The following is a 57671-nucleotide window of genomic DNA, read 5'->3' as shown; positions in this document are numbered from 1 at the left end:
TACCGCAAGGTGCTGCTGGTCGAGCCGGCGGTGGCCGATTCGATCACCGGCGACAAGTGGAACCGCTACATCTTCCGCACCGGCCGCAATTCCTCGCAGGACGCGATCGCCAACGCGGTCGCGCTCGACAAGCCCGGCGTGCAGATCGCCACGCTGGCGCAGGACTACGCGTTCGGCCGCGACGGCGTCAAGGCGTTCAAGGACGCGCTGAAGCAAGCCAGGGTCGTGCACGAGGAATACCTGCCGACCAACACCACCGACTTCACCGCGGGCGCGCAGCGGCTGTTCGATGCGCTGAAGGACAAGCCCGGCCGCAAGGTGATCTTCATCATCTGGGCCGGCGCCGGCAATCCGTTCAAGATCGCCGACCTCGATCCGAAGCGCTACGGCATCGAGATCGCCACCGGCGGCAACATCCTGCCGGCGATGGCCAGCTACAAGAACTTCCCGGGCATGGAAGGGGCGACCTACTACTACTTCGGCATCCCGAAGAATCCGGCCAACCAGTGGCTGGTCGCCAACCACTACAACAAGTACAAGACCCCGCCCGACTTCTTTACCGCCGGCGGCATGGCCTCTGGCATCGCGCTGGTCGAGGCGCTGAAGAAGACCGGCGGTGCCACCGGCACCGAGAAGCTGATCGCCGCGATGGAAGGCATGTCGTTCGATACGCCGAAGGGACGGATGACGTTCCGCAAGGAGGACCATCAGGCGATGCAGTCGATGTACCACTTCAAGATCAAGGTCGACCCCGCCTTCGCCTGGGGCGTCCCCGAGCTGGTCCGCGAGATCAAGCCCGAGGAGATGCAGGTGCCGATCCGCAATCAACGGCAATGAGCAGGAATCAGCGCCGATAAACGGCAACAGCGCCAATGACGGCAATAACCGTGGAGAGCCCGGTGCAAGCCAACGCTGCAACCCTTGGCGCGGCGCGCGGTGCGAGCGCGGCCGCGCGCACCGCCGCCGATGGCGCCGATGGCGCCGCGCCGCTGCCCGGCGGCGATGCGCAGCGCGGACCCGCCGGCGCGTCGGCGCCCGCCGGACAGCCGGCGCTGGAAACCCGCGACCTGACGATCCGCTTCGGCGGCCATGTGGCCGTCAACGCGGTGTCGTGCGCGTTCCGCGCCGGCGAGCTGACCTGCATCGTCGGCCCGAACGGCGCGGGCAAGACCACCTACTTCAACCTGATCTCGGGCCAGCTGGCGCCGACCGGCGGCCGCATCGCGCTGTACGGCCGCGACATCACCGGCCTGAGCGCATCGGCCAAGGCGCGCCGCGGCATCGGCCGGGCCTTCCAGCTGACCAGCCTGTTTCCGAACCTGTCGGTGCTCGAGAACGTGCGGCTGGCCGTGCAGGCGCGCGCCCGCATCGGCCTCGATCTGCTGACGGTCTGGAGCAGCCATCGCGGCGTCAATGCCGAGGCCGAGCGCTGCCTGGAACGGGTCGCGCTGGCGGCCAAGCGCGACCTGGCCGTGGCCGCGCTGCCGCACGGCGACCAGCGCAAGCTCGAGGTGGCGATCCTGCTGGCGCTGCGCCCGCGCGTCTTCATGTTCGACGAGCCGACCGCCGGCATGAGCGTCGACGAGGTGCCGGTGATCCTCGACCTGATCCGCGAGATCAAGCAGGACCGCGCGCACACCGTGCTGCTGGTCGAACACAAGATGGACGTGGTGCGCTCGCTGGCCGATCGCATCGTGGTGCTGCACAACGGCAGCCTGATGGCCGATGGCGATCCGGCCGAGGTGATCGCCTCGCCGATCGTGCAGCAGGCCTATCTGGGCCTGCCGGCGGAGGGGGAGGGTACCGATGGCTGAGCACGCCACCTCGATCTCCGCGCCGCACGCCGCCGCGCAGCCGCTGCTGCGCCTCGCCGGCGTGCAGACGCATATCGGGCCGTATCACATCCTGCACGGCGTCACGCTTGAAGTGCCGCGCGGCGGCGTCACGATGCTGCTCGGGCGCAACGGCGCGGGCAAGACCACCACGCTGCGCACGGTGATGGGCCTGTGGCGGGCTGGCGCCGGCCGGATCGAATTCGACGGCAGGGACATCACCGCGCTGGACACGCCGGCGATCGCGCAGGCCGGCATCGGCTACGTGCCCGAGAACATGGGCGTGTTCTCCGACCTGACGGTGGCCGAGAACCTGCGGCTCGCCGCGCGCCAGGGCCCGGCCGATCCACGGCGGCTCGACTGGGTGCTGCGCATGTTCCCGGCGCTGAAGGTGTTCTGGCATCAGCGCGCCGGCGTGCTGTCCGGCGGCCAGAAGCAGATGCTGTCGGTCGCGCGCGCCATCGTCGAGCCGCGCCGGCTGCTGATCGTCGACGAACCGACCAAGGGGCTGGCCCCGGCCATCATCCAGAACATGATCGCGGTGTTTCGGGAGTTGAAGCAGACCGACGTGTCGATGCTGCTGGTCGAGCAGAATTTCCAGATGGCGCGGGCGGTCGGCGACACGGTGGCGGTGATGGACGACGGCCGCGTCGTGCACGCCGGCGCCATGGCCGAACTCGCCGCCGACGAGGGCCTGCAGCAGCGCCTGCTGGGGCTGTCGCTGGCCGCGCACCAATGATGACGGCCCTGACGATGTCGCCCGTGACTTCGGCCGCGACTTCGGCCACGACGTCGGCCGTGATGTCCGCCGTGATGTCCGCCGTTCCCGAGGAAACCTGACCATGAACGCTGGCAGCACCGCGTCCGAACCCCCATCTCCGGTGACCTCCGTCCCAGCCGATGCCACGCCGGCGGCGAATACCACCGATCTGCCTGCCGCGCGGCTCGACTGGCTGCCGCTGGCGCTCGCGCCGCTGCTGATGCTGCTGGCGTATCCATTGATCGGCAGCGGCTCGACCTGGCTGACGCTGACGATCGCCGGCCTGGCGATGGGCATGATCATCTTCGTGGTGTCGTCGGGCCTGACGCTGGTGTTCGGCCTGATGGACGTGCTGAACTTCGGCCACGGCGCCTTCATCGCGCTGGGCGCCTATATCGCGGCGTCGGTGCTGCTGCCGCTGGCGCCCTGGGTCGAGGCCGACAGCCTGGCGCTGAACCTGGCGGTGTTCGCGTTGGCGATCTTCGCCGCGATGACGGTGGCCGGCGCGCTGGGCCTGGCCTTCGAGCGCGTGGTGGTGCGTCCGGTCTATGGCCAGCATCTGAAGCAGATCCTGATCACGATGGGCGGCATGATCGTCGCCGAACAGCTGATCAAGGCGATCTGGGGACCCGAGACCATCGCGCTGACGCTGCCGGCGAGCTTTCGCGGCGCGGTGCTGCTGGGCGATGCCGCAATCGAGAAATACCGGCTGATCGCGGTGGTGCTGGGGCTGGCCGTCTTCCTCGCGATGCTGCTGGTGCTGAACCGTACGCGCATCGGCCTGCTGATCCGCGCCGGCGTCGAGAACCGCGAGATGGTCGAGGCGCTCGGCTATCGCGTGCGCCGGCTGTTCGTCGGCGTGTTCGCGGTCGGCGCGGGGCTGGCGGGCATGGGCGGCGTGCTGTGGGGGCTCTATCAGCAGAACATCACCGCGGCGATCGGCGCGCAGGTCAATGTGCTGATCTTCATCGTGATCATCATCGGCGGGCTCGGCTCGACCGCCGGCTGCTTCGTCGGCGCGCTGCTGGTCGGGCTGATGGCCAACTACACCGGCTTCCTGTTTCCCAAGGTGGCGCTGTTCTCCAACATCCTGCTGATGGTGCTGATCCTGCTGTGGCGGCCGCAGGGTCTGTATCCGGTGGCGCGGCGCTGAGGCCTGTCGCCGCGTCACATCGCATGGCAAAGGAACCGACCGCATCATGATCCGACTGCTTTCCGGCGATACCCCGCGCAGCCGCGTGCTGACGGTGCTGCTGCTCTTGCTGCTGCTGGCGCTGCTCTGCACGCCGTTCCTGATCCCTGGCGCGCGCGCGTTGAACATGGCCGCCAAGATCTGCATCTTCGTGGTGCTGGTGGCGAGCTACGACCTGCTGCTCGGCTACACCGGCATCGTCTCGTTCGCGCACACGATGTTCTTCGGCATCGGCGGCTATGGCGTGGCGATCGCGATGACGCGCTTCGAGCCGGGCTGGGGCGCGCTGCTGGCGGGCATCGCCGGCGCGCTGGCGGTGTCGATGCTGCTGGCGCTGGTGATCGGGCTGTTCTCGCTGCGCGTGCGCGCGATCTTCTTCGCGATGATCACGCTGGCGGTGGCGACCGCCTTCGCCACGCTGGTGTCGCAACTGTCGGCCTGGACCGGCGGCGAGGACGGGCTGTCGTTCAAGGTACCGGCGCTGCTGACGCCGGGCTTCGCGCTGGAGGATGCCGACGGCGAGGCGATCGAATGGCTGGGCGTGCCGCTCAATGGCAAGCTGTTTTCGTATTACCTGGTGCTGGCCGGCGCCGCCGTGCTGTTCCTGATGCTGCTGCGCGTGGTCAACTCGCCGTTCGGCCGCGTACTGCAGGCCATCCGCGAGAACGACTTCCGCGCCGAGGCAATCGGCTACCGCACCGTGGTCTACCGCACGGTGTCGACGGTGCTGTCGGCTGCCTTTGCCACGCTGGCCGGCGTGCTGATGGCGATCTGGCTGCGCTACAACGGCCCGGATACCTCGCTGTCGTTCGAGATCATGGTCGACATCCTGCTGATCGTCGTGATCGGCGGCATGGGCACGATGTATGGCGCGGTGATCGGCACCGTGCTGTTTTTGCTGGCGCAGACCTATCTGCAGGACGTGATGGCGCTCGCCAGCGAGGCCACCGCGGCGCTGCCGCTGCTGTCTTCGCTGCTGCATCCCGATCGCTGGCTGCTGTGGCTGGGTTTGCTGTTCGTGCTCAGCGTCTATTATTTCCCGCAAGGCATCGTGGGACGTCTGCGCGCGGCGCGATGACGACCATGACGACGTTCATCATCGAAGTCCAACGCGACGCGGGGCGCCCATGTACGTAGTCGACTGGCTGCACAAGCACGCACGGCACCGCCCCGACAAGATCGCGCTGGTCGATGTCGACAGCGGCCGGCGGATCAGCTACCGCCAGTTCGACGAGCGCGCCAGCCGCTTCGCCGAATACCTGACGCAGACGCTCGTGCTGGTCCCCGGCAGCCGCGTCGCCGTGCTGGCGCACAACAGCGCCGACTATCTCGAGATGCTGTACGGCTGCGCCAAGGCCGGCATGGTGATGGTCTGCCTGAACTGGCGGCTGGCGCCGGCCGAGCTCGCGCCGATTCTCGACGACTGCATGCCCGAGGTGCTGGTGGTCGGCGACGGCTTTCTTCATGTCGCCGCCGAACTGGCACGCGGGCGCGCGCTGCGCGCGGTGCTGCATCTGGCCGACGACGAGGCGGCCGATGTGCCGGCGGGCTGGACCGAATACGAGGCGGTGCTGGCCGCCGCGTCGGGGCGCACCATCGAGATGCCTTGCCGCGACGAACACGAGGTCTGGCATCTGCTGTACACCTCCGGCACCACCGGCCGGCCCAAGGGCGTGATCCAGACCTACGGCATGGTGTTCTTCAACGCCGTCAACGCGACGATCGCCAACCGCATCACGCGCGACGACGTGATGCTGGCGGTGCTGCCGTTCTTCCATACCGGCGGCCTGAACCTGTACGCGAATCCGGTGCTGCATGCCGGCGGCACCGTGCACGTCGCGCGCCAGTTCGATGCGGGCGCGACGCTGGCGCGGCTCGATGCGCGCTCGGGCGCGGGCATCACGATGTTCTTCGCGGTGCCGTCGATCTACCAGTTCCTCGCCCAGCATCCGGACTTCGAACGGGCCGACCTGTCGCGGCTGCGCAGCTGCGCGGCCGGCGGCTCGCCGGTGCCGTTGCCGCTGCTGCAGGCGTACCAGGCCAAGGGCGTGACGATCTGCTTCGGTTTCGGCATGACCGAGACGGGCCCGACCGTGTTCGTCGCCGACGAGGACACCGCACGCCGCAAGCCGGGCACCATCGGCAAGCCGGTCGGCTCGATGCTGACGCGCGTGGTCGATCCGCTGGGCAACGATGTCGCGCCCGGCGAGCGCGGCGAGCTGCTGATCAAGGGGCCGGGCGTGACGCCGGGCTACTGGAACCTGCCCGAGGCCACCGCGGCCGCGCTGCGCGGCGGCTGGCTGCATTCGGGCGACATCGCCTATGTCGATGCCGACGGCGACTACTACATCGTCGATCGCGCCAAGGACATGTTCATTTCCGGCGGCGAGAACGTCTATCCGGCCGAGGTCGAGCAGGCGCTGTTCGCGTTGCCGCAGGTCGCCGAGGCCGCGGTGATCGGCGTGCCCGACGAGCGCTGGGGCGAGGTCGGCATGGCGCTGCTGGTACTTCGGCCCGGCGCCGCGCTCGATCCGCAGGACGTGATCGCGCATTGCCGGCAGCTTCTGGCCGGGTACAAGGTGCCGCGCCACGTGCGCGTGGTCGACGCGTTGCCGCGCACGCCGTCGGGAAAGATCGAAAAACACAAGCTGCGCATGCAATACCGGCAGCATTGATGCGGCGCTCGCATGCGGCGTTGCCATCCAAGGAGACCACGATGCAGCAGACACACCGAAGCGAAGCGGCAGGGCAGCGGCGCGGCCGCGCCACGGCAAGGGCAGGATCGGCAGGGCGGACGCCGCTGGTTCCGCTGCTGATTCCGCTGGCCTGCATGGCGCTCGTTGGCTGCGGCTCCGACGATGACGACGACCATGGCGCGCCGGTCAACCAGCGCCCCGCCTATATCGGCTCGCTGACGGTGCACGACTACGACGGCAACGCCGACGATCTGCTGACCGCCGGGCTCGGCAAGGACGGACTGGCCGGCACCGCGCCGCTGCCGGCCGATCCGAACGCGCCGACCCGCACCGAGCTGCGCCGCTACGCGATCTGGAGCAACTACCAGGCGCTGGTCGATGTCAGCGCCGCGGGCGGCTACGGCACGCTGTACGGGCCCAACGTCGACGCGCAGGGCAACGTCACCGGCGGCCAGGGCAAGATCCCCGGCGTCGAGTATCTGGCCTATGCCGACGACGGCAGCGGCCGGCAGAACGTTACGATGATGGTGCAGATCCCGGCCAGCTTCGATCCCGCGCGGCCGTGCCTGATCACCGCCACGTCGTCCGGCTCGCGCGGCGTCTACGGCGGTATCTCTACCGGCGAATGGGGCCTGAAGCGCGGCTGCGCGGTGGCCTATACCGACAAGGGTACCGGCGCCGCGCCGCACGATCTCGCCAACGACACCGTCGCGCTGATCGACGGCACCCGCACCAGCCGCGCCGCCGCCGGCCGCGAGGCGCATTTCGCCGCGCCGATCGACGACAACGCGCGCGCCGCCTTCATCGCCGCGGCGCCGCATCGGCTCGCCTTCAAGCACGCGCATTCGCAGCGCAATCCCGAGAAGGACTGGGGCCTGTTCACGTTGCAGGCGATCGAATTCGGCCTCTGGGCGATCAACGACCGGCATGGCGAGATGCGTGACGGCCAGCGCCGCCGCACCATCGACAAGGACAAGCTGCTGGTGATCGCCTCGAGCCTGTCCAATGGCGGCGGCGCCGCGGTCGCCGCGGCGGAGGCCGACGTGCAGGGCCTGATCGACGGCGTCGCGGTCAGCGAGCCGAACCTGAACATGCCGCAGGACGCCGGCATCACCGTGCGGCGCGGCGGCACGCCGGTGGCCGTCAATGGCCGCACGCTGTACGACTACACGACGATGGCCAACCTGCTGCAGCTGTGCGCGGCGCAGGACCCGGCCAACGCGCAGGCGCCCGCGGTCGGTTTCTACGCGACGCTGGGCACCATTCCGGCCAACCGCTGCGCCGCGCTGGCCAGCGCCGGCATCGTCAAGGGCGCTACGCTGGCCGAGCAGGCCGCCAGCGCCCAGCAGGCGCTGCGCGACTACGGCTGGGAGCCGGAGTCCGCGGTGCTGCACGCCTCGCTGGGCTTCTTTGAGGTCTCCAGCGCGGTGGCGGTGACCTATGCCAATGCGCTGTCGCGCGCCAGCGTGACGGACCGGCTGTGCGGCTACAGCTTCAGCGGCATCAACGCGGCGTTCGAACCGGCGCCGGTGACGCAGGCGCAGATGGCCAACATGTTCGCGACCGGCAACGGCGTGCCGCCGTCGTCGGGCGTGCAGCTGATCAACGACCTGGATCCGCGCGGACCGCGCCGGGATCTGCTGTCGCGCTCGCCGGGCTCGCCGGTCGACGACGCCAACACCGCGGGCGCGCGCTGCCTGCGCGATCTGGTGACCGGCATTTCGCCGCAGGCCCTCGCGCTGCAGGTCGGCCAGCGGCTGACGCTGCGCAACGGCAATCTGCGCGGCAAGCCGGCGCTGATCGTGCACGGCCGCGACGATGCGCTGCTGCCGGTCAACCACACCTCGCGCCCGTACCTGGGGCTGAACCGGCAGCGCGAGGGCGCGGCGAGCCGGCTGTCGTATGTCGAGGTGACCAACGCCCAGCACTTCGACGCGTTCAATGCGCTGGTGCCCGGTTATGGCAACCGCTACGTGCCGCTGCATCTGTACCTGAACCGCGCGCTCGACGCGATGTACGACCATCTGCGCAACGGCACGCCGCTGCCGCCGTCGCAGGTGGTGCGCACGGTGCCGCGCGGTGGTACGCCGAACTCGCCGGCGCCGGCGATCCAGCCGTCCAACGTTCCCGGCTTTGCCGCCAACCCCGCCGCCGGCGACCGCATCGAGGTCACCGGCGGCATCGTCGAGGTCCCGCAGTGACGATGGCCATCCCGCAGCCTTCCCAGCCTTCCGGGCCCGCCGTACCGTCCGCGCCGCGCGTGCTGACGCAGCAGGACTTCGATCGTTTCGCGCGGCTGTCGCGCGACGACAATCCGATCCACTGCGATCCGGCGTTCGCGCGCGGCACCCATTTCGGTGCCACCGTCGCGCACGGCATGCTGCTGTTCTCGCTGCTGTGCGCGCAGATGCAGAGAGGGAGAGCCGGTCCGGTGCTGCCGCTGGCGCAGACGCTGATGTTTCCGCAGCCGACCTATGTCGGCGACGGCGTGGTGGCCGAACTGGCCCCGGGGGAGGGGGCGGCGGGCCGCGTCGCGCTGCGCACCGCGATCCGTTGCGTGCAGCGCGGCGGCCGTGCGCTGCCGCACGCGCAGGCGCCGGTCACCGCGAGCGGCGACGCCGAGCTGCTGCTCGAACCCGATGCGGCCGCGCTGGCCGGGCCGCTCGTGTCCGGTGCAGGCGGCGCGGATGCGGCGGTCTCCGGCGATGCGGCGCTGTACCAGCTCAGGCCCGGGCAGCAGGCCGACGCGGTGCGCGCCTTCGAGAGGGCGGATCTCGACGAGTACGTGGCGCTGAGCGGGGACGCCAATCCGCTGTATGCCGACGCGGCGCTGGCCAGGCGCCGCGGCTTCGACGGCGCCGTGGTGCCGCTGCCGCTGCTGGCCGGCATGTTCTCCGACCTGCTCGGCACGCGGCTGCCGGGGCGCGGCACCGGCTGGATGAAGCAGTCGCTGCGGTTGCGCGCGGCCGCCCGGCTGGGCGAGCCGCTGCGGGCCTCGGTGAGGATCGTGCGGCTGCGCGCCGACAAGGAGCTGGTCAACCTGGCTACCGACATCGCGGGCGAGGATGGCAGGGTGGTGCTGCAGGGCGAGGCGCTGGTGCTGGTCCGCAACCTGGAGCGCAAGCTTGCCGGCGATGCCGGCGGCCTCGCGCAGGGCCGCCAGACCGCGGTTCCTTCCTGATCCGTCCAATGGCGCGCTGCTTGCGCCACATCAAATACGCATCGTTTCGTCTTGAAATGTCACGGCAAAGCCCTATCTTCGGCAGTGACATCCGGTGTCCTGCCGGCCGACGACGCGATGCGCAATGACTGCGCCGCTGGGGCCGCCTCGGGACACGTATCCCAGTGAGGATTTCCCTATGCGTCTTGACAAACTGACTACCCGATTCCAGGAAGCGCTGGCCGATGCCCAGACCCTGGCGATCGGCAACGACAACCAATACATCGAACCGCAGCACCTGCTGCGCGCGCTGCTGGCGCAGAACGACGGCTCGGCGCGCGCGCTGCTCTCGCGCGCCGGCGTCAACATCAACGGCCTGGCCAGCGCGCTGGACGCCGCCATCAAGCGGCTGCCGCAGGTGCAGGGCACCAGCGAGGTCCAGCTCGGCCGCGAGCTGGCGGCGCTGTTCAACGCCACCGAGAAGGAGGCGATCAAGCGCGGCGACCAGTTCGTCGCCAGCGAGCTGTTCCTGCTCGCGGTCGCCGACGACAAGGGCGAGACCGGCCGCATCGCGCGCGAGCATGGCATGAGCCGCAAGTCGCTGGAGGCGGCGATCGACGCGGTACGCGGCGGCGAGTCGGTCAACAGCGCCGATGCCGAGGCCCAGCGCGAGGCGCTGAAGAAGTACACGATCGACCTGACCGAGCGCGCCCGCCTGGGCAAGCTCGATCCGGTGATCGGCCGCGACGACGAGATCCGCCGCGCGATCCAGATCCTGCAGCGCCGCACCAAGAACAACCCGGTGCTGATCGGCGAGCCTGGCGTCGGCAAGACCGCGATTGTCGAGGGCCTGGCGCAGCGCATCGTCAACGGCGAAGTCCCCGAAACGCTGAAGAACAAGCGCGTGCTGGTGCTCGACATGGCGGGCCTGCTGGCCGGCGCCAAGTATCGCGGCGAGTTCGAGGAACGGCTCAAGGCCGTGCTGTCGGACATCGCCAAGGACGAGGGTCAGACCATCGTCTTCATCGACGAGATCCACACGATGGTCGGCGCCGGCAAGGCCGAGGGCGCGATCGACGCCGGCAACATGCTCAAGCCCGCGCTGGCGCGCGGCGAGCTGCACTGCATCGGCGCCACCACGCTGGACGAGTACCGCAAGTACATCGAGAAGGATGCCGCGCTCGAGCGCCGCTTCCAGAAGGTGCTGGTCGACGAGCCGTCGGTCGAGGCGACCATCGCGATCCTGCGCGGCCTGCAGGAAAAGTACGAGCTGCACCACGGTGTCGAGATCACCGACCCGGCCATCGTCGCCGCGGCCGAGCTGTCGCACCGCTATATCACCGACCGTTTCCTGCCGGACAAGGCGATCGACCTGATCGACGAGGCGGCCGCGCGCATCAAGATGGAAATCGACTCCAAGCCGGAGGAGATGGACAAGCTCGAGCGCCGCACGATCCAGCTGAAGATCGAGCGCGAGGCGGTCAAGAAGGAAACCGACGAGGCCTCGCGCAAGCGGCTCGAACTGATCGAGCAGGAGATCGAGCGGCTCGAGAAGGAGTACGCCGACCTCGACGAGATCTGGAAGGCCGAGAAGGGTGCGGCCCAGGGCGCCGCCGCGCTGAAGGAGGAGATCGACAAGATCCGCCTCGAGATCGCGCGGCTGCAGCGCGAGGGCAAGCTCGACAAGGTCGCCGAGCTGCAGTACGGCAAGCTGCCGGAGCTCGAAGGCAAGCTCAAGGCCGCTACCGCGGCCGAGGCCAGCGAGCAGAAGCAGCCGAACCGGCTGCTGCGCACGCAGGTCGGCGCCGAGGAGATCGCCGAGGTGGTCAGCCGCGCAACCGGCATTCCGGTGGCCAAGATGATGCAGGGCGAGCGCGAGAAGCTGATCGCGATGGAGGACTATCTGCACAAGCGGGTGGTCGGCCAGGACGAGGCCGTGCGGCTGGTGTCCGACGCGATCCGCCGTTCGCGCGCGGGCCTGGCCGACGAGAACAAGCCGTATGGCTCGTTCCTGTTCCTCGGTCCGACCGGCGTCGGCAAGACCGAGCTGTGCAAGGCGCTGGCCGAGTTCCTGTTCGATTCGCAGGAGCACCTGATCCGCATCGACATGAGCGAATTCATGGAGAAGCACAGCGTGTCGCGGCTGATCGGCGCGCCGCCGGGCTATGTCGGCTACGAGGAGGGCGGTTACCTGACCGAGGCGGTACGGCGCAAGCCGTACAGCGTGGTGCTGCTCGACGAAGTCGAGAAGGCCCACCCGGATGTGTTCAACGTGCTGCTGCAGGTGCTCGACGATGGCCGGCTGACCGATGGCCAGGGCCGCACCGTGGACTTCAAGAACACGGTGATCGTGATGACCTCGAACCTGGGCTCGCAGATCATCCAGCAGATGAGCGGCGAACCGCACGAGGCCGTCAAGGGCGCCGTGTGGCAGGAGGTCAAGACGCAGTTCCGGCCCGAGTTCCTGAACCGCATCGACGAAGTGGTGGTGTTCCACGCGCTCGACCAGAAGCACATCGAGTCGATCGCGAAGATCCAGCTGCAGCGGCTGCAGGCGCGTCTTGCCCGCATGGACATGGCGCTGGAGGTCAGCGACGCGGCGCTCGAGCGCATCGCCAGCGCGGGCTACGATCCGGTGTTCGGCGCCCGCCCGCTGAAGCGCGCGATCCAGCAGCAGATCGAAAACCCGGTCGCGCGGCTGATCCTGGAGGGCAAGTTCGCCGCCAAGGATGTCGTGCCGGTGGACTACCGGGATGGGGAGTTCACGTTTGGGCGGGTGGTGCATTGACCCGCAGGGCGACAGTCGTTTCGGCGAATGCCGCCACATGAAGACGCCGGGCCTTGGCCCGGCGTTTTTCGTTGCGCCTTGCTCGCCTGCATCTGGAGTAGGAAATGACCGCAAAACCCCGAATCTTTGATGTTGCCGATCACCTCAAGACGGATCGCCAGATGGCGCTGTATCTGGAGGCCTGTCTCGAGGAGCAGGATCCCGAGCTGGTGATCGCGGCGCTGGGTGACATCGTTCGTGCGAAGGGCCTTCACGATGTGGCAGTACGCGCCGGTCTGTCCGTCGACGCGCTCGGCAAGGTTCTGAATACGAAGTCGGCCGCTGACTTTGCGACTGTCTTGAGGATTGTCGCGGCGCTTGGCTTGCGTCTGCATGCGATTCCGGCCACTGTTCATGGCAAGACGGGAGCCGCCGCCCTCGCGCAATGGTCCCGTGAAGTCGGCAAGCGCCTGCATTCCTGAAGCCTGACGGTCCGGTTCGGGTTTCCCTCTCCCGCTTGCGGGAGAGGGGCGGGGGAGAGGGCAAGCGGCTCTCGTTATGCCACTGTGGATTGAAACCACCTCCCTCTCCCCGACCCTCTCCCGCTGAAGGGGAGAGGGAGTACGCCGATCGGTGCGCGTTTCTTGACCTGCATCAAGTCGCTCTCCTTTCCATGGCCCTAACATCGACCCAGTCATGAAGCTGCGGGGGCGCACTTCATGACTGTCTACCCGTTTCCTTGCTGGAAACTTGACCCGCGGTGCTCCCGTACCGCGGGTTTTTTCTTTTGGGGCGCTCGGCCCGGCCCCATCGCCGCCACGGCCGCCATTGCCCCCGCCATTGCCCCCGCCATTGCCCCTGTCGTTGCCCGAGGCACGGCCGCCCCGCGGCCTTATGCGAAAAACGTGCTTGGATCGGCGAAACCATTCGTTCCTTGTCGCCTTGCCCGCCGGTAGCCTCGATGCTGTCGCGATGGCCCACGGATGCCGTCGCGCATGCCAGCCTCATTTTTTCCGACGGACGGGAGCCCTTGAAGATGATTCGCCAGTTGGCCATTGCGGCCGCAGTGTTGTCCCTTGCCGGCGTGGCCGGTGTCGCGCATGCCCAGACGACCCTGCTGAACGTATCCTACGACCCCACGCGCGAGCTGTATGTCGACGTCAATGCCGCCTTTGCCAAGGCCTGGAAGGCCAGGGGGGGCGACAACGTGACGATCCGCCAGTCGCACGGCGGCTCGGGCAAGCAGGCACGCTCGGTGATCGACGGGCTGGAGGCGGACGTGGTGACGCTGGCGCTCGGCTACGACGTCGATGCGGTCGCGCAGAAGGGCCTGATCAAGCCGGACTGGCAGAAGCGGCTGCCGCACAACGCCTCGCCCTATACCTCGACCATCGTGTTCCTGGTGCGCAAGGGCAATCCAAAGGCCATCCGCGACTGGAGCGACCTGGTCAAGCCGGGCGTGCAGGTGATCACGCCCAATCCGAAGACCTCCGGCGGCGCCCGCTGGAACTATCTGGCGGCCTGGGGCTATGCGCTGCGCCAGCCGGGCGGCAACGAAGCCAAGGCACGCGATTTCGTCGCGCAGCTGCTGAAGAACGTGCCGGTGCTGGACTCCGGCGCCCGGGGCGCGACCACGACCTTCGTCGAGCGCGGCATCGGCGATGTGCTGATCGCCTGGGAGAACGAGGCGCTGCTGGCGATCAAGGAGCTGGGTCCGGACAAGTTCGACATCGTCGCGCCGTCGGTGTCGATCCTGGCCGAGCCGCCGGTCGCGGTGGTCGACAAGGTGGTCGACAAGCGCGGCACGCGCCGCGCCGCCGAGGCCTATCTGCAATTCCTCTATACCGACGAGGGCCAGGAGATCGCCGCGCGCAACTACTACCGGCCGATCTCCGAGAAGGTGGCCGCCAAATACGCGTCGGCCTTCCCGAAGGTCAAGCTGTTCACGATCGACGAGGTGTTCGGCGGCTGGCAGAAGGCGCAGCAGGCCCACTTCGCCGACGGCGGCACCTTCGACCAGGTCTACCAGCCTGGCCGCCGTTGAGCCGCGGGGGAGCGGGAGCGTTGATGACCCAAACTGGCACCGAACGCGGCACCGACCGTGGCACCGAACGTGGCACCGAACGTGGCACGCTCGCCCGCCGCGCCCCCGCCGATGGACGGCCACTCGCACAAGAGGGCGACCAACGGGATCTCGACCGGTGCGCCGCCGCGCGGTTCGAATCGGCCGGCGCGCTGCCGCTTCCGTCCGCGCTGGCCCGCTATCTGGAGGCGCTGCCGGCGCGACCCGAGCCCGGCTATTCGCTGTGGCGCGACGCCCGCGGCCAGGTGCAGGGGCGCTTCCACCATTGCTCGCTGACCAGCGCGTTCGCACCGCTGATCGCGCTGGCCGACCGCCGCGTGATCGGCCATGAGGGCACCATCCGGACGTACGCAGGCGAGCAGCCCGGCCTGGCCGCGTGGAAACTGTTCGCACTGGCAGCCGACGACGCCTCGCTGGTCGCGCTCGACCGGCTGTCGCGGCTGCTGCATGCGATCAACTACGTGGCCGCGGGCGGCACGGGCCGGCTGGTGCTGAACGTGCACAACCGGCTGCTGGCGGCGGTGGCCGACGACCATGGCGCCGCGTTCCGGCGCGCGGTGCAGGCGCTGGACCTGCCGCAGTCGCAGCTGGTGATCCAGGTGCCGGCCAGCGCCAACGACAATCTGCCGCTGCTGCTGCAAGTGGTCGGCAACTACCGGCGCAACGGCTTTGCCGTCAGCCTGCAGGCGTCCGATCCGGCCGAGGCGGGCGTGCTGATCGCGCAGGCGCGGCCGGACTGGCTCAAGCTCGATATGGGCCGGCTGTGGACCGACCGCCAGCTGGCGGGGCTGCGGGCCAGCGCCGCCGATGCCGGCGTGACGCTGATCGGCCGCCGGCTCGACAGCGCCGAAACCGCGCTGCGGCTGCAGGCGGCGGGCATCGAACTGGGGCAGGGGGCCCATGCCGGCGCGACGCTCGGCCCGGGCGAACTGCGGCGCGCGGGGCCACTGTCGTGCCGTCCCGACTCGCAGCGTCCCGACCCGCACCGCCGCGATGTGCGCCACCCGGACTTGCGCCACCCCGACTCACGGCGCCCCGATTCCCACCACGACGACCAGGAGGAACCGAGATGACGTCGCGTCTGCCGTCCCATGCCGCCGAAATCGAGCTCGAGGTCCCGTCGGGGCTCGGCATCCTGACCGTACCGGGGCTGCACGGCAGCGGTCCCGAGCATTGGCAGAGCCGCTGGGAACGCCGCTTTCCCGACTGGCAGCGGGTCGAACAGCGCGACTGGTCGCGCCCCAGCCTGCATCTGTGGGCCGAGCGCGTCGGCGACGCGGTCGCGCGGGTGCGGCGGGTCGCGCCGCGCGGCGCGGTGCTGGTCGCCCACAGCTTCGGCTGCCTGGCGACGCTGCGGCAGGCGGCGAACGACCCCGACGGCATCGCCGGCGCCCTGCTGGTCGCCCCGGCCGACCCCGACAAGTTCGGCGTCGCGCCGCTGCTCCCGACGTTCCGGCTGCCGTTCCCGACGCTGGTCGTGGCGAGCCGCAACGACCCGTGGATGGCCCAGCGCACCGCCTTTACCTGGGGCACGCTGTGGGGCAGCGAGCTGCACGACGCGGGCAGCCTCGGTCACATCAACGCGGATTCGGGTCTCGGCCGTTGGCCGGAGGGGCTGGGATTGCTGGGCACGCTGCTGCAGAGGATCGACGCACGCGGTGCCGCCCCCTCGCATGCCAGGCACGGCACTGCATGGGAAGCCGGACTGGAAGTGGTCCCGACCGTCCCATATATCTGAATCGACTAAAGACATGCGTAAATATTCGTTCTGGATATAAGCGCTGCTCTGCACAATCTATTGGTCCGCTGCCGGTTGCGCGCACAGGCGCGCCGGCGGCGCCCATTGCACGTCGATCGCACGCCGAGCGCCCGCCCCACGTGGCGCGCATCGTCGCGTTCGCCGGCCTTCGCATCCGACACCATGCCTGCCACCTTGCCATTGACCGATACCGTGCCAGCGGCGCCGACCTTTCCGCGGCGGCTGCCCGGACCGCTGCGCGCCCGCCATACGGTGCTGCCGGGCTTCGGCCTGTCGCTCGGCTTCACGCTGCTGTACCTGACGCTGATCGTGCTGATCCCGTTGGCGGCCGCCTTTCTGAAGGCGTTCACGCTGAGTTGGGACAGCTTCTGGGCCATCGTCACCGCGCCGCGGGTGCTGGCCGCCTACAAGCTGAGCTTCGGCGCCTCGCTGATCGCAGCGATCGTCAATACCGTGTTCGGCCTGGTGGTGGCCTGGGTGCTGGTGCGCTACCGCTTTCCCGGCCGGCGCCTGGTCGATGCGCTGGTCGACCTGCCGTTCGCGCTGCCCACCGCGGTGGCCGGCATCGCGCTGACCGCGCTGTTCGCCGGCAACGGCTGGATCGGCCGCTGGCTCGAGCCGCTTGGCATCAAGGTCGCGTTCACCCCGCTGGGCGTGGTGATCGCGCTGACCTTCATCGGCCTGCCGTTCGTCGTGCGCACGGTGCAGCCGGTGCTCGAGGAACTGGAGCGCGAGCTCGAAGAGGCCGCGGCGAGCCTGGGCGCGACGCGCTGGCAGACCTTTGGCCGCGTGATCCTGCCCGCGATCGCGCCGGCGCTGCTGACCGGGTTTGCGCTGGCCTTCGCGCGCGCCACCGGCGAGTACGGCTCCGTCGTCTTCATCAGCGGCAACATGCCGATGGTGTCGGAGATCGCGCCGCTGATGATCTACGCCAAGCTCGAGCAGTACGACTATGCCGGCGCCACCGCGGTGGCGGTGGTGATGCTGCTGATCTCGTTCGCGTTGCTGCTGCTGATCAACGGCTTGCAGGCCTGGTCCCGGCGCCGCCAGAACGGCGGCCGCCCGGCCCCGGCACAGGCGCGCGACGACGATGCGGCGGGCGCATTGCGTTCGCTGACCGCGGCCGGAGATTTCTGAGATGGCCGGCTCTCTTCCGCTGGGCGCGGCACGCGCGCTGCCGGTGACGCCGGTGCATGACGCCACCGCCGAGGCGCCGTGGGTGCGCCGCACGCTGGTCGCGATCGCCGCGCTGTTCCTGACGCTGTTCCTGTTCGTGCCGCTGGCCGCGGTGTTCTACGAGGCGCTGCGCCAGGGCCTGAACGCCTACTGGAGCGCGCTGGTCGAGCCGGACGCGCTGTCCGCGATCCGGCTGACGCTGACGGTCGCGGCGATCGCCGTGCCGCTGAACCTGGTATTCGGTGTTGCCGCGGCCTGGGCCATCGCCAAGTTCGAATTCCCCGGCAAGAGCCTGCTGACCACGCTGATCGACCTGCCGTTCTCGGTGTCGCCGGTGATCTCGGGCCTGATCTATGTGCTGCTGTTCGGCGCGCAGGGCTGGTTCGGACCGTGGCTGGCCGAGCACGATATCCGCATCCTGTTCGCGGTGCCGGGCATCGTGCTGGCGACCGTCTTCGTGACGTTTCCCTTTGTCGCGCGCGAGCTGATTCCGCTGATGCAGGCGCAGGGCACCGAGGAAGAGGAGGCGGCGATCGTGCTCGGCGCGTCGGGCTGGCAGACCTTCTGGCGCGTGACGCTGCCCAATATCCGCTGGGGCCTGCTGTATGGCGTGATCCTGTGCAATGCGCGGGCGATGGGCGAGTTCGGCGCGGTGTCGGTGGTGTCGGGCCATATCCGCGGGCTGACCAACACGATGCCGCTGCACGTCGAGATTCTCTACAACGAATACAACTTCGTCGCGGCCTTCGCGGTGGCCTCGCTGCTGACGCTGCTGGCGCTGCTGACGCTGGCGATCAAGACGCTGGTCGAATTCCGTACGCGGCGCGAGTCGGGCGAGGCGAACGAGGAAGGCGTGCCGGCCGCGCTGCCGGCGGCGTCGGCCCTCGCCGTGCCGGCGAAGGCCGCGGCGTTCGCCGACGAATCGGCGTCCGCCGCGCAGCCCGCCAAGGTGCGCGGCCCCGCCGCGGCGGCCGACCCGCAAGACAGCTTGGGATGGACATCATGAGCATTCAGGTAAGGCATCTGCACAAACAGTTCGGCGATTTCGTCGCGCTGGACGACGTCACGCTCGATTTCGCGGAAGGGGAACTGACCGCGCTGCTGGGGCCGTCCGGCTGCGGCAAGACCACGCTGCTGCGCGTGATCGCCGGGCTCGAGCGCGCCGACCGCGGGCAGGTGCTGCTGGAAGGCCAGGATGCGACCGGGCAGCCGGTGCGCCAGCGGCAGGTCGGCTTCGTGTTCCAGCACTACGCGCTGTTCCGCCATATGACGGTGTTCGAGAACGTCGCCTTCGGCCTGCGCGTCAAGCCACGCGGCGAGCGGCCGAGCGAGGCGCAGATCCGCGAGCGGGTGCGCGCGCTGCTGGAGCTGGTGCAGCTGGACTGGCTGGCCGATCGCTATCCGCCGCAGCTGTCGGGCGGCCAGCGCCAGCGCATCGCGCTGGCCCGCGCGCTGGCGGTCGAGCCGCGCGTGCTGCTGCTGGACGAGCCGTTCGGCGCGCTCGATGCCAAGGTCCGCAAGGAACTGCGGCGCTGGTTGCGGCGCCTGCACGACGAGCTGCATGTGACCAGCGTCTTCGTCACGCACGACCAGGAGGAGGCGCTGGAAGTCGCCGACCGCGTGGTGCTGATGCAGCGCGGCCGCGTCGAACAGGTGGGCTCGCCGCAGGCGGTCTACGAGCATCCGGCCACGCCGTTCGTGTTCGGCTTCCTTGGCCATGTCAATCGCATTCACGGACGGCTGGAGCGCGGCGCCGAGGGCGGGGCGCTGCGTACCGGGGCGGCGCTGCTGCCGTTGTCGGGCAGCGTCGGCGGCGATGGCGCGGGCTCGATCGAACAGGCCGGGCAGGCCGAAGGCGCCGAGGCCATCGGCTACGTCCGCCCGCACGACGTCGAGCTCGAGCGCTATGCGCCCGGTGCCGAGGGCATCGTCGCGACGCTGCGGCGTGCGCTGGCGCTCGGGCCGGTCGCGCAACTGGAGCTCGAGCGCGAGGACAACCGCGAGCTGATCGAGGTGGTGCTGCCGCTCGAACGCTTCCAGCGCGACGGCTATCGCGAGGGCGAGCTGCTGGCGGCGCGGCCGCGGCGCATGCGCGTGTTCGCCGGTGAGCAGGCAGGAGCGTCCCGATGAACTTCCAGCAACTGCGATCGATCCGCGAGGCGGTGCGCCGCCAGTTCAATCTGACCGAAGTCGCCAACGCGCTGTACACCTCGCAGCCCGGCGTGTCGCGCCAGATCCGCGAGCTGGAGGAGGAGCTCGGCGTCGAGATCTTCGAGCGCTACGGCAAGCGGCTGACCGGCCTGACCGCGCCGGGCCGCGAGATCGTCCGCATCGTCGAGCGCCTGCTGCTCGAGGCGGAGAACCTGCGCCAGGCCGGCGACGAATTCGCCGGCCGCCATACGGGCCGGCTGACGGTCGCCACCACGCATACGCAGGCGCGCTATGCGCTGCCGAAGGTCGTCACCGAATTCCGGCGTGCCTACCCGCACGTCACGCTGGCGCTGCAGGAGGCCTCGCCGAACCACATCGTCGAGCTGCTGCTGTCGGGACAGGCCGATATCGGCATCGCTACCGAGGCGCTGGCCAGCGAGCCGTCGCTGACCGCGTTCGACGCCTACACGTGGCGCCACGTGCTGGTGGTCGCGCCGGACCATCCGCTGACGCGGCTGCCCGAGCCGACGCTGGAGGATCTGGCCGGCTTTCCGATCATCACCTACGACGCGGGCTTCACCGGCCGGCGCAAGATCGACAGCGCGTTCGCGCAGGCCGGCCTGCAGCCGGAGATCGTGCTGACCGCGCTCGACGCCGACGTGATCAAGACCTATGCCGAGCTCGACCTCGGCGTCGGCATCATCGCGTCGATGGCCTACGACGCGCGCAAGGACAGCGGCCTGGTGCGGATCTCGGCCGACCATCTGTTCGCGCCGAACACCACCAGCGTGGCGGTGCGGCGCGGCGCCTATCTGCGCGGTTACGCGCATGCCTTCATCCAGCTGTTCGCGCCGCAGCTGTCGGAGCAGGCGGTCAGCAACGCGCTGGCCGAAGGCGGCAGCCTGGGGGCGCTGACGGCCGAGGCCGCGTAGGCGTTCGCCGCCGCGGTTGCCGCCGCGGTTGCCAAGGCGGTTGCCAACGCGGCTGCCCTCTCCCGCGGCCCCTCTCCCGCCAGCGGGAGAGGGAGAACACCCACAGGGACTGCCATGCCGCAAGCATCGCGGCGCTGCCGCATGCCGGCATGGTTCTGCGCCGGGCGTTCGCCGCGGTTGCACTCTGCTGCGTCTCGTCATACATGGATCCCGCCGCGTTCGGTTCGAGCCCGGCAGCGGCCCCTTCGCGCCGCCGGCCGCCCGTTCGTCGCATCCGGGTTTCATTCGCGCCGCCACCCGGGTTACATTACGCGCACGGACACGGGATGCGATCCGATGCAGCGGCCGCGCGCCATGCTGCACCGCATCGCCGGCCATCCCGTGCCGCGTGCGATCCGCCTGACAGTTGGCGAATGCCGCGGTGGGGGCCGCACTGCCGCATGGAACGTCGGCAGGCGGCGGCTAGAATGAGGCAACAGTCCCTCCCCACACCCGCGTCGCCGAGGTGGCGGTGGAAGGACGGAGGCGACATGAGATCGACGCACCGCTGTTTCACCCACGCCATTCCCTCCCGCCTGACCCTGCTGGCGCGCGACCTGGTGTTCGTGCTCGTGATGAACGGCGTGATCGCGGTCAGCCTGACCTGGGGCTTCCAGACCGGCGGCACCTTCCTGAAGAACTTCGTCTATAGCCAGCTGATCGGCCTGTCGATCTGGGCGCTGATCGATATTCCGCGCGTGGTGATCTGGCGCAACGAGCGCCCGGCCGGCTGGCCCTTCATCCTGCTGGCGATCGCGGCGGTGCCGCTCGGCGTGCTGTTCGGCAGCTGGGCGACGCGGATGGTGATGGACCTGCCGCCCAAGTCGATGGAAGAGGCCAACGACATGCTGCGGATGTGCCTGGTGGTCGGGATGCTGGCGGCCACCAGCATGATCTACTTCTACTGGTCGCGCGAACGGCTGGCCTTCCTGCAGCGCCAGGCCGCGCTCGACGCGCTGCAGCGCGAGGAGGCCGAGAAGCAGCTGGTGCGCGCGCAGCTGATGGCGCTGCAGGCGCAGATCGAACCGCACTTCCTGTTCAACTCGCTGGCCCATCTGGACGGCCTGATCGCCACCGATCCGCGCGCCGCGCGCAAGCTGCTGCAGGGGCTGATCGGCTTCCTGCGGCGCTCGCTGGCCCATACCCGCGCCGAGCAATGCACGCTGCAGCAGGAGTTTGCGCTGCTGCGCAGCTATCTCGATATCCAGGGGCTGCGCTTCGGCCAGCGGCTGTCCTATCGGTTCGATCTGCCGGACGATCTGGCCGAGGTCGAGATTCCGCCGATGCTGATCCAGCCGCTGGTCGAGAACGCCGTCACGCACGGCATCGAACCGTGCATGGCGGGCGGGCGCATCACCGTGTCGGCGCGCGCCCAGGGCGAAAATGCCGTGCAGGTGTCGATCGCCGATACCGGCGTCGGCTTCGCGCAGGCCCCGGCCAAGGGCTCGGGCCTGGGACTGACCCATGTGCGCGAACGCCTGGCGCGCATCTTCGGCGCGGCGGCCACGATGCAGATCGAGGAGAACGTGCCCAGCGGCGTGGTGGTGCGGCTGACCGTGCCCGTGACGCGCAAGCCGGCCGCCCAGGGTGCACCGGGCGTCCCCGCGCCTGCCACCAGTTGCGGGGCAGCGCAGGGCGGTGCCGCGCCGGCGGTACCGGTGCCGCCGATTCCGGCCGGCTCGGCCGCTTCGGTCGTCCCGCGATCCTGAACCGAATTCGCGGGCTGCGGACCGTGTTGCCGCCGCCCGACCCGCTAGCGCTGACGGTCGCCGATTTCCTTCGCGTACCGTCGATGATCCACGATCGACTGCCACCGATGCCACGATGACGCCGACCCTGCTGATTGCCGACGACGAACCGCTGCTCGCCCGCGTGCTGCACGCCGAACTGTCCAGCCTGTGGCCCGAGGCGCAGATCGTCGCGACGGTGCATGACGGGGTATCGGCGCTCGAGGCGGTGCGCCAGCACGCGCCGCGCGTCGCCTTTCTCGATATCCGGATGCCCGGCATCACCGGCATGGAGGTCGCGCGCGACCTGCTGGGCAAGCCCGGCGCGCCGCTGGTGGTCTTCGTCACCGCCTACGACCAGTTCGCGCTGGAAGCCTTCGAAAGCGCCGCGGTCGACTACGTGCTCAAGCCGATCCAGCGCGAGCGGCTGGAGGCGACCGTCAACCGGCTGAAGACGCGGCTGGCGATGCCGCCGCAGACGATGGACGGCAACGCCTCGGCGGGCGCGCTCGAAGGCGAACGGCTGGAGCAGTTGCTGAACCGGCTGGAGGCGCTGGACCGCGACACCATCGCGCGCACCGGCGGTCCCTATCTGCGCTTCATCAAGGCGCTGGTCGGCCAGGAAGTGCGGATCATCCCGGTCGACGAGGTGATCTACCTCGAGGCCACCGACAAGTACGTCAACGTGGTATCGAACAGCGGCGAGGCGCTGATCCGCACCAGCCTGCGCGAGCTGACCCAGCAGCTCGATCCGGACCGCTTCTGGCAGATCCATCGCGGCACGGTGGTCAACATCGATTGCGTCTCCGCCGCGGTCAATCAGTCGCTGGGGCGGCTCGCGCTGAAGCTGCGCAACCGTCCCGAGACGCTGCCGGTGGCGCGCCAGTACGCCTATCTGTTCAAGCAGATGTAAGGCGCCGGGCCGCGCGCCCTGCGCCTTTTCCCTAAGCGGTTTTCCACTATGATGCTCCGGTTGCGCCGCACCAACGCGCGCATTCGGGCGTCGCGCCCGCCTTCGCTTTTTCCCCTTCGTTTCCCCTGTCTATCGAGGAGTGAATTGCCATGGATTTCGCCACCACCGACCTTTGCGACGATCACGAGGCACGCCTGGCCGACGGCTCGCTGCGCGTGCTGACGCCGGGCTGGCAGGCCTTCGGCAGGCGCGCGCGCTTTGCCGGTCCCGCCATGACGCTGAAGGTGTTCGAGGACAACTCGCTGGTGCGCGAGGCGCTTGAGTCGCCGGGGCAGGGCAGGGTGCTGGTGGTCGACGCCGGCGGCTCCGCGCGCTGCGCGCTGGTCGGCGGCAATCTGGGCCAGCTTGGCCAGAAGAACGGCTGGGCCGGCATCGTGCTGAACGGCTATGTACGCGACACCGTCGAGCTCAACGATTGCGAGATCGGCATCCGCGCGCTCGGTGTGCATCCGCGCAAGAGCGAGAAGCGCAACAGCGGCCAGCGCGACGTCGCGCTGCAGATGCCGGGGGCGGTGGTACGCCCGGGCAACTGGATCTACGTCGACGAGGACGGTGTGCTGGTGTCCGACGTGGAGTTGGGCAAGGCGGGCAAGGCGGCCTGAACCGGCCGACAGCACTTGCACACAATTTCACGATGCGGAAAGACGTTTTGGTCCGCAAAAATACATGCGTGCGTGGCACAACGGTCGTTTCTCATGATGGGAAAGAACGTGCCGCATCGTGAAATGTTTTAGGTAACCTACTGAAATATAAGGAGAAAAAATCTGCGGTGAGGACCGCATCGAGCCTTGTTGCGTCGCGGGACGCTTCTCTACACTCTTATATAAGACATATGACTTGCGGCGCCGCCGGAACGCTGAAACCGGCACCCAGGGCGCCCAGGTCGGCAGACCGGCTCCCCGTCCGGTCGCGTCGCAAAGATTTGCCGAACCCCATCAACAGGAGAGTGACATGTCCCGCGAAATCGAAGCACAAAAGCTCAAGCAAGACTGGGAAACCAACCCGCGCTGGAAGGGTATCCGCCGCAACTTCACGGCCGAGGACGTGGTGCGGCTGCGCGGCTCGGTGCAGATCGAGCACACGCTGGCGCGCCGCGGTGCCGAGAAGCTGTGGCACCTGCTCAATACCGAGCCGTTCGTCAACACGCTGGGCGCGCTGACCGGCAACCAGGCGATGCAGCAGGTCAAGGCCGGCCTGAAGGCGATCTATCTGTCCGGCTGGCAGGTCGCCGGCGACGCCAACCTGGCCGGCGAGATGTATCCGGACCAGTCGCTGTATCCGGCCAATTCGGTGCCGCAGGTGGTCAAGCGCATCAACAACACCTTCCAGCGCGCCGACCAGATCCAGTGGAGCGAGGGCAAGGGTGATGTCGATTTCTTCGCGCCGATCGTGGCGGACGCGGAGGCCGGCTTCGGCGGCGTGCTGAACGCGTTCGAACTGATGAAGGCGATGATCGAAGCGGGCGCCGCCGGCGTGCACTTCGAAGACCAGCTGGCCTCGGTCAAGAAGTGCGGCCACATGGGCGGCAAGGTGCTGGTGCCGACCCGCGAGGCTGCCGCCAAGCTGACCGCGGCGCGCCTGGCCGCCGACGTGATGGGCGTGCCCACGCTGGTGATCGCCCGTACCGATGCGGAAGCGGCCGATCTGCTGACCTCGGACATCGACGATCGCGACAAGCCGTTCTGCACCGGCGAGCGCACCGTCGAAGGCTTCTACCGCACCAAGCCCGGCATCGAGCAGTCGATCGCACGCGCGCTGGCCTATGCGGAAGTGGCCGACCTGGTCTGGTGCGAAACCGGCAAGCCGGATCTGGAGTTCGCCAAGAAGTTTGCCGAGGCGGTGCACGCCAAGTTCCCGGGCAAGCTGCTGGCCTACAACTGCTCGCCGTCGTTCAACTGGAAGAAGAACCTGGACGACGCCACCATCGCCAAGTTCCAGAAGGAGCTGGGCGCGATGGGCTACAAGTTCCAGTTCATCACGCTGGCCGGCTTCCACTCGCTGAACTACTCGATGTTCAACCTGGCCTACGGTTATGCGCGCAACCAGATGAGCGCGTTCGTCGAGCTGCAGGAAGCCGAGTTCAAGGCGGCCGAGAAGGGCTTCACCGCGGTCAAGCACCAGCGCGAAGTCGGCACCGGCTACTTCGACGCGGTCACGCAGACCATCGAAGGCGGCCAGTCGTCGACCACCGCGCTGAAGGGCTCGACCGAGGACGAGCAGTTCTTTGACAAGAAGGTGGCTTGAGGTCGTAAGACTCCCGCGTGCTGATTCCCCTCTCCCGCTTGCGGGAGAGGGGTGGGAGGAGAGGGCAAGCGGCGGTGCACAGGCCGATGTGGTTCTTGCAACCACCCCTCTGCCCAACCCTCTCCAGGGGAGAGGGAGCACCCAACAGGAGAGCGGTCACTGAGGGCGGGCGCTACCTCACCGGTAGACGATCACCGGAATATCGGTATGCGTCAGCACCTTTTGCGTCTCGCTGCCGAGCAGCAGGCCGGACAGGCCGCGGCGGCCGTGCGAGGCCATGAAGATCACGTCGCAGCCATGCCGTTCGGCCGCGTCGATGATGCCCAGATAGGGCACGGCAAAGGTCGACATATCGGTGTCGCATGGCACACCGGCCGCGACGGCGGCGCTCTCGACCTCCTTCAGATAGATGCGCGCCTGCGCCTCGATGCGGTCCTTGAAGGCCTGCGGGGCCTCGACCACGATTTCGCTGAACGGCGTGTACGGATATTCCTCGAGACAGACATAGGCGGTGACCCGGGCGCCAATGGCCTTGGCCAGTTCGATGCCGCCGTCGATCGCTTTCTTGGACAGCTCCGAACCGTCAGTCGGGAGCAGGATGTGCTTGAACATGGCCGATCTCCTTGCGATGAGTCCAAAGGCATGCCCGAGGGCACCGGAAGCGGGCGAACCAGGTGGGTCCGCCTTGACTTCATTGTAGCCAGTGTGGCGGCTAATGCATCGCGGGCGAACCCTTGCCCGGTTGTCGTGCCGGCTCAGGCACCGACCGGTTCGTCGGCCGCGGGCAGCACCGCCTGCTCGCCCCGGCGCCAGTAGGCGGGGTTGCCGTAGGTGTTCTTCAGATGATCGATAAACAGCCGCACCCGCAGCGGCAGGTGCTTGCGCTGCGGAAACACCGCATGGATGCCGATCGGCGGCGCCTGGAATTCGTCGAGGACCGTAACCAGCCGTCCGGTCGCGATCTCGTGGCCGACCTCCCACCACGAGCGCCACGCCAGCCCATGCCCCTGCAGGCACCAGGCATGCAGCACCGCGCCGTCGGTGCATTCCATATTGCCGCCGACCTTGACCGTGACCGGGCGGCCGTCCTGCTGGAACACCCAGCCGCGCTGCACGTTGGCACTGGCGCCGAACGCCAGGCAGTTATGCGCGCTGAGCTCTTCCGGCAGCTGGGGCGTACCGCGCCGCGCCAGATACGAGGGCGCGGCCACCACCACGCGGCGGTTCTCCGCCAGCCGGATCGACACCAGGCTCGAATCGGGCAGGTCGCCCAGGCGGATCGCGCAATCGAAGCCCTCGTTGACCAGGTCGACCACACGGTCCGACAGGTCCAGCGTGATGGTCACGTCCGGATGCGATTCGATGAACAGCGGCACCACCGGCGCGACGTGCTTGCGGCCGAAGCCGGCCGGCGCGGTCACGCGCAGATGGCCGCTGGCCTTGACGCCGCCCGCCGAGACGCTGGCCTCGGCGTTCTGCAGATCGTTGAGGATGCGCTGGCAGTCTTCCAGGAAGGCGGAGCCCTCGAAGGTCAGCGTGATCTTGCGGGTGGTGCGCACCAGCAGCTTGACGCCCAGCCGTTCCTCCAGCGCGTCGATGCGGCGGCCGATGATGGCCGGCGCGACGCCCTCGGCGGTGGCGGCCGCCGACAGGCTGCCGCGCGAGGCGACCGAGACGAAGGTCGCCAGTTGCTTGAAATGATCCACGTGTCCCCGACGTTTTGCGGCCGGCGCGACACAAAGCGCTCTTGGCGATACGTGCCGGCCAGCGGATGGGAGTGCCGGAGCCGATATTGGTTTCGGATCTTCCGGCGGTTTGCCAAGATTAGTGGGGCAAAAGTAAAAGATCAAGTGACCGGGGTCGGCTATGCCGCGCTGCAGCGCCTGCCTACAATGCTCGGAATTCGTGGTACGCCGGCCCTGCGCCGCTGCCGCCAACCCTGTTCCTTGCCTGCTATGAACCCGATCCGCGCCGTCGTCTTCGATGCCTATGGCACGCTGTTCGACGTGTATTCCGTCACGGCGCGCGCGGAGCAGCTGTTTCCCGGCAAGGGCGAGGCGCTGGCGCTGCTGTGGCGCGACCGCCAGATCGACTACACGCGGATCCGGACGATGGCCGCGCCGGACGGTGCCTGGTACAAGCCGTTCTGGGCGGTCACCGTCGATGCGCTGCGCTATGCGGCGCAGCGGCTCGATCTGCGGCTCGATGCCGCCGCCGAGGCGCAGCTGCTGAAGGAATACGCGTGCCTGTCGGCCTTTCCGGAAAACTTAGGCGCGCTGCGCCGCCTGCGTGCAGCCGGCCTGCCGCTGGGCATCCTGTCCAACGGCAATCCGGAGATGCTCGACATCTCGGTCAAGAGCGCCGGCATGCAGGGCCTGTTCGACCATGTGCTGTCGGTCGACGCGGTGCGCCAGTACAAGACGGCACCGGCCGCCTATGCGCTCGGCCCCGCGGCCTTCGGCGTGCCGGCGCACGAGATGCTGTTCGTCTCGTCCAACGGCTGGGACGCGTGCGGCGCGACCTGGTTCGGCTACACCACGTTCTGGATCAATCGTGCCGGCCACCCGGCGGAGCGGCTCGACGCCGAGCCGAGCGGGACCGGACACGACATGAACGACCTGCTCGATTTCGTGCGCGCACGCGGCATCGCCGTCGCGCATGGATGACGAGGGCAGGCATGGCACAACCCCCATCGATCACAGGAGAACATTGATGGCCATCACGTTGCCTGCGGGCATGAAGATTACCGGCGAAATCCTGCCGGCCTACGAAGATATCCTCACGCCGGAAGCGCTGGCCCTGGTGGACAAGCTGCACCGCGCCTTCGAGCCGCGCCGCCAGCAGCTGCTGGCCGCGCGCGTCGAGCGCGCCAAGCGCCTGGACGCGGGCGAGCGCCCCGACTTCCTGCCGGAGACCAGGTCGGTCCGCGAAGGCGACTGGAAGATCGCGCCGATTCCGAAGGCACTGGAATGCCGCCGCGTCGAAATCACTGGCCCGGTCGAAGCCAAGATGGTCATCAACGCGTTCAACTCGGGCGCGGACAGCTACATGACCGACTTCGAGGATTCGAACACGCCGAACTGGCACAACCAGCTGCAGGGCCAGGTCAACCTGAAGGCCGCCGTGCGCCGCACGCTGACGCTCGAGGCCAAGGGCAAGGTCTACAAGCTGAACGACAAGATCGCCACGCTGCAGGTGCGTCCGCGCGGCTGGCATCTGGACGAGAAGCACGTGACGATCGACGGCCAGCGCGTGTCGGGCGGCATCTGGGACTTCGCGCTGTTCCTGTTCCATAACGCCAAGGAGCAGATCGCGCGCGGCGCCGGTCCGTTCTTCTATCTGCCGAAGATGGAAAGCCATCTGGAAGCGCGCCTGTGGAACGACATCTTCGTGATGGCGCAGAACGAGATCGGCCTGCCGCAGGGCACCATCAAGGCGACCGTGCTGATCGAGACGATCCTGGCCGCCTTCGAGATGGAAGAGATCCTGTACGAACTGCGCGAGCACAGCGCGGGCCTGAACGCCGGCCGCTGGGACTACATCTTCTCGTGCATCAAGAAGTTCAAGACGGACAAGAACTTCTGCCTGGCCGACCGCGCCAAGGTCACGATGACCGCGCCGTTCATGCGCGCCTACGCGCTGCTGCTGCTCAAGACCTGCCACAAGCGCGGCGCGCCCGCGATCGGCGGCATGAGCGCGCTGATCCCGATCAAGAACGATCCGGAGAAGAACGAGATCGCGATGCAGGGCATCATCGGCGACAAGCGCCGCGACGCGACGGACGGCTATGACGGCGGCTGGGTGGCCCACCCGGGCCTGGTCGAGCCGGCGATGAAGGAATTCGTCGCGGTGCTGGGCGACAAGCCGAACCAGTTCGAGAAGCAGCGCCCGGACGTCAACGTGAGCGGCGCCGACCTGCTGAACTTCCAGCCGGAAACGCCGATCACCGAAGGCGGCCTGCGCATGAACATCAACGTGGGCATCCATTACCTGGGCGCCTGGCTGGCCGGCAACGGCTGCGTGCCGATCCATAACCTGATGGAAGACGCCGCCACCGCCGAGATCTCGCGCTCGCAGGTCTGGCAGTGGATCCGCTCGCCGAAGGGCGTGCTGGAAGACGGCCGCAAGGTGACCGCCGAGATGGTGCGCGCGCTGATCCCGGAAGAGCTGGCCAAGGTCAAGGAAGTGGTCGGTGGCGACACGAAGACCTACGACCGCGCCGCCGAGATCTTCGAACAGATGTCGACGTCGGAATCGTTCGCCGAATTCCTGACGCTGCCGCTGTACGAGGAGATCTGAGCCCGATCGTCGCCCCCGCGAAAGCGGGGGTCCAGCGACTGATAAGGACACTGGGTCCCCGCTTGCGCGGGGACGACGAACCGACTCACAAGCCCGCATCCGCGGGCTTTTTGCTTTGCGGAATGCGGCTCCGGCGCGAGGCCCTCATAATGGCGGCTTGAGCAAGAGGGAGAATCAAGTTGCGCTTCGAGCATCTGGTAGAGATCAATGACCCCAACATGCCGGCGCTGGACCCGCTGACGGCGGACCAGGTCTGGCAGGGGCTGGTACTGCGCGGCCAGTCGCCGGAGCTGTTCGTGCTGGGCCTGGACCGTGCCGACATCACCGGCCGCGGCGACGACTGGATCGAACGCGTGCTGCATTTCGGCAAGGCCGAGGTGCGCGACCGGGTCGTGTTCGAGGCGCGCCGCTCGGTCCGCTACGAGACCGCCGCCACCGCCGACCACGCCGGCGGCACGCTGACGATGACGATCGAGACGCCCGGACCGGGCGCGCTGCTGCTGCGCTTCACCTACGAGACCACGATGCCGGCGGTCGATGCCAGCGGCGACGACCGGTACGCCGAGATCGTCAAGTCGGCCTATCACGAGGCCGATCTCGATACGGTCCGCAAGATCCGCGAACTGGCCAGCCTCGGCAGGCTCGGGTGAGCGAGGGTTCCTTGCCGCCGCGTGGCGGCGGCGATCGCGGGCGCAGCGCGCCGACGCGCGCGTACCTGCGCGAGCGCTACGGCGACAAGCTGCGCTGGCTGGTGCTGGTCACGCTGATGATCGGCACGATGTCGTCGATCGTGTCGTCGACCATCGTCAATGTCGCGGTGCCGGACCTGAGCCGGCATTTCGGGCTGGGGCAGGAACGCGCGCAATGGGTCGCGGCCAGCTTCATGATCGCGATGACGCTGGCGATGCTGCTGACCCCCTGGCTGCTGAACCGCTACGGCCTGCGCCGCACCTTTCTCGGCGCCGCGGTGCTGCTCGGCGTCGGCGGCATGGTCGGGGGCTTCTCGCCCAGCTATGGCGTGATGATCGCGATGCGCGTGGCCGAAGGCGTGGCCGCGGGCATCATGCAGCCGCTGCCCAATATCCTGATCCTGCGCGTGTTCGAGGAGCGCGAGCAGGGCAGGGCGATGGGCATGTTCGGCTTCGGCGTGGTGCTGGCGCCGGCGCTGGGGCCCAGCCTGGGCGGCTTCCTGGTCGAATCGTTCGGCTGGCGCTCGATCTTCTTCGTGGTGGTGCCGCTGACGATCGTCGCCGGGCTGATGGCGCGCCGCTTCATGGCGATCGATTCGGCGATGATGGGCGAGCGCAAGCCGCTCGACTGGCAGGGTCTGGCGCTGGCCGGGGTCGCCACGGTGATGCTGCTGAACGGCCTGGTCGAGCTGCGCGAGGACACCGTCACCGGCCTGCTGCTGTCGGGCCTGGGCGTGCTGCTGCTGGTGCTGTTCGTGCTGTGGCAACTGCGTGCTTCCGATCCGCTGATGAACATGCGGCTGTACAGCTATCGGCAGTTCTCGGCCGGCGCGGTGGTGGCCTTCATCTATGGCGCCGGGCTGTTCGGCTCGACCTATCTGCTGCCGGTCTACATGCAGATGGCGCTGCAGTACTCGCCGTCGCAGGCGGGCTTCGTGCTGCTGCCGGCCGGCATCGCGCTGGCCGTGACCATCGCGCTGGCGGGCCGCCTGACCAGCCGCGTGCCGCCGCATATCCAGGTGTCGGTGGGGCTCGCGCTGCTGGCGGCGTCCTTCCTGCTGATGGCGCTGGGCTCGCTGACGACGCCCTACGTGGTGCTGATCGCGCTGGCGGTGCTCGGCCGCATCGGCCTCGGTTGCATCCTGCCGTCGCTGTCGCTGGGGGCGATGCGGGGCGTCGATTTCTCGCTGATCGCGCAGGGCTCGAGCGTGATCAACTTCGTGCGGCAGCTGGGCGGTGCCATCGGCGTCAGCCTGGCCGGGGTCGGCTTGCAATGGCGGCTCGAGTCGCACGGCGCGCTGCTGGCCGGCAATCAGGCCGGCGCCGATGCCGCGGCGCGCATCCGCGCGTTCGACGAGACCTTCCTGGCGGTGGGGCTGGTGATCGCGACCGCGATCCTGGCCGCCTGGCGGATCCGGCCGCGGCAGCAGCCGGAACGGGTGGGGCAGTAGCGCCTTGTCGTGTCGCCCCCGGCTGCGCGGGGACGACGGCGCCGGGACGACGGCGCGGCGAGCCTCAGCTTGCCGCGCCCGACTTCAGCTCTTCGACCAGCTCGATGTACTTCTGCATCGCCTCTTCCTGGCTGGTGCCCTTCAGCGTTTCCCACGCCTCGAACTTGTAGCGGCCGACGAAGTCGGTCATGCCCGGCTTGTCGCCATGGACATCGCCCTCGCTGCCTTGCTTGAACAGCGCGTACAGCCGCAACAGCGTCATGTTGCTGGGGCGTTCGGACAGTTGCTTGACGTCGTTCTGCGCTTGCTCGAAGCGCTGTTGCAGGTCGCTCATGGGGACTCCGGGGCGGTGAGGGGGATGGACCCGCGATGATAGCCCCGCAGGCCGCCAAACCCGCCCGGAAAAAACCGAGGGCGGCTTCGGTTCGGCGGCCAGCGGATACAATCGCGGCATGTCATGGATTCTTGCCGTTGAAACCTCCACCGAGTGGTGTTCGGTCGCGCTCGGCCACGCCTCGCCGTCCGATGGGCTGCGCTGCCTGGCCCGCCACGAACAGACCGGTCCGCGCTCGTCGGGCCGGGTCCTGCCCGCCGCGGGCGAACTGCTGGCCGAGGCCGGCATCCGGCTGGCCGATTGCGCCGCGATCGCCTTCGGCGCCGGCCCCGGCTCGTTCACGGGCCTGCGCACCGCCTGCGGCATCGCGCAGGGATTGGCCTTCGGCGCCGATCTGCCGGTGGTGCCGGTCAATACGCTGATGGCCTGCGCCGAACGCGTGCGCGGGGTGCCCGGGGCCGCGCTGGAGGGCGACACCGCGGCCGTGACGCTGCCGGCTGGCATGCCGGTGCTGGTCGCGCTCGACGCGCGCATGGACGAGGTCTACACCGGGCTGTTCGACTGGGACGCGGCCCGCGGCGAATGGCAGGAAGCCGGTCCGATGCGCGTGATCGCGCCCGAGGCGGTGCAGGTGCCCGCCGCAACGTTCTGGCTGGCCGGCAACGGCGCCACGGTCTATGGCGAACGATTGCACGCCGCCGCGCAAGCCGCGCGCACGATCCCCGGCGCGATGCCGCATGCGGCCGCCGTCGTGGCGCTGGCGCAGCGCGCGCTGGCGCGCGGCGAAACCGTGGCCGCGGCCGATGCCGCGCCGCTGTATCTGCGCGACAAGGTGGCGCAGACCGTCGCCGAGCGCCAGGCCGCGGCGGCGGGCCGCGCGTCGCTGGCCGCCGCCGGAGAACGGCAATGAGCGCCGCGCTCGGCGACAGCCGCCCCCGTGCCGCCGCCTGGCCCGCGGTGCCCGCCATGCCGGCGCTGCCGAGCGGCTGGGCACTGGCCCGCATGAGCGCGCGCGACCTCGACGCGGTGGTGGACATCGAGCAGCGCGCCTACAGCCATCCGTGGACCCGCGGCAATTTCGAGAACTCGGTCAAGGCCGGCCACATCGGCCTGACGCTGCGCGACCCCGCCGGCCAGCTGGCCGGCTACGCGGTGCTGATGCCGGTCGTCGACGAGATGCATCTGCTCAATATCACGATCGAGCCGGCGCGCCATCGCCAGGGCCTCGGCAAGCTGCTGCTTGCCATGGCGCTGGCCACCGCGCATCAGCATCGGCTGCCCAATGTGCTGCTCGAAGTCAGGCCGTCGAATACCGCCGCGCTGGCGCTGTACGAGGCCGCCGGTTTCGAGACGATCGGCCGGCGCAAGGGCTATTACCCGGCCGCCGACGGGCGCGAGGACGCATTGGTGCTGCGGCGCCGGTGGGACACGGCCCGCGACGGCGCACAGGACGGCGCGCAGGACGGCGCACAGGACGGCCCGCAGGAGGCATCGGCATGAACCGGCGCGCGTTATTCCTGGAGGCGCTCGGCATCGGCACCGAATGGGTGCCGCGCCATGCCGCCGCGGTGCAGGCCGAGGCGGAGGACGCGCCGGCAGCGGCCCAGGCGGTGGCCCCGAGCGCGCCGGAGCTCGAAACGCCCAGCCACGATGCACCGGGTCGGCAAGCGCCGAGCCCTCGGGCGCCGGGCCTTGACGCCGACGCCGCGGTGACCGTCGCCCCGCCGGCGCCGCGCCAGCCGCTCATTCCCATCGTCGCCGACGACGACCTCGCCACGCTCGACTGGCAGGCGCTGGAAGCGCGCGTGGCCGGCTGCACCGCCTGCCAGTTGTGCAGCACGCGGACCCGCACGGTGTTCGGCGTCGGCGATCGCGAGGCCGACTGGATGCTGGTCGGCGAGGCCCCGGGCGAGAACGAGGACCGGCAGGGCGAGCCCTTCGTCGGTCAGGCCGGCAAGCTGCTGGACAACATGCTGACGTCGCTGCAACTGGCGCGCGGGCGCAACGTGTTCATCGCCAACGTGCTGAAGTGCCGGCCGCCGGGCAACCGCAATCCCGAGCCGGCCGAGGTCGAGCAATGCGAGCCCTTCCTGCGCCGGCAGATCGCGCTGGTGCGCCCGCGCCTGATCGTCGTGCTGGGCCGCTTTGCCGCGCAGACGCTGCTGCGCACCACCACGCCGATCAGCAAGCTGCGCGGCACGGTGCACCGCTACGAGGGCATCCCGGTGGTGGTGACCTACCATCCGGCCTACCTGCTGCGCACGCTGTCCGACAAGGCGCGCGCCTGGGAAGACCTGTGCCTGGCGCGCGATGTCTACCGGCAGAACGATCCGGCGGCGCCGGCCGATCTGCTCGACTCCGAGCTGCTCGACTCCAATCGGGTCGAGTCACAACGGGCCGGCACTGCCGGCGGCGGCGATGCGGGAGCCGGTCACTGAACTGGCCGGCGCCGGCGCGACCACGGCCGAGCCGCTGTGGCGCGCCGCCACGTCGGCGCGCGTGCGCGACCTGGCCTGGTGCACGCTGGCGCCGCCACTGCTGAGCGGCTTGCCGCGCGATGTTGCCGCGCTCGCCGCGCTTGCCGAACCTGGCGGCGCGGCGCTGGCCAGCTGGCCGCCCGCGGCCCTTGCAGCCTGGCAGCGCTGGCTGGCCGCCGCCGATCCCCGGCAGCTGCCGCCCACGATCGAGGAACTGTCCGCCTTGCCCGGCGCCGTCCAGGCGCTGGCTCCGGCCGCGCGCAGCCTGCGGCTGGGCCGGCATGCCGAACGGCTGCTGCATTTCGCGCTGGAGCACGGCGACGGCATCGAGCTGGTCGCCTCCAATCTGCCGGTGCGCCGGCATGGCACGCACGGCGTGCAGACGCTGGGCGAGCTGGATTTCGTCTGGCGGGAGAGTGCCGGCGGCAGCGGCAGCGGCGGCGGCGGCGGCGCCGGCCAGCTGGTGCACTGGGAGATGGCGGCCAAGTTCTATCTGCTGGTGGAGCCCGGCGGCGATGCGTCGGAGGCGTCGCCCGCCGAGCGCACTGCCTGGCTGCAGGCCTTCGTCGGCCCGAACCTGGTCGACCGCCTCGGCGACAAGCTGTCGCATATCGTGCGCCGCCAGCTGCCGCTGTCGCGCACGCCGGAGGCCGAGGCGCTGCTGGGCGGCCGCGTCGATCGCAGCGAAATCTATCTGCTCGGCTGGCTGTTCTATCGCGAAGGGCGGATGCCGGCCGGCCTCGGTGCGCTCGGGCTCAATCCGGCCCATCTGCGCGGCTGGTGGTCGACGCTGGAGCAATGGGCGCAGCGGGTGAGCCTGGGATCGTCAGAGTCGTCGACGGCGGCAACGCCGGTGCGCTGGCATCGGCTGCCGCGCGCCCGCTGGCTGTCGCCGGCGCTGGTGCCCGAGCACGACACCGAACCGTTCGAGACGCTGCGCGACGCGTTGGCCGCGCGCTTCGCCGAGCCGCATCGCGACCTGGCATGGCGGCGCGAGTCGCCGGTGATGATCTGCGAGATGGAGCCGGCCGGCGGGTCGGCGCCGGGCTGGTGGCGCGAGCGTTCGCGCGGCTTCGTGGTACCGCCGGGATGGGAGGAGAGGGCGCGGCAGCGCATCGCGCAGCCGCCGCGGGTCTAAGCGCGCGCGCCGGCCTGGGCCGGCGCTCCTTGGCGGTGTGGCTGTCTCAGTGGTGCTTGTCCTCGCCGATCATCGCCAGCGAGTTGTACAGCCGGACGTTCTTGCGATGCTGGCGCATCACCAGCAGCATGGTGCCGCAGACGAACATGCCGAAGGCGATGATCACGATGCCGATCGGCACGTTCAGCTTGATCAGCAGCGCGTACAGGCACAGCATCAGCAGCACCGAGACGTTCTCGTTGAAGTTCTGCACCGCGATCGAGTGGCCGGCCGACAGCAGCACATGGCCGCGATGCTGCAGCAGCGCGTTCATCGGCACTACGAAGTAGCCCGACATGCCGCCCACCACCATCAGGAACAGATAGGCGATCGCCATATACAGCGGCATGCGCATGCCCAGCACGTCCAGCGCGACATCGGGCATCGCGTCCTTGGTGTAGAAGGCCATCAGCATCACGATCGCGCCCATCGCGACGCCGAACGGCAGCACCGACAGCGACTTGCGCAGCGGGATCCGCATCGCCGCCATGATCGCGCCGACGGCCACGCCGACCGCCACCACCGCCTGCAGCAGCGCGCCCTGCGACAGGTTCAGGCCGAGCGACTTTTCGGCCCACTTCAGCACGATGAACTGCAGCGTCGCGCCGGCACCCCAGAACAGCGTGGTGACCGCCAGCGAAATCTGGCCGAGCTTGTCCTTCCATAGCGCGGTAAAGCAGTCGGCGAACTCGGCGATCAGCTTGATCGGGTTCTTTTCCTGCTGCGGATAGCGGGCGCCGGTGTCGGGGATGAACAGGTTGAACAGCGCGGCGATCACGTAGAACAGCATGATCACCACCATCGCGGCCTCGGCCGGCGTGTCGATGCCGGTCTCGATCCACGGCAGGTCCATCGCCAGCATCAGGCTCGACACCTTGACCGAGATCAGCGCGCCGCCGACCACCGTGCCGAGGATGATCGAGCCGACCGTCAGGCCCTCGATCCAGCCGTTGGCCGCCACCAGGCGTTCGGCCGGCAGCAGCTCGGTCAGGATGCCGTACTTGGCCGGCGAATAGGCCGCCGCGCCGAAGCCGACCACGCCATAGGCCAGCAGCGGGTGCAGCCCGAACATCATGATCGCGCAGCCGCCGATCTTGATCGTGTTGGTGATGAACATCACCTTGCCCTTGGGCATCGAATCGGCAAAGGCGCCGACGAAGGCGGCCAGCACGACATAGGACAGCACGAAGAACAGCTTGAGCAGCGGGGTCATCCACTGCGGGGAGTGCAATTCGGCGAGGAGGGCAATGGCGGCGATGAGCAGAGCGTTGTCGGCCAGCGAAGAAAAGAACTGCGCGGCCATGATGGTGTAAAAACCCTTCTTCATACCTTGGACTCTGTCTCCATCGCGATTTCCTTGCGCTACTGGCGTGCCCGCGCCAACGGCCGTCGGCATCGTGCGGAGGGGGTGAACGGCGGCCGTGCCAAAAGGAGGCCCGGGACGCACGGATCGCCCGCGCCGGGTCCGGTTCGGCGTGGCGGGGGCGTGTACGTACCTGACGTGACCCGTCATATTGAATCACTTTTGAAACATGGCCGGAACGTCCGGCTTTATATCACGAAAGTCTTTCAATTCCGAAGAAGGGAAGACCGCAAATTGACCGGGTTTGACCATTCGATCTGGAGCGGATTCCCGGGAATTGCCGAACCAATGTGGTCAAATAACGGTCTACGCGGTGCCCCTTCGGTGTGCTGCCGCGCATTGGTGCAGAACGCACGTGGTCGTCCCTCCGGTCGACCGCCGGCGTTGCCGCTGTCAGTGCCTCGGGCACCACTTCGGCGCGCACGCCCAGGCCAACGGTCCACCAACAGCCGCCCGGGCCCCGGCGACGCCCCGAGGCCGCCGTGACGAACCTTCCCTGATCCCATGCCAAGACCGATTCACGCTGTCATCCATCAACCCGCCCTGGCCAACAATCTCGAGGTGGTGCGCCGCCATGCGACCACGTCGCGCGTCTGGGCGGTGGTCAAGGCCAACGCCTACGGTCACGGCATCCGGCGCGCCTACGCCGGCCTGCGCGCGGCCGACGGCTTCGGCCTGCTGGACCTGAACGAGGCCGTGCTGCTGCGCGAACTGGGGTGGCAGGGACCGATCCTGCTGCTCGAGGGCTTCTTCCAGCCCCAGGACGTGCCGCTGCTCGAGGAATACCGGCTGACCACCGCGATCCACAACGAGGAGCAGCTGCGCATGCTGGAGGCCGCCCGTCCAAAAGGGCCGCTGGCGATCCAGCTCAAGCTCAATACCGGCATGAACCGGCTCGGCTTCGCGCCGGACCAGTATCGCGCCGCCTGGGAACGCGCCCGCACGCTGTCCGGGGTCGGCAGCATCGTCCATATGACGCACTTCTCCGATGCCGATGGCGAGCGCGGCATCGCGCACCAGCTCGAGGTGTTCGACGCCGCCACCGCCAATCTGCCGGGCGAGGCCAGCCTGTCCAACTCCGCGGCCACGCTGTGGCATCCGGCCGCGCACCGCGCCTGGGTGCGGCCCGGCATCGTGCTGTACGGCGCCTCGCCGAGCGGCCGGCACGCCGACATCGCGGACACCGGGCTGATGCCGGCGATGTCGCTGCACAGCGAACTGATCGCGGTGCAGGAGTTGCGGCCCGGCGACACGGTCGGCTACGGCTCGCTGTACAAGGCGGACCGGCCGATGCGGATCGGCGTGGTTGCCTGCGGCTATGCGGACGGCTATCCGCGCCATGCCGCGGGCTGGGGCGACCAGCCGGCGCCGGTGCTGGTCGACGGCGTGCGTACCCATCTGGTCGGCCGCGTGTCGATGGACATGCTGTGCGTCGACCTGACGCCGTGTCCGAAGGCAAGGGTCGGCTCGCCGGTGACGCTGTGGGGCCACGGCCTGCCGATCGACGATGTCGCCACCGCCAGCGGTACGGTCGGCTACGAGCTGATGTGCGCGCTGGCGCCGCGGGTGCCGGTGACGGTCGCGACGCTGACCGTGCCGGATGCGCCCGGCGTGGCCGAGGCCGCGCCGGCCAAGTAGAATCGGCGCCTCCCAGCTTTCAGCTCTCCGCTTCCCGGCCCCAAGGATTCCCGTTGGCAAAGACCAAGACCGTTTACACCTGTACCGAATGCGGCGGCTCCGTGCCACGCTGGCAGGGGCAGTGCCCGCATTGCCAGCAATGGAACACGCTGGTCGAGAGCGTCCCCGAGACGCCGTCGGCGCGGCGCTTCCAGCCGCTGGCGGCATCAAGCACGGTGCAGCGGTTGTCCGAGATCGAGGCGTCCGACGTGCCGCGCTTTACCAGCGGCATCGAGGAATTCGACCGGGTGCTGGGCGGCGGGCTGGTGGCGGGTGGCGTGGTGCTGATCGGCGGCGACCCCGGCATCGGCAAGTCGACGCTGCTGTTGCAGGCGTTGGCCAATCTGGCCGGCAGCCGGCGCGTGCTTTATGTCAGCGGCGAGGAGTCGGGCGCGCAGATTGCGCTGCGCGCGCAGCGGCTGGGCATCGACAGCCCCAGCCTGGGCCTGCTGGCCGAGATCCAGCTCGAGAAGATCCAGGCGACGCTGGACGCGGACAAGCCCGAGGTCGCGGTGATCGACTCGATCCAGACGCTGTATTCGGAGGCGCTGACATCGGCGCCGGGCTCGGTGGCGCAGGTGCGCGAATGCGCGGCGCAGCTGACGCGGATCGCCAAGAGCAGCGGCACGACAATCATCCTGGTCGGCCATGTGACCAAGGAAGGCAGCCTGGCCGGGCCGCGCGTGCTCGAACATATCGTCGACACGGTGCTGTACTTCGAGGGCGACACGCATTCATCGCACCGGCTGATCCGCGCGTTCAAGAACCGCTTCGGCGCGGTCAACGAACTGGGCGTGTTCGCGATGACCGAGCGCGGGCTGCGCGGCATCAGCAATCCGTCGGCGCTGTTCCTGTCGCAGCATGAGCAGACGGTGTCCGGGTCCTGCGTGATGGTCACGCAGGAGGGCTCGCGCCCGCTGCTGGTCGAGATCCAGGCGCTGGTCGATGCGGCGCATGTGCCGAATCCGCGCCGACTGGCGGTGGGCCTGGAGCAGAACCGGCTGGCGCTGCTGCTGGCCGTGCTGCACCGCCACGCGGGCATCGCCTGCTTCGACCAGGACGTGTTCCTCAATGCGGTGGGCGGGGTCAAGATCACCGAGCCGGCCGCCGATCTGGCGGTGCTGCTGTCGATCCACTCGTCGATGCGCAACAAGCCCTTGCCGCGCGGGCTGGTGGTATTCGGCGAGGTCGGGCTGGCGGGGGAGATCCGTCCCAGCCCGCGCGGCCAGGACCGGCTGCGCGAGGCGGCCAAGCTGGGCTTTACGCAGGCGGTGATTCCGAAGGCCAACGCGCCGAAGCAGCCGATCGACGGGCTCGAGGTGATCGCCGTCGAGCGGATCGAGCAGGCGATCGAGCGAGTGCGCTACCTCGACGGTTGAGGGGGAGGAGCGCCGGGAAGTCTTCGGTCTTCGATATCCCTGGTCCGCCCGTCAACCGAACACCGAGTCCTCGCACAGCGCGCCCAGCAGCGCGGCGATCAGCACCACCGCCGACACGAACAGCCAGCGCTGCGTGCGGCGGTATTCGGGCACCTGGTCGTCCTCGACCCGCAGCGAACGGAACAACGCCACCACCTGCAGGCCGGCGGCGACGCCCAGCGAGATCTCGACCGCCAGCGACAGCGGATTCCACGCGCCCGGGCTCTCGAAGCTCCAGTAGCGCCAGAACGCCAGCGTAAACGCCAGCAGTACCGAGATCGCGGTGATGAACCCCTGGCGGTAGCCGACCGGCACCACGGGCACCGCCGGCACCGGCGGCTTCGGCGCGTTTGTCGAGTTGGCCGCCGCGTCGCGCCGGGGCACGGACGCGGCGGGCGGCGGGATCGTGCGAAAACGTGGGGCACGAAGGTCGTTGCCGCGCTCCACGCGCAGCGCATTGCTCTTCATCGGTACGGTCCTCAAGCAAGCGGGGCGGATGCAGGGGGATCGCGGGGATCGCCCGGGATCGCATCGCGCCGACACAATGAACGGCATTGTTGGCGCGATCGCCGGCCTCGGCAATGCAAAGCCGCCGCGCTGCGGCGATCGGCCGCAACGATGGCCCCAGCGCGTGCAGGGGTCATCGCATCGCTGCGACGCGCGCGGTGCAAAATCGGTAAGATGGCGCCTGTCCGCGATGCCGGACCACCGCTATTGCCATGCCTTGTCTATCCGGAATGTTCCGGATCCTGTTCACCGCTCTTGTTTACCGCTCTGTCGACCGCCATTCCGCCATGCAAGCGAATTCCCGCGCCTACTTCCTGCTGATTGCCATCGTCTCGTTCGGGCTGGTCGGCTACGCCCTCTATCTGCAGCACGCGCAGGGCTATCAGCCGTGCCCGCTCTGCGTGATGCAGCGCTTCGCCTTCGTCGCGATCGGGCTGTTCTCGCTGCTGGCCGCGCTGGGGCAGGGCACGCGCACGCTGTGGCAAGGGTTGGCGATGCTGTCGGGCGTCGGCGGCATCGCGGTGGCGGGCTATCACATCTCGCTGCTGCTCGATCCGAAGGCGAGCTGCGGCATCGATCCGCTCGAGAACTGGGTCAACGCGCTGCCGACCGCGCGCGTGCTGCCGCAGGTCTTCTATTCGGACGGTCTGTGCACCGCGCCGCTGCCGCCGGTGCTGGGCATCTCGATTCCCGGCTGGTCGCTGATCTGGCTGGTGGTGCTGACCGGCGTGCTGGCGGTCGGACTGATCCGGCGCGAGCGCAACTATCGTTGAGCGAGCCCCAGCGGCCGCTCGACAACATCATTGGAGAAACTGGCCGTGTTCCGTTGGTTTGAAAGGCGCATCCACAACTACCCGGATTCGCTTCCCGATACGCCGCCGCAGCACTGGATCGCGTTCATCGTCGATTGCACCGCGGGCGTGCGGCGTTACTTGCTGCTGCTGGTGCTGTGCGCGATGGCGATCGGCATCTTCGAGGCGGTGCTGTTCAGCATGCTGGGCCGCCTGGTCGACTGGCTCGCCGCGGTCAAGCCGCAGCAGCTGTGGTCGACCTATTCGGACCGCCTGCTGCTGCTGGCCGGCATCGTGCTGGCGAGCATCGTCGTGGTCGCGGTCTGGAGCATGCTGAAGTTCCAGACGCTGTTCGGCAACTTCCCGATGCGGCTGCGCTGGAATTTCCACCGGCTGATGCTCAACCAGAGCATGGGCTTCTTCCAGGACGAGTTCGCCGGCCGTGTCACCACCAAGGTCATGCAGACCGCGCTGGCCGTGCGCGACGCGGTGATGACGGTTGCCGATATCCTGGTCTATATCGTGATCTACCTGGTGTCGGCGGCGGTGGTGCTGGCCAATTTCGATGGCTGGCTGCTGGCGCCGTTCCTGCTGTGGGTCGTCGCCTATGTCGGCGCATCCTGGTATTTCGTGCCGCGGCTGGCGCGCGTGTCGGCGCACCAGGCCGACGCGCGCTCGGTGATGACCGGGCGCGTGACCGACGCCTACACCAATATCGCGACCGTCAAGCTGTTCTCGCACTCGCGCCGCGAGGCCAGCTACGTGCGCAGCGCGATGCAGGAGTTCATGCAGCCCGTCTATGCGCAGGGGCGGCTGATCAGCGCCTTCGAGATCGTCAACCACACGCTGATCATGATGCTGATCGTGGCCACCACGGGGCTGGCGCTGTACCTGTGGTCGGCCGGCCAGATCGGCATCGGCGCGGTGGCGGCGGCCACCGCGATGGCGATGCGCCTGAACGGCATCTCGCAGTGGGCGATGTGGGAGATTGCCGAGCTGTTCGAGCATATCGGCACGGTGCGCGATGGCGTGTCGACGCTGGCCCGTCCCCGGCATATCGAGGACCGTGTCGACGCCGTGCCGCTGCGGGTGCCGCACGGCGAAATCCGCTTCGAGCACGTCGACTTCTCCTACGGCTCGGGCCGGCCGGTGTTCGACGACTTCACGCTGACGATCCGCCCCGGCGAGAAGGTCGGCCTGGTCGGCCGCTCGGGCGCGGGCAAGTCGACGCTGGTCAACCTGCTGCTGCGCTTCTATGACGTCGAGTCGGGCCGCATCCTGATCGACGGTCAGGACATCGCCGGGGTCACGCAGGACAGCCTGCGCGCCCAGATCGGCATGGTCACGCAGGACACCTCGCTGCTGCACCGTTCCGTGCGCGACAACATCGTCTATGGCCGGCCCGATGCCAGCGATGCCGAGATGGTGGCCGCCGCGCGGCGCGCCGAGGCCGAGGACTTCATCCACACGCTGAGCGACCGGGAAGGGCGGCGCGGCTACGATGCGCACGTCGGCGAGCGTGGCGTCAAGCTGTCGGGCGGCCAGCGCCAGCGCATCGCGATCGCGCGGGTGATGCTGAAGGACGCGCCGATCCTGCTGCTGGACGAGGCCACCAGCGCGCTCGACAGCGAGGTCGAGATCGCAATCCAGCAAAGCCTGTACCGGCTGATGGAGGGCAAGACCGTGGTGGCGATCGCGCACCGGCTGTCGACGCTGGCGGCGATGGACCGTATCGTCGTGCTCGATCGCGGCCGCATCGTCGAGCAGGGCTCGCACCGCGAGCTGCTGCAGCGCGGCGGGTTGTACAGCCGGCTGTGGGCCCACCAGAGCGGCGGCTTCCTGACCGAGGAGGCGTTGCAGGAGTAGCGGCACTCCCGTCTTGACCCTGATCCTGACTGCGGCCCCGGCCGCCGCCAGGATCGCCTCGGTCAATCCATCAGGCGATCTGCTCGATCTGCTCCTGCAGCTCCAGCCAGCGCTCCTCCAGCGTGGCCAGTTCCCCTTCAACCTCGCCCTGGCGCTTGAGCATCTCCAGCAGCCTGGCCTTGTTGGCCTCGGCATAGCTGGCCTCATCGGCCATGAAGCCGTCGATCTCGGTCTTGGCCTGTTGCAGCACGGCCATCCGCTTCTCGACCTTTTCCAGTTCCTTGGCCAGCGGTTTGCGCAGCTGCCCCAGCCGCTGTCGCTCGTCGGCCTCGGCGCGGCGCTGGTCGCGGCGGTTCTGCGCGGGCGCCGCGTCGCTGGCACCGTCAGCGCCATCGGCCCGATGCGCCGCCGCCGCGGCGTTGCGCTTGGCGGCGGCCTGCTGCAGCAGCCAGTCGCGATAGTCGTCGAGGTCGCCGTCGAAGGGCTGCAGACCGCCGTCGGCCACCAGCATGAACTGGTCGGTGGTGGCGCGCAGCAGATGCCGGTCGTGCGAGACCAGGATCAGCGTGCCCTCGAACTGCGCCAGCGCCATCGTCAGTGCCTCGCGCGTATCGAGGTCCAAATGGTTGGTCGGTTCGTCGAGCAGCAGCAGATTGGGCTTCTGCCAGACGATCAGCGCCAGTGCCAGCCGCGCCTTCTCGCCGCCGGAAAACGGTTCGATCGGCGAGGTCGCCATGTCGCCGCGGAAATTGAAGCTGCCGAGGAAGTCGCGCAGTTCCTGCTCGCGCGTATCGGGCGCCAGCCGCGCCAGATGCTGCAGCGGCGAGTCGTGGTCGCGCAGCGTCTCGAGCTGGTGCTGGGCGAAGTAGCCGATCTGCAGGCCCTTGCCGTGCCGCAGCGTGCCGGCCAGCGGCGCCAGCGTATTGGCCAGCGTCTTGACCAGCGTCGATTTGCCCTGGCCGTTGGCGCCGAGCAGGCCGATGCGCTGGCCGTTCTGGATCGACAGCGTCAGGCCGCGCAGGATCGTCACCGGCGGCGGACCCGCGTAGCCGCAGTCGACCGCGTCGAGCACCATCATCGGATTCGGGGCGGCATCGGGCTCGCGGAATTCGAACGAGAAGCCGGCCGCGGCGTGCACCGGCGCCAGCCGTTCCATCTTCTCCAGCGCCTTGACGCGGCTCTGCGCCTGGCGCGCCTTGGTCGCCTTGGCCTTGAAACGCGTGATGAACGATTCCAGGTGCGCGATCTGTTTTTGCTGGCGCGCGTAGGCGGCCTGCTGCTGCGCCATCTGCTGCAGCCGCAGCGTCTCGAACAGGCTGTAGTTGCCGCCATAGCGGCGCAACTGCTGCTGTTCGATATGGACGGTGACGTTGCAGATCGCGTCGAGGAACTCGCGGTCGTGCGAGATCATCACCAGCGTGCCCGGATAGCGCGCCAGCCAGTCTTCGAGCCAGACGATCGCATCGAGATCCAGGTGGTTGGTCGGTTCGTCGAGCAGCAGCAGGTCGGACGGGCACATCAGCGCCTGCGCCAGATTCAGCCGCATGCGCCAGCCGCCGGAGAAGGCGGCGACCGGCTGGCCGACCTGCGCCAGCGTGAAGCCCAGGCCCAGCAGCAGCGCCTCGGCGCGCGAGGCCGCGGTGTAGCCGTCGGCGTCCGCGTAGGCCGCGTGCGCTTCGGCCTCGGCGTGGCCGTCGCCGCTGCGCTGCGCGGCGGCGATGGTCTGCTCGATCGCGCGCAGCCGGGTGTCGCCGTCGATCACGTAGTCCAGCGCGCTGCGCTCGACCGCCGGCGTTTCCTGCGCGACATGTGCCACGCGCCATTGCGCCGGCACCGCGACGTCGCCGCCGTCCGGATGCAATTCGCCGCGCAGCAGCGCGAACAGCGTCGATTTGCCGCTGCCGTTGGCACCGACCAGGCCGACGCGTTCGCCGGGATTGAGCGTCACGCTGGTGTGGTCGAACAGCACCTTGGTGCCGCGCTGGAGTACTAGCTGGTCGATTCGGATCACGAGAGTCTTCTATGGAAAGTCGAGCCCGGCACGAGGCCGGGCAGGGCGCATTTTAGCTTGGGGCGGCGGGCGGCATCGCGTGCTGCCGCCGACGGGCTCCCGCATGGCTATCGCGCCCGGCCGCAATTCGCGCGACAATGCGCGCCCCGCCGCCGTTTGGCCGTTTGGCCGTTTGGCCTTTTGGCCGTTTGGCCGTTTCGCCGTTTCGCCGTTTCGCCGTTCGCTGTTTCCGCATTCAAGGCATGCCGCCCGACCCCGTTTCCGCCCTCCGTCCAGACCCGACCGCAACCTGGACCGCCGTTCGCAAGGATTTCGTCGAGCCCGGCACGCGCTGCGCCGGCGCGGGGATCGGCATGCCGGCGGGCAACAAGGGCCACGGCATCGGCTCGGGCCACGCCTATATCCTGCGCGACGCGGCCGGCCACGAGCATCCGTTCGGACCGGATTGCGCGCTGCGGCTGCTGGGCGGCCATGGCGCGCTCGACGCCGTGCCCGATTTCACCGCGCGCGCGGCGGGCGCCGGACCCTGGCGCGACGACGCGCGGCCACGCCGCGGTGCGGGTGTGGGCCGCGAGCGGGAACAGGAACGCGAACGAGCCCGCCAGCATGCGGCCGCGGTCCGCTATCTGCTGTTGCGCATGGAGAAGGTCGCCGGCGTGCCGCGCGTGCAGCCCAGCGTCCGTTTCGCGCCGCTCGAGCCGCTGTATGCGGCTTATCGCGACACGGGAAAACTGACATCGCAGCAGGCCGCCCGCGTGCTGGCGATCGAGCGCAGCCCGTCGACGCCGGCCACGCTGAAGACGGCCAATCTGCTCGACGTCTACACCGCCTACGTGCAGCTGGAGCGCGCGCTGCGCGAGGCGGTGCGGGTCGAGCAGCAGCGCTTCCTGCGCGGCGTGATGGACTGGCTGGCGCGTCATCTGACGCTGACGCGCGCGCAGGCAGAGGCGGCCGGCCTGGCGCTGCATCCGCGCGCGTGGCAACCGGACACGCCGCCGCGGCGTGCGGCCGGCGCCAGGGACGCCGACTGGGACGGCTGAACTGAGCCGTCTCCGACCGGCCTACCGGCGATCGGCTGGATCGAGATGGAGATTGTCGTACGGCAGGCTGACGTAGATCAGCACGGTCAGCAGCGTGATGAAGAAGCGGAAGGCGTCGGGCACGCCGTTCCATTCCTTCGACATCCACATGCCGAACCATTCGCCGCCGATCGACATGAAGGCGACCTGCCAGGTCAGGAAGCCCAGCGTCAGGCCGGCCACCGCCCAGGTCTTGGCCCGATGGAATTCGCGCGGCGATTGCCGGCGCGCGCGCCACAGCGCGAGGCCGCCGGCCCAGCACAGCAGCGCCGTGGCGGTCTCGAGCGCGATGATGCCGATGTAGCCGGCGTGATGCAGCACCGGCGAACGGATCGCGCGGTACATGATGCCGTTGCCCGGAAAGGTCGTGTCCATCAGGAACACATGCTGGACGAAGGCGAAGTTGGTGCCGTAGTCGGTGATATTGCCGAACGACACCAGCGAGGCGAACAGGGCCATGGCCAATACCGCGGCGATCTTGGAATAACGCACGATCATGTCGAAAGTCTCAGGAGCAAGGACCGCCGGTGCGCCGGTGGGATGGGCGTGCCAACCCCGGGGCCGGTCGAACGACGTGGCGGTCGGAATGAAGGGAAGAGGCGGGACCCGGTACGGGCGCGAGGGAAATCCGGCTGGAGATCGGGACTGGTGTTACCTGAGACGCGTGGCGGGCCTGGGAAGCCGCGCCGGCCGCGCTGGATCGATCCAACCTTGTGCGGACGGGATTGTACCGGCTGGCGCGCCGCGGCGGAATGGCGTTTAATGCGGTGATCGATCCTGGTCGCCCCGGAGAGCCGCCGATGCAGCTGCACGATTGCTTTTCAAGCCGCTACGAGGAAGCCCGCGCGAAGTTCCGGCTCGCGGCCGAGAACGTCGGCGACGTGCCCACGCCGTTCGCGCATCCGACGCGGCGCGGCGCCGAGGACGAGGAGCTGGCGATGGACGTGGCCTGGATCGGCCCGCGCGATGCGCGCCATCTGATCCTCGTCACCTCGGCGATGCACGGCGCCGAGGGCTTCTGCGGCTCCGGCGCGCAGATCGCGCTGCTGCACGATGCGGCGCTGCTGCAGCAATGCGCGAAGGCCGGCGCGGCGCTGCTGCTGGTCCATGCGGTCAACCCCTACGGCTTCTCGCACATGCGCCGGGTCAACGAGGACAACGTCGACCTGAACCGCAACTTCATGGATTTCACGCGGCCGCTGCCGCAGAACGCCGCCTATGCCGAGGTCGCGCCGCTGCTGCTGCCGGCGCACTGGCCGCCGTCGGAGCAGGACGAGGCCGCGCTGGCCCGCGCGATCGCCGAGCGCGGCATCGGCTGGTACCAGGCCGCCGTCAGCGCGGGCCAGTACGACGATCCGCACGGCATGTTCTATGGCGGCCGCGTGGCGACCTGGAGCAATTACACGCTGCGCCGCATCCTGGCGCGCTACGGAGCGGGACGCACCGGCCTGCGCTGGATCGACATCCATACCGGGCTGGGGCCCTGGGGCTATGGCGAGCCGATCTACATGGGGCCGGACGATGTGTCACGGCTGGAGCGGACCCGCGCGATCTGGGGCCAGCACGTGACCTCGATGTACGACGGCTCGTCGACGTCGGCCAACCTGACCGGGCTGGCCTGGCACGCCGTTCCCGATACGCTGCCCAATATCGACTTTGCCGGCATCGCGCTGGAGTTCGGCACCTTGCCGCTGCCTGACGTATTGCAGGCGCTGCGCGGCGACCATTGGCTGCATCTGCATCCGGACGCCGACAACACGCAGCGCGCGCTGATCCGTCAGGGCATGTGGCGCGCCTTCTATGGCGACGCCGACGATTGGCGCGAAGGGGTGGTCGAGCAATGCACGACCGCGGTGCGGGCGGCGGTGGCGGGGTTGGGGGCGTTGGGGGAGGGCTGAGGAACCACCCCCTCTCCCCAACCCTCTCCCCCTGAGGGGGAGAGGGAGAACACCGTCGGGAACGCAGGACACGGTGGCGACGCCATTGCCGTTGGTTTTCTCCCCTCTCCCGCGCGCGGGATAGCGGCGGGGAGAGGGAGAACACAGCCGTAGGCCCGCTCACTGCGAAGGGTTTTCTCCCCTCTCCCGCCAGCGGCAGAGGGGGCGTTGGAGAGGGCAGCGGCGGCCGATCTGCCAGCGGCGTCCGCCACGATCGCGATTACAGCCCCGCTGCCTCCAGCGCCTCGTACGTCAGCAGGAACACCTGCTCCTCGCCGGCGCTGACCGTCAGCCAGATCAGTTCCAGATCGGGGAAGGCGGCCTCGACATTGTCGAACTCGTTGCCGATCTCGACCACCAGCACGCCGCCGGGATTCAAGCGGGCGCGTGCGCCGGCCACGATCCGGCGCACCACGTCCATGCCGTCGTCGCCGCCGGCCAGCGCGATGCGCGGCTCGGCCAGGTATTCGGCGGGCAGCCGCTGCATGGCGCCCTCGTTCACATAGGGCGGATTGCTGAGGATCACGTCGTAGGTGGCGCCCGCCGGCAGCGGCGCGTACAGGTCGCCGTGATGCAGATGGATGCGGTCCTCGAGCCCGTAGTCGGCGACATTGCGGCGCGCCACCTCGAGGGCATCGGCCGAGATGTCGACCGCGTCGATCGTCGCGTGCGGCCAGGCCTGCGCGGCCAGGATCGGCAGGCAGCCCGAGCCGGTGCACAGCTCCAGCACCGGGCCGATCGCGTCGACGTCGCTGACCCACGGGTTCAATCCGTCCTGCAGCAGCTCGCCGATGAAGCTGCGCGGCACGATGACGCGCTCGTCGACATAGAAGCGCTGCCCATGCATATAGGCCTCGTGCGTGATGTAGGCAGCCGGCACGCGCTCGTCGACGCGCCGGCGGATCACCTCCATCACCGCGGCGATCTCCTCGGGCAGCAGCCGCGCATCTAGGAAGGGATCGAGCGTATCGAGCGGCAGATGCAGCGTATGCAGGATCAGGTAGACCGCCTCGTCGTAGGGGTTGTCGGTGCCGTGGCCGAACGACAGGCCGGCCTGGGTGAAGCGCGACACCGCCAGGCGCAGCAGGTCGCGGACGGTGGACAGGGGAGAGGCGTGGGCCATGGCGAAGGAGAGGTCAGGGGTCGGTCGGGGCGGCGCGATGACAGCGGCAGGGTCGGGGCGCAATCGCTCAGGCGATCAGCCGTTCCAGCACGCCGCGATAGATGTTCTTCAGCGGCTCGATGAAGCGCACGTCGACGTGCTCGTCGATCTTGTGGATGCTGGCGTTGGGCGGGCCGAACTCGATCACCTGCGGGCAGATCTTCGCGATGAAGCGGCCGTCCGAGGTGCCGCCGGTGGTCGACAGCTCGGTCTGCACGCCGGTCTCGGCCGCGATCGCCGCGGCCATTGCCTCGGACAGCTCGCCGCGCGGCGTCAGGAACGGTTCGCCGCCGAGCGTCCAGTCGAGCTGGTATTCGAGCCCGTGGCGATCGAGGATCGCGTGCACGCGCGCCTTCAGCTGCTCGGGCGTGCTGGCCGTCGAGAAGCGGAAGTTGAAGTCGATCGTCACGTGGCCGGGGATCACGTTGGTCGCGCCGGTGCCCGCGTGGATGTTCGACATCTGCCAGGTGGTGGGCGGGAAATACTCGTTGCCGTCGTCCCAGCGTTCGCCGACCAGTTCGGCCAGCGCCGGCGCGGCCAGATGGATCGGGTTGCGCGCCAGGTGCGGATAGGCGATATGGCCCTGCACGCCCTTGACGGTCAGCTTGCCGGACAGCGAGCCGCGCCGGCCGTTCTTGACCATGTCGCCGAGCGTATCGACCGAGGTCGGCTCGCCGACCACGCAGTAATCGAGCCGTTCGCCGCGCGCCTGCAGTGCCTGCACGACCTTGACGGTGCCGTCGTGGGCCGGGCCTTCCTCGTCGCTGGTGATCAGGAGCGCGATCGAGCCGGCATGGTCCGGATGGGCCTGCAGGAATTCCTCGATCGCCACCACGAAGCCCGCGATCGACGTCTTCATGTCGGCCGCGCCGCGGCCGTACAGCTTGCCGTCGCGATGGGTCGGCTCGAACGGCGGCGAGGTCCATTGCTCGAGCGGGCCGGTCGGCACCACGTCGGTGTGGCCGGCGAACGTCAGCAGCTTGCCGCCGGTCCCCAGCCGGCCGCGCTTGACCGCCCATAGATTGGTCACGCGGAACGAGTCCGGGCCGCTGACCAGCGATTCGCAGGTGAAGCCGAGCGCGGACAGCCGCGCCTGCAGCACGGCCTGGCAGCCTTCGTCGGCGGGGGTCACCGACTGGCGGCGGATCAGGTCTTCGGTCAGCGCCAGCGTGGGATTGGCGGCGGGCGTTGCGGGGGCGTTGGCGGTCATGGCGCGGATGTGGGGGAAGCGGTCAGGCGGTCAGGCGATAAGGCGATAAGGCGATAAGGCGATAAGGCGATAAGGCGGCGAGCGTTCGGGCTCAGCCCTGGAAACGTTCGGCGTACTGGTCCGCGGCAAAGCCGACCGCGACCGTGCCGTCATGCTCGAGCACCGGCCGCTTGATCAGCGACGGGCTGCGCTGCATCAGCGCGATCGCGCCGTCGGCGTTCTCGGCCAGCGCCTTGTCGGCGTCGGGCAGCGCGCGCCAGGTGGTGCCCTTGCGGTTGACCAGCAGCGATAGCGGCACCTGCTCGAGCCAGCGGCGCAGCATCGTCTCGTCGACGCCCTGCTTCTTGAAGTCGTGGAAGGCGTAGTCGACGCCGTTGCTTTCGAGCCAGGTGCGGGCTTTCTTGACGGTATCGCAGTTCGGGATGCCGTAGAGCTGGACGGTCATGGCGAATGAGGAATGAAACGTTGGCGAGGGGTGGGCCAGGGATGGCGACAGTGACGCGAGGCGCGATGGCGCCAGCCGCAGCCCGGTTCAGCGCAGCAGCAGATTGATGGCGATCACCAGCGCCGGCAGGCCCAGCGCGAAGCCGGCCATCGCCACCGCGGTCATCAGCCGCAGCCGGCGGTCCAGCCGCGCCGCTTCCTTGCGCAGCGCGTCGATGGTGATCGCGTGCTGTTCGGCCAGCAGCTTGACGTTCTCGGCCTGCTGCATCGCGGCCGTCTCGAGCTCGGCGACGCGCGCCGCGAGCAGGCGCGCCTGCTCCTGCGGATCGGACGCCGGCGTGCCGTCGGCCGGCTCGTCCTTGCGCTTGCCCTTCTTGTATTTCTCGATGGTCTTGTTGGCCTGCTCGAGAATGGTCGGCAGCAGGGACAGCACGGTGCTGACGGTAGCGGGGTCCAGGGCCATGAATCGCTTGCGAAGGGAGGGCACGGGTCACCTCACGTGGGAGCCGGCGCGCTGCGCCGCTCGGGGCGAGGGGGAGCGGGGCGGAACGGACAGCGGTGGCGGCACGGGGCCGCCACCGCGCTGCCGTCAGTCGCCGCGCAGCAGGTCGTTCAGGCTGGTCTTGGCGCGCGTCTGCGCGTCGACCTTCTTGACGATCACGGCGCAGTACAGGCTGTACTTGCCGTCCTTCGACGGCAGGTTGCCCGCCACCACCACCGAGCCCGCCGGCACGCGGCCGTAGTGGATCTCGCCGGTTTCGCGATCGTAGATCTTGGTCGACTGGCCCAGGTAGACGCCCATCGAGATCACCGAGTTCTCCTCGACGATCACGCCCTCGACGATTTCCGAACGGGCGCCGATGAAGCAGTTGTCCTCGATGATCACCGGGTTGGCCTGCAGCGGCTCGAGCACGCCGCCGATGCCGACGCCGCCCGACAGGTGCACGTTCTTGCCGATCTGCGCGCACGAACCGACGGTGGCCCAGGTATCGACCATCGTGCCTTCATCGACATAGGCGCCGATGTTGACGTACGAGGGCATCAGCACCGCGTTCTTCGCGATGAACGAGCCGCGGCGGGCCACCGCCGGCGGCACCACGCGAAAGCCCGCCTTGGCGAAATCGTCGGCCGACCAGTTGGCGAACTTGGTCGGCACCTTGTCGTAGAACTGCGCGAAGCCGCCGGCGGCCATCGGCACGTTGTCCTCGAGGCGGAACGACAGCAGCACCGCCTTCTTGACCCACTGGTTGACGATCCAGTCCTTGCCTTGCTTCTCGGCCACGCGCAGCGTGCCCGCGTCGAGCTGGCCGATCACCGTGGCCACCGCTTCGCGGATGTCGGCCGGGGCGGACTTGGGCGACAGGCTGGCGCGGTCTTCCCAGGCCTGGTCGATCAGAGCTTGCAGTGCTTGCGTCATATGCGTTTCTTCGCGTGTTGTCGTGGTTGATCGTGGTTGAATTCGTGGCCGCCACGCGGGAGCGCGCATGGCGGTCAATAGGGGTTCGGACTGGATTCGGTTCAGCCGCGACGCGCCAGGCCCCGGCAGAAGGCGACGATGCGCTCGGCACCCTCGCGGCATTCCTCGGGCGTCGCGACCAGCGCCATCCGCACGCGGTTGGCGCCGGGATTGATGCCGTCGGTCTCGCGCGCCAGGTAGCTGCCCGGCAGCACGGTCAGGTGCTGATCGGCATAGAGCCGCGCGGCGAACTCGGTGTCGGAAAGGCCGGTGCGCGAGACGTCGGCCCACAGATAGAAGCCCGCGTCGGGCAGCGCGACGTCGAGCACCTGGGCCAGCATCGGCGTGACCTCGGCGAACTTGGCGACATAGGCGGCGCGGTTCTCGCGCACATGGGCCTCGTCGTTCCAGGCCGCGACGCTGGCGCTCTGCACCGCCGGGTTCATCGCGCCGCCATGATAGGTGCGATACAGCAGGAAGCGGCCCAGCAGCGCCGCGTCGCCGGCGACAAAGCCCGAGCGCAGGCCCGGCACGTTCGAGCGCTTGGACAGGCTGGAGAACATCACCAGCCGCTCGAAGCCGCGGCCCAGCCGGTGCGCCGCCTCGAGCGCGCCCAGCGGCGGCTTGCCTTCATCGAAATAGATTTCGGAATAGCACTCGTCGGAAGCGATCACGAAGCCGTGGCGGTCGGACAGCGCGAACAGCTGGCGCCAGTCCTCCAGCGACAGCACCGCGCCGGTCGGATTGCCCGGCGAGCAGACATAGACCAGCTGCACGCGCGGCCAGACATCGTCGGCAATGCGGTCGAACGCCGGCGCGAAGTTGCGCGCCGGATCGCTGTTGGCGAACACCGGCGTGGCGCCGGCCAGCAGCGCGGCGCCCTCGTAGATCTGATAGAAGGGGTTCGGGCACAGCACCAGCGCGCCGGGGCGGGTGCCGTCGACCACGGTCTGGGCGAAGGCGAACAGCGCCTCGCGCGAGCCGGTGACCGGCAGCACCTGGCTGGCGGGGTCGACGCGGGGCAGGCCGTAGCGCCGTTCCAGCCAGCCGGCGATGCATTGGCGCAGCGCGTCGGAACCGGCCGTTGTGGGATAATTCGCCAGCCCGCCAAGCGACTCGGCCAGCGCATCGCGGATGAAGCGCGGGGTCGGATGCTTGGGCTCGCCAATGCCGAAACTGATCGGCCGCAGCGCACCGTTCGGCTCGATTCCCGCAAACAGGGCCTTCAGTTTCTCGAACGGGTAGGGCTGCAGCAAATCGAGACGCGGGTTCATGATGGGTCGAAGGCCTGTCGAAACGCAGCATTATAAGGGACGAGCCCGGGGACGAGGCTGGGGACGAGGCTGGGGACGAGGCTGGGGACGAGGCTGGGGACGAGGCGCCGCGCCGAGGGACCGGCGGGCCGCGGGTGTCCCGGCCACGATCGGGCTCCCGTATCGCCCAAATCGATCCAATCCATGTCAGGCACCGTTTCCCGGGTGCCGCCCGTCCGTGCTTTTCATTTCATGAGTCATTCCAACACCAACGTGCAGCCCGGCACCGCCCATGCCGATGCCGATACCTTCAAGGCTTCCCTGTCGATCCTGCTCGGCGCCTCGGTGTGGGGCATCGCGTGGTATCCGTATCGGCTGCTGGCCGCCTGGGGCCTGGGCGGCATGAAGGCCGCCGCGGTGGTCAGCGCGGTGGCCGCCGTGCTGGCGCTGCTGGTGCTGCGGCGGCAATTGCGCGGGCTGCGCTGGTCCTGGCTGTTCGTCGCGATCGCGCTGGCGGCCGGCGTCACCAATGCCGGCTTCGTCTGGGGCAGCGTCCACGGCCACGTGATGCGGGTGCTGCTGCTGTTCTATCTGACCCCGGTTTGGACCGTGCTGGTGGCGCGGCTGCTGATCGGTGAACGGGTCTCGCCGGCGGGGCTGGTGCTGGTCGCGCTGGCGATGTTCGGCGCCGGCCTGATGCTGTGGACGCCCGAGGTCGGCGTGCCGCTGCCGCGCGACGCCGCCGAATGGGCCGGTCTGGTCGCCGGCATCGCGTTCGCGTTCAACAACGTGCTGTCGCGCCGCGCCGGCCAGCGCTTTCCCGAGATGGACGCGCGGCTGCGCACGCTGATGGTGTTCGGCGGCGGCACGCTGGTCGGCGGCGTCGCCGCGTTGTGGCTGGACGCCGGCGCGGTGGCGATCGCGCCCGAGGCCCGCGTGGCGGCCCCGCTGCTGGTGCTGGGCCTGGCGGCCACGCTGGTGGTCGGCAACGCCATCGTCCAGTACGGCCTGCAGCACCTGCCGGCCAACCGGGTCTCGCTGCTGATGCTGTTCGAGATCGTGGTCGCCGCGGTGTCCTCGTGGTGGCTGGCGACCGAGACGCTGAGCTGGAAGGAGGCGGCCGGCGGCCTGTGCATCGTGGCAGCCGGCGCGCTGTCGGGCCTGGTGCACCGCCGCAGCGGTCCGGCGCGGGCGCCGGCGGCCGATGGCGCGGGTTGCACCGGGCTGCAAGGGCAGTAGGCGCCGCCATCGGAGGCCCGGCACCGGCGTGCCGCGGCAGCGCCGCAAGACCGGGCCGGTGCGGCCGGGATGCCGCCCGGATGGCGCGCGAAGCGGCCGGCAACGTCCCCGTAACTGCCGGTAAATCCGGCTGGACGGCGTCACACCGATGGTATGATTAGCGCCAACTTTCGGGCACAAGTGCGCGACGAATGCGGTGCGGGCGGCACGTCGGCACAGGGCGTCGCGCAGGCTGTCCGGCCTTTCTGGGTGCCGCTCCCGGGCGTGCCTCACCACGGATTCGAACCCATTCAAGACCAACCGTGCGACTGTCCTCGATCAAGCTGGCGGGCTTCAAGTCCTTTGTCGATCCCACCAATTTCCAAGTCCCCGGCCAACTGGTCGGCATCGTCGGTCCCAACGGCTGCGGCAAGTCCAACATCATCGACGCGGTGCGCTGGGTGCTCGGCGAGTCCCGCGCCTCCGAGCTGCGCGGCGAGTCGATGCAGGACGTCATCTTCAACGGTTCCACCGCGCGCAAGCCGGCCGGGCGCGCCAGCGTCGAGCTGGTGTTCGACAACGCCGAGGGCCGCGCCGCCGGGCAATGGAGCCAGTACGCCGAGATCGCGGTCAAGCGCGTGCTGACCCGCGACGGCACCTCGTCCTACTACATCAACAACCAGCCGGTGCGCCGGCGCGACATCCAGGACATCTTCCTGGGCACCGGCCTGGGGCCGCGCGCCTACGCGATCATCGGCCAGGGCATGATCTCGCGGATCATCGAGGCCAAGCCCGACGACATGCGGATCTTCCTCGAGGAAGCGGCCGGCGTCTCCAAATACAAGGAACGGCGGCGCGAGACCGAGAACCGTCTGTCCGACACGCGCGAGAACCTGACCCGGGTCGAGGACATCCTGCGCGAGCTGTCGGCCAACCTCGACAAGCTCGAGGGCCAGGCCGAGGTCGCGCAGCGCTTCAAGTCGCTGCAGGCCGAAGGCGAGGAGAAGCAGCATCTGCTGTGGCTGCTGCGCAAGCGCGAGGCGCTGGCCGAGCAGGAACGCCATCAGCGCGCGATCGAGCAGGCGCAGATCGACCTGGAAGCGCAGACCGCGCAGCTGCGCCACGTCGAGGCCGAGCTGGAGACGCTGCGCGCCGCGCACTACGCCGCTTCCGACGGCATGCACGCGGCCCAGGGCGCGCTCTACGAGGCCAATACCGAGGTCAGCAAGCTCGAGGCCGAGATCCGCTATGTGGTCGAGTCGCGCAACCGCGTGCAGGCGCAGATCGCCGCGCTGACGGCGCAGCGCGAGCAGTGGCAGGCCAAGGCCCAGCAGGCCAGCGACGAACTCGAGCAGGCCGAAGAAGAACTGGCGCTGGCCGAGGGCCGCACCATCGAGGCGCAGCAGGCGGTCGAGCAGCAGAGCGAAGCGCTGCCGACGCTGGAAGCCCAATGGCGCGACGCGCAGGCGCTGCTGAACGAGCAGCGCGCCGGCATCATGCAGGCCGAGCAGGCGCTCAAGCTCGAGGCGGCGCATCAACGCAACGCCGACCAGATGCTGCAGCAGCTGGAGCAGCGCCGCGAACGTCTATCCGGCGAGGAAAAGGGCCTGGACCGGCCCGACGACGTCAGGCTGGAGGAATTGCGCGCCGAGCTGGCCGAACACGAGGCGATGCTCGAGGACGCGCAGGCCGCGCTGGCCGAGACCGAGGACAATCTGCCGCGGCTCGACGCGGAACGCCGCGCCGCGCAGGAGCGCGTGCAGAGCGAAGCGGCGGCGATCGCGGCGCTGGAGGCGCGCCTGGCCGCGCTGCGCCAGCTGCAGGAGAACGTGCAGAGCGAAGGCAAGGTCCAGCCCTGGCTGGCCAGGCATGGTCTGGCCGAACTGCCGCGCCTGTGGAAGAAGATCCATATCGAACCGGGCTGGGAAAACGCGCTCGAGTCGGTGCTGCGCGAAAAGCTGGCCGCGCTGGAAGTCTCCAGCCTCGACTGGGTCAAGGGCCTGCTGACCGACGCGCCGCCCGCCAAGCTGGCGTTCTATGCGCCGCCGCCCGCGGCACGCCCGGGCGAGGCGCCGGCCGGACTGCGCCCGCTGATGTCGCTGCTGCAGATCACCGAGCCGGGCATCCGCGCCGTGATGCAGGACTGGCTGGCCGACGTCTACACCGCCGACGACATGGAGCAGGCGTTGGCCGCCCGCGCCAGCCTGCCGGAGGGCGCGACCTTCGTCGTCGCCGAGGGCCATCTGGTCGGCCGCAGCTCGGTGCATCTGTATGCCGCCGACTCCGAGCAGGCCGGCATGCTGGCGCGCCAGCAGGAAATCGAGAATCTGCAGAAGCAGGCCCGCGCGCAGACGCTGCTGG

Annotated in this window: 50 protein-coding genes (2 of these 50 only partly in view); 37 read left to right on the top strand and 13 right to left on the bottom strand. The window is 69.0% G+C overall.

Annotated features, from left to right (window positions below):
- The 21 genes from M1D55_RS18480 to aceA all read left to right on the top strand — a co-directional run.
- On the top strand, positions 1-837 hold the 3' portion of the coding sequence (locus M1D55_RS18480; protein ID WP_456281510.1) for a substrate-binding domain-containing protein. It extends 363 nt beyond the left edge of the window; 837 of the gene's 1200 nt are visible here — the last part of the coding sequence; its start codon lies off the left edge, out of view; it ends in the stop codon at positions 835-837.
- Positions 838-1052: 215 nt separating this feature from the next.
- Positions 1053-1814 (top strand): ABC transporter ATP-binding protein, encoded by a 762-nt coding sequence (locus tag M1D55_RS18475; protein ID WP_456282735.1) that lies wholly within the window; start codon positions 1053-1055, stop codon positions 1812-1814.
- A complete protein-coding gene (locus M1D55_RS18470) occupies positions 1807-2571 on the top strand; it encodes an ABC transporter ATP-binding protein (RefSeq protein WP_456281509.1) in 765 nt (254 codons plus the stop codon). Before M1D55_RS18475 ends, M1D55_RS18470 begins: the two co-directional genes overlap by 8 nt.
- A 103-nt stretch (positions 2572-2674) precedes the next feature.
- Complete coding sequence (locus tag M1D55_RS18465) at positions 2675-3745, top strand: branched-chain amino acid ABC transporter permease (protein WP_456281508.1); 1071 nt, start codon at positions 2675-2677, stop codon at positions 3743-3745.
- 46 nt (positions 3746-3791) lie between these two features.
- On the top strand, positions 3792-4862 hold the full coding sequence (locus M1D55_RS18460; RefSeq protein WP_456281507.1) for a branched-chain amino acid ABC transporter permease: 1071 nt from the start codon (positions 3792-3794) through the stop codon (positions 4860-4862).
- A 49-nt stretch (positions 4863-4911) separates the two neighbouring features.
- A complete protein-coding gene (locus tag M1D55_RS18455) occupies positions 4912-6459 on the top strand; it encodes an acyl-CoA synthetase (protein WP_456281506.1) in 1548 nt (515 codons plus the stop codon).
- Positions 6460-6500: 41 nt separating this feature from the next.
- Complete coding sequence (locus M1D55_RS18450) at positions 6501-8681, top strand: D-(-)-3-hydroxybutyrate oligomer hydrolase (RefSeq protein WP_456281505.1); 2181 nt, start codon at positions 6501-6503, stop codon at positions 8679-8681.
- Between the two features lie 2 nt (positions 8682-8683).
- On the top strand, positions 8684-9661 hold the full coding sequence (locus M1D55_RS18445) for a MaoC/PaaZ C-terminal domain-containing protein (protein WP_456281504.1): 978 nt from the start codon (positions 8684-8686) through the stop codon (positions 9659-9661).
- Positions 9662-9839: 178 nt separating this feature from the next.
- A complete protein-coding gene (gene clpB, locus M1D55_RS18440) occupies positions 9840-12428 on the top strand; it encodes an ATP-dependent chaperone ClpB (protein ID WP_064577136.1) in 2589 nt (862 codons plus the stop codon).
- 104 nt (positions 12429-12532) lie between these two features.
- A complete protein-coding gene (locus M1D55_RS18435) occupies positions 12533-12889 on the top strand; it encodes an addiction module antidote protein (RefSeq protein WP_456281503.1) in 357 nt (118 codons plus the stop codon).
- A 554-nt stretch (positions 12890-13443) separates the two neighbouring features.
- Positions 13444-14451, top strand: a complete 1008-nt coding sequence (locus M1D55_RS18430; RefSeq protein ID WP_006578991.1) for a sulfate ABC transporter substrate-binding protein — start codon at positions 13444-13446, stop codon at positions 14449-14451.
- Positions 14452-14642: 191 nt separating this feature from the next.
- Positions 14643-15563: an EAL domain-containing protein gene (locus tag M1D55_RS18425; protein WP_082928693.1), complete on the top strand. Its 921-nt coding sequence runs from the start codon at positions 14643-14645 to the stop codon at positions 15561-15563.
- On the top strand, positions 15560-16228 hold the full coding sequence (locus M1D55_RS18420) for an RBBP9/YdeN family alpha/beta hydrolase (protein WP_456281502.1): 669 nt from the start codon (positions 15560-15562) through the stop codon (positions 16226-16228). Before M1D55_RS18425 ends, M1D55_RS18420 begins: the two co-directional genes overlap by 4 nt.
- 183 nt (positions 16229-16411) lie before the next feature.
- Positions 16412-17386 carry a sulfate ABC transporter permease subunit CysT gene (cysT, locus tag M1D55_RS18415; protein ID WP_456281501.1) on the top strand — a complete coding sequence of 325 codons (975 nt, stop codon included), beginning with the start codon at positions 16412-16414 and terminating at the stop codon, positions 17384-17386.
- Position 17387: 1 nt separating this feature from the next.
- Complete coding sequence (cysW, locus tag M1D55_RS18410) at positions 17388-18431, top strand: sulfate ABC transporter permease subunit CysW (protein ID WP_456281500.1); 1044 nt, start codon at positions 17388-17390, stop codon at positions 18429-18431.
- Positions 18428-19555 carry a sulfate/molybdate ABC transporter ATP-binding protein gene (locus tag M1D55_RS18405; RefSeq protein ID WP_456281499.1) on the top strand — a complete coding sequence of 376 codons (1128 nt, stop codon included), beginning with the start codon at positions 18428-18430 and terminating at the stop codon, positions 19553-19555. Before cysW ends, M1D55_RS18405 begins: the two co-directional genes overlap by 4 nt.
- A complete protein-coding gene (locus M1D55_RS18400) occupies positions 19552-20508 on the top strand; it encodes a CysB family HTH-type transcriptional regulator (RefSeq protein WP_232206891.1) in 957 nt (318 codons plus the stop codon). Before M1D55_RS18405 ends, M1D55_RS18400 begins: the two co-directional genes overlap by 4 nt.
- A 530-nt stretch (positions 20509-21038) precedes the next feature.
- The gene (locus M1D55_RS18395; RefSeq protein WP_232206890.1) at positions 21039-22256 is read left to right on the top strand and encodes a sensor histidine kinase; all 1218 of its coding nucleotides are present in this window, start codon (positions 21039-21041) and stop codon (positions 22254-22256) included.
- Between the two features lie 115 nt (positions 22257-22371).
- Positions 22372-23187, top strand: coding sequence for a LytR/AlgR family response regulator transcription factor (locus tag M1D55_RS18390; RefSeq protein ID WP_006576214.1), 816 nt, complete (start codon positions 22372-22374; stop codon positions 23185-23187).
- 149 nt (positions 23188-23336) lie between these two features.
- Positions 23337-23849: a ribonuclease E activity regulator RraA gene (gene rraA / locus M1D55_RS18385; RefSeq protein WP_064577132.1), complete on the top strand. Its 513-nt coding sequence runs from the start codon at positions 23337-23339 to the stop codon at positions 23847-23849.
- Between the two features lie 349 nt (positions 23850-24198).
- On the top strand, positions 24199-25491 hold the full coding sequence (aceA, locus tag M1D55_RS18380) for an isocitrate lyase (RefSeq protein ID WP_456281498.1): 1293 nt from the start codon (positions 24199-24201) through the stop codon (positions 25489-25491).
- A gap of 177 nt (positions 25492-25668) precedes the next feature.
- Here the strand turns inward: aceA and M1D55_RS18375 are convergent, their stop codons facing one another.
- Positions 25669-26103: a universal stress protein gene (locus M1D55_RS18375; RefSeq protein WP_456281497.1), complete on the bottom strand. Its 435-nt coding sequence runs from the start codon at positions 26101-26103 to the stop codon at positions 25669-25671.
- Between the two features lie 143 nt (positions 26104-26246).
- Positions 26247-27197 (bottom strand): LysR family transcriptional regulator, encoded by a 951-nt coding sequence (locus tag M1D55_RS18370; RefSeq protein ID WP_456281496.1) that lies wholly within the window; start codon positions 27195-27197, stop codon positions 26247-26249.
- A 249-nt stretch (positions 27198-27446) separates the two neighbouring features.
- Here M1D55_RS18370 and M1D55_RS18365 point away from each other — a divergent pair, with 249 nt between their 5' ends.
- The 4 genes from M1D55_RS18365 (at position 27447) to M1D55_RS18350 (ending at position 31930) form a co-directional block, all read left to right on the top strand.
- The gene (locus tag M1D55_RS18365; protein WP_456281495.1) at positions 27447-28157 is read left to right on the top strand and encodes a haloacid dehalogenase type II; all 711 of its coding nucleotides are present in this window, start codon (positions 27447-27449) and stop codon (positions 28155-28157) included.
- 46 nt (positions 28158-28203) lie between these two features.
- Positions 28204-29790 carry a malate synthase A gene (gene aceB, locus M1D55_RS18360; RefSeq protein ID WP_456281494.1) on the top strand — a complete coding sequence of 529 codons (1587 nt, stop codon included), beginning with the start codon at positions 28204-28206 and terminating at the stop codon, positions 29788-29790.
- A gap of 179 nt (positions 29791-29969) precedes the next feature.
- Complete coding sequence (locus M1D55_RS18355) at positions 29970-30440, top strand: SRPBCC family protein (protein WP_456281493.1); 471 nt, start codon at positions 29970-29972, stop codon at positions 30438-30440.
- Positions 30437-31930: a DHA2 family efflux MFS transporter permease subunit gene (locus tag M1D55_RS18350; RefSeq protein ID WP_456281492.1), complete on the top strand. Its 1494-nt coding sequence runs from the start codon at positions 30437-30439 to the stop codon at positions 31928-31930. Before M1D55_RS18355 ends, M1D55_RS18350 begins: the two co-directional genes overlap by 4 nt.
- A 64-nt stretch (positions 31931-31994) precedes the next feature.
- Here M1D55_RS18350 and M1D55_RS18345 read toward each other — a convergent pair whose 3' ends face one another.
- Complete coding sequence (locus tag M1D55_RS18345) at positions 31995-32264, bottom strand: acyl-CoA-binding protein (RefSeq protein WP_006576550.1); 270 nt, start codon at positions 32262-32264, stop codon at positions 31995-31997.
- Between the two features lie 118 nt (positions 32265-32382).
- Between M1D55_RS18345 and tsaB the strand changes: the two genes are divergently transcribed.
- Genes tsaB through M1D55_RS18325 form a run of 4 tightly spaced genes read left to right on the top strand, consistent with a single transcriptional unit; the run spans position 32383 to position 35879 of the window.
- Complete coding sequence (gene tsaB / locus M1D55_RS18340) at positions 32383-33174, top strand: tRNA (adenosine(37)-N6)-threonylcarbamoyltransferase complex dimerization subunit type 1 TsaB (RefSeq protein WP_456281491.1); 792 nt, start codon at positions 32383-32385, stop codon at positions 33172-33174.
- The gene (rimI, locus tag M1D55_RS18335) at positions 33171-33764 is read left to right on the top strand and encodes a ribosomal protein S18-alanine N-acetyltransferase (protein ID WP_456281490.1); all 594 of its coding nucleotides are present in this window, start codon (positions 33171-33173) and stop codon (positions 33762-33764) included. The genes tsaB and rimI overlap by 4 nt, the downstream gene beginning before the upstream one ends.
- Positions 33761-34702, top strand: coding sequence for a uracil-DNA glycosylase (locus M1D55_RS18330; protein ID WP_456281489.1), 942 nt, complete (start codon positions 33761-33763; stop codon positions 34700-34702). Before rimI ends, M1D55_RS18330 begins: the two co-directional genes overlap by 4 nt.
- On the top strand, positions 34683-35879 hold the full coding sequence (locus M1D55_RS18325; RefSeq protein WP_456281488.1) for a DUF1853 family protein: 1197 nt from the start codon (positions 34683-34685) through the stop codon (positions 35877-35879). Before M1D55_RS18330 ends, M1D55_RS18325 begins: the two co-directional genes overlap by 20 nt.
- A gap of 46 nt (positions 35880-35925) precedes the next feature.
- On the opposite strand, the gene lplT is transcribed toward M1D55_RS18325, so the two are convergent.
- Complete coding sequence (gene lplT / locus M1D55_RS18320) at positions 35926-37245, bottom strand: lysophospholipid transporter LplT (RefSeq protein ID WP_456281487.1); 1320 nt, start codon at positions 37243-37245, stop codon at positions 35926-35928.
- 540 nt (positions 37246-37785) lie between these two features.
- On the opposite strand from lplT, the gene alr reads away from it, so the two are divergent.
- Together alr and radA are read left to right on the top strand one after the other, a co-directional pair.
- Positions 37786-38919 carry an alanine racemase gene (alr, locus tag M1D55_RS18315; protein WP_456281486.1) on the top strand — a complete coding sequence of 378 codons (1134 nt, stop codon included), beginning with the start codon at positions 37786-37788 and terminating at the stop codon, positions 38917-38919.
- 53 nt (positions 38920-38972) lie between these two features.
- Positions 38973-40337 (top strand): DNA repair protein RadA, encoded by a 1365-nt coding sequence (gene radA, locus M1D55_RS18310; protein ID WP_456281485.1) that lies wholly within the window; start codon positions 38973-38975, stop codon positions 40335-40337.
- Between the two features lie 51 nt (positions 40338-40388).
- Here radA and M1D55_RS18305 read toward each other — a convergent pair whose 3' ends face one another.
- The gene (locus tag M1D55_RS18305) at positions 40389-40844 is read right to left on the bottom strand and encodes a hypothetical protein (RefSeq protein WP_456281484.1); all 456 of its coding nucleotides are present in this window, start codon (positions 40842-40844) and stop codon (positions 40389-40391) included.
- A 326-nt stretch (positions 40845-41170) separates the two neighbouring features.
- On the opposite strand from M1D55_RS18305, the gene M1D55_RS18300 reads away from it, so the two are divergent.
- Positions 41171-41656, top strand: a complete 486-nt coding sequence (locus M1D55_RS18300) for a disulfide bond formation protein B (protein ID WP_006577845.1) — start codon at positions 41171-41173, stop codon at positions 41654-41656.
- A gap of 45 nt (positions 41657-41701) precedes the next feature.
- Positions 41702-43540: an ABC transporter ATP-binding protein gene (locus tag M1D55_RS18295; protein WP_232207323.1), complete on the top strand. Its 1839-nt coding sequence runs from the start codon at positions 41702-41704 to the stop codon at positions 43538-43540.
- A 70-nt stretch (positions 43541-43610) separates the two neighbouring features.
- Here M1D55_RS18295 and M1D55_RS18290 read toward each other — a convergent pair whose 3' ends face one another.
- Positions 43611-45551 carry an ATP-binding cassette domain-containing protein gene (locus M1D55_RS18290; protein ID WP_456281483.1) on the bottom strand — a complete coding sequence of 647 codons (1941 nt, stop codon included), beginning with the start codon at positions 45549-45551 and terminating at the stop codon, positions 43611-43613.
- Positions 45552-45793: 242 nt separating this feature from the next.
- Here M1D55_RS18290 and M1D55_RS18285 point away from each other — a divergent pair, with 242 nt between their 5' ends.
- Positions 45794-46591 carry a hypothetical protein gene (locus tag M1D55_RS18285; protein WP_456281482.1) on the top strand — a complete coding sequence of 266 codons (798 nt, stop codon included), beginning with the start codon at positions 45794-45796 and terminating at the stop codon, positions 46589-46591.
- 21 nt (positions 46592-46612) lie between these two features.
- On the opposite strand, the gene M1D55_RS18280 is transcribed toward M1D55_RS18285, so the two are convergent.
- Positions 46613-47128, bottom strand: coding sequence for a DUF2165 family protein (locus tag M1D55_RS18280; protein WP_456281481.1), 516 nt, complete (start codon positions 47126-47128; stop codon positions 46613-46615).
- 302 nt (positions 47129-47430) lie between these two features.
- Between M1D55_RS18280 and M1D55_RS18275 the strand changes: the two genes are divergently transcribed.
- Positions 47431-48528, top strand: coding sequence for a M14 family metallopeptidase (locus tag M1D55_RS18275; protein ID WP_456281480.1), 1098 nt, complete (start codon positions 47431-47433; stop codon positions 48526-48528).
- A 259-nt stretch (positions 48529-48787) separates the two neighbouring features.
- Here M1D55_RS18275 and prmB read toward each other — a convergent pair whose 3' ends face one another.
- The 6 genes from prmB to dapC form a co-directional block, all read right to left on the bottom strand.
- Entirely contained in the window at positions 48788-49690 is a 903-nt protein-coding gene (gene prmB / locus M1D55_RS18270; RefSeq protein WP_006578822.1) for a 50S ribosomal protein L3 N(5)-glutamine methyltransferase, read from the bottom strand.
- A gap of 67 nt (positions 49691-49757) precedes the next feature.
- Positions 49758-50939: a succinyl-diaminopimelate desuccinylase gene (dapE, locus tag M1D55_RS18265; protein ID WP_064577119.1), complete on the bottom strand. Its 1182-nt coding sequence runs from the start codon at positions 50937-50939 to the stop codon at positions 49758-49760.
- Between the two features lie 91 nt (positions 50940-51030).
- Positions 51031-51384, bottom strand: a complete 354-nt coding sequence (locus M1D55_RS18260) for an ArsC family reductase (RefSeq protein ID WP_456281479.1) — start codon at positions 51382-51384, stop codon at positions 51031-51033.
- An 87-nt stretch (positions 51385-51471) separates the two neighbouring features.
- Positions 51472-51846: a hypothetical protein gene (locus M1D55_RS18255; protein ID WP_006578819.1), complete on the bottom strand. Its 375-nt coding sequence runs from the start codon at positions 51844-51846 to the stop codon at positions 51472-51474.
- Positions 51847-51972: 126 nt separating this feature from the next.
- Positions 51973-52800, bottom strand: a complete 828-nt coding sequence (gene dapD / locus M1D55_RS18250) for a 2,3,4,5-tetrahydropyridine-2,6-dicarboxylate N-succinyltransferase (RefSeq protein WP_232207318.1) — start codon at positions 52798-52800, stop codon at positions 51973-51975.
- 101 nt (positions 52801-52901) lie between these two features.
- Positions 52902-54113 carry a succinyldiaminopimelate transaminase gene (gene dapC / locus M1D55_RS18245; protein ID WP_456281478.1) on the bottom strand — a complete coding sequence of 404 codons (1212 nt, stop codon included), beginning with the start codon at positions 54111-54113 and terminating at the stop codon, positions 52902-52904.
- A gap of 231 nt (positions 54114-54344) precedes the next feature.
- Here dapC and M1D55_RS18240 point away from each other — a divergent pair, with 231 nt between their 5' ends.
- Positions 54345-55331, top strand: coding sequence for a DMT family transporter (locus M1D55_RS18240; protein ID WP_456281477.1), 987 nt, complete (start codon positions 54345-54347; stop codon positions 55329-55331).
- A 302-nt stretch (positions 55332-55633) separates the two neighbouring features.
- On the top strand, positions 55634-57671 hold the 5' portion of the coding sequence (gene smc / locus M1D55_RS18235; protein ID WP_456281476.1) for a chromosome segregation protein SMC. The gene runs 1478 nt beyond the window's last position; only the first 2038 of its 3516 coding nucleotides appear in the window; the start codon lies at positions 55634-55636; the stop codon falls past the right edge of the window.

It is taken from the genome of Cupriavidus sp. JZ107, assembly GCF_053903255.1.
Note: the sequence above shows the minus strand (reverse complement) of the source record. Positions and strands in the feature narration are given on the sequence as shown.

What these genes read in the sequence shown, in the direction of transcription:
- M1D55_RS18450 (WP_456281505.1), top strand. Translation starts at nt 6,501, where the DNA reads ATGCAGCAGACACACCGAAGCGAAGCGGCAGGGCAGCGGCGCGGCCGC.
- alr (WP_456281486.1), top strand. Translation starts at nt 37,786, where the DNA reads ATGCCAAGACCGATTCACGCTGTCATCCATCAACCCGCCCTGGCCAAC.
- cysT (WP_456281501.1), top strand. Translation starts at nt 16,412, where the DNA reads ATGCCTGCCACCTTGCCATTGACCGATACCGTGCCAGCGGCGCCGACC.
- M1D55_RS18400 (WP_232206891.1), top strand. Translation starts at nt 19,552, where the DNA reads ATGAACTTCCAGCAACTGCGATCGATCCGCGAGGCGGTGCGCCGCCAG.
- M1D55_RS18430 (WP_006578991.1), top strand. Translation starts at nt 13,444, where the DNA reads ATGATTCGCCAGTTGGCCATTGCGGCCGCAGTGTTGTCCCTTGCCGGC.
- dapC (WP_456281478.1), bottom strand. Translation starts at nt 54,113, where the DNA reads ATGAACCCGCGTCTCGATTTGCTGCAGCCCTACCCGTTCGAGAAACTG.
- lplT (WP_456281487.1), bottom strand. Translation starts at nt 37,245, where the DNA reads ATGAAGAAGGGTTTTTACACCATCATGGCCGCGCAGTTCTTTTCTTCG.
- M1D55_RS18255 (WP_006578819.1), bottom strand. Translation starts at nt 51,846, where the DNA reads ATGGCCCTGGACCCCGCTACCGTCAGCACCGTGCTGTCCCTGCTGCCG.
- dapE (WP_064577119.1), bottom strand. Translation starts at nt 50,939, where the DNA reads ATGACCGCCAACGCCCCCGCAACGCCCGCCGCCAATCCCACGCTGGCG.
- M1D55_RS18455 (WP_456281506.1), top strand. Translation starts at nt 4,912, where the DNA reads ATGTACGTAGTCGACTGGCTGCACAAGCACGCACGGCACCGCCCCGAC.
- aceB (WP_456281494.1), top strand. Translation starts at nt 28,204, where the DNA reads ATGGCCATCACGTTGCCTGCGGGCATGAAGATTACCGGCGAAATCCTG.
- M1D55_RS18460 (WP_456281507.1), top strand. Translation starts at nt 3,792, where the DNA reads ATGATCCGACTGCTTTCCGGCGATACCCCGCGCAGCCGCGTGCTGACG.
- M1D55_RS18275 (WP_456281480.1), top strand. Translation starts at nt 47,431, where the DNA reads ATGCAGCTGCACGATTGCTTTTCAAGCCGCTACGAGGAAGCCCGCGCG.
- M1D55_RS18365 (WP_456281495.1), top strand. Translation starts at nt 27,447, where the DNA reads ATGAACCCGATCCGCGCCGTCGTCTTCGATGCCTATGGCACGCTGTTC.
- M1D55_RS18285 (WP_456281482.1), top strand. Translation starts at nt 45,794, where the DNA reads ATGCCGCCCGACCCCGTTTCCGCCCTCCGTCCAGACCCGACCGCAACC.
- rraA (WP_064577132.1), top strand. Translation starts at nt 23,337, where the DNA reads ATGGATTTCGCCACCACCGACCTTTGCGACGATCACGAGGCACGCCTG.
- M1D55_RS18345 (WP_006576550.1), bottom strand. Translation starts at nt 32,264, where the DNA reads ATGAGCGACCTGCAACAGCGCTTCGAGCAAGCGCAGAACGACGTCAAG.
- M1D55_RS18395 (WP_232206890.1), top strand. Translation starts at nt 21,039, where the DNA reads ATGAGATCGACGCACCGCTGTTTCACCCACGCCATTCCCTCCCGCCTG.
- dapD (WP_232207318.1), bottom strand. Translation starts at nt 52,800, where the DNA reads ATGACGCAAGCACTGCAAGCTCTGATCGACCAGGCCTGGGAAGACCGC.
- M1D55_RS18260 (WP_456281479.1), bottom strand. Translation starts at nt 51,384, where the DNA reads ATGACCGTCCAGCTCTACGGCATCCCGAACTGCGATACCGTCAAGAAA.
- rimI (WP_456281490.1), top strand. Translation starts at nt 33,171, where the DNA reads ATGAGCGCCGCGCTCGGCGACAGCCGCCCCCGTGCCGCCGCCTGGCCC.
- aceA (WP_456281498.1), top strand. Translation starts at nt 24,199, where the DNA reads ATGTCCCGCGAAATCGAAGCACAAAAGCTCAAGCAAGACTGGGAAACC.
- M1D55_RS18300 (WP_006577845.1), top strand. Translation starts at nt 41,171, where the DNA reads ATGCAAGCGAATTCCCGCGCCTACTTCCTGCTGATTGCCATCGTCTCG.
- M1D55_RS18390 (WP_006576214.1), top strand. Translation starts at nt 22,372, where the DNA reads ATGACGCCGACCCTGCTGATTGCCGACGACGAACCGCTGCTCGCCCGC.
- M1D55_RS18280 (WP_456281481.1), bottom strand. Translation starts at nt 47,128, where the DNA reads ATGATCGTGCGTTATTCCAAGATCGCCGCGGTATTGGCCATGGCCCTG.
- tsaB (WP_456281491.1), top strand. Translation starts at nt 32,383, where the DNA reads ATGTCATGGATTCTTGCCGTTGAAACCTCCACCGAGTGGTGTTCGGTC.
- cysW (WP_456281500.1), top strand. Translation starts at nt 17,388, where the DNA reads ATGGCCGGCTCTCTTCCGCTGGGCGCGGCACGCGCGCTGCCGGTGACG.
- M1D55_RS18330 (WP_456281489.1), top strand. Translation starts at nt 33,761, where the DNA reads ATGAACCGGCGCGCGTTATTCCTGGAGGCGCTCGGCATCGGCACCGAA.
- M1D55_RS18465 (WP_456281508.1), top strand. Translation starts at nt 2,675, where the DNA reads ATGAACGCTGGCAGCACCGCGTCCGAACCCCCATCTCCGGTGACCTCC.
- M1D55_RS18325 (WP_456281488.1), top strand. Translation starts at nt 34,683, where the DNA reads ATGCGGGAGCCGGTCACTGAACTGGCCGGCGCCGGCGCGACCACGGCC.
- M1D55_RS18470 (WP_456281509.1), top strand. Translation starts at nt 1,807, where the DNA reads ATGGCTGAGCACGCCACCTCGATCTCCGCGCCGCACGCCGCCGCGCAG.
- M1D55_RS18445 (WP_456281504.1), top strand. Translation starts at nt 8,684, where the DNA reads ATGGCCATCCCGCAGCCTTCCCAGCCTTCCGGGCCCGCCGTACCGTCC.
- M1D55_RS18405 (WP_456281499.1), top strand. Translation starts at nt 18,428, where the DNA reads ATGAGCATTCAGGTAAGGCATCTGCACAAACAGTTCGGCGATTTCGTC.
- M1D55_RS18240 (WP_456281477.1), top strand. Translation starts at nt 54,345, where the DNA reads ATGAGTCATTCCAACACCAACGTGCAGCCCGGCACCGCCCATGCCGAT.
- prmB (WP_006578822.1), bottom strand. Translation starts at nt 49,690, where the DNA reads ATGGCCCACGCCTCTCCCCTGTCCACCGTCCGCGACCTGCTGCGCCTG.
- M1D55_RS18305 (WP_456281484.1), bottom strand. Translation starts at nt 40,844, where the DNA reads ATGAAGAGCAATGCGCTGCGCGTGGAGCGCGGCAACGACCTTCGTGCC.
- M1D55_RS18375 (WP_456281497.1), bottom strand. Translation starts at nt 26,103, where the DNA reads ATGTTCAAGCACATCCTGCTCCCGACTGACGGTTCGGAGCTGTCCAAG.
- M1D55_RS18435 (WP_456281503.1), top strand. Translation starts at nt 12,533, where the DNA reads ATGACCGCAAAACCCCGAATCTTTGATGTTGCCGATCACCTCAAGACG.
- M1D55_RS18420 (WP_456281502.1), top strand. Translation starts at nt 15,560, where the DNA reads ATGACGTCGCGTCTGCCGTCCCATGCCGCCGAAATCGAGCTCGAGGTC.
- clpB (WP_064577136.1), top strand. Translation starts at nt 9,840, where the DNA reads ATGCGTCTTGACAAACTGACTACCCGATTCCAGGAAGCGCTGGCCGAT.